The organism is Moorena sp. SIO3I8 (assembly GCF_010692325.1).
GTDB lineage: Bacteria > Cyanobacteriota > Cyanobacteriia > Cyanobacteriales > Coleofasciculaceae > Moorena.
On sequence record NZ_JAAHHW010000019.1, the window covers coordinates 1 to 57,671 of the forward strand.

A 57,671-nucleotide genomic window follows, 5' to 3' on the forward strand; every position below is an offset into this window, starting at 1 on the left:
GGTGCGCCAGCCCCATCCTCCAGAAATTTATGAGTTAATCGAGGTGAGGGACCCTAAGGTTCAAGCTCACTGGCGGCAGGTATCTAACGGTTACGAACTAAGCGTACGCCAGTCCGTCCAGTGCAGCGTCAGAAAGGTTACGCAAAAGCCCGTGATTGTTGGGTTTCGTGCCTCAACATTATCCCCCCTTTGAGTCAACCTGATGAATTGAGGTCCTCGTAAACCAGTAAATTAACTCTTTTTAACAGCCTTTTATCATTCTCTTGTAGCCAAATATAGTCAGACCAATATGCTTCGGGAAAAGTGATTTTAATTCATAAATTAATTGTTTAATTGACTTTTTTACAGATTTAGCTTGTTCAATTGATTCTAAGAGATGTTCGGCATTGGTAGGATTGGATAATAAATATAGTGTTTCTTGCCAAGAGTTAAATTCATCTAAAGACATTAAAACAGCTTGTTTTCCTTGATCATTACATAATATAGTTGGTTCTACATCAAGAATGACCCGCTCGATTAGTTTATCTAATTGGTGTTTGGCTTGATTACTCGTAATTGCTTTCATTTTTAGCTAGTCAGAGTTACATACACCAGAAATGTAACAGAAATTAACTTTTTTTTGGTCATCCAAACCTACGGGCGATCGCATTATGAGTCCGATTTTGTTATGGTAACTTACAATATAAGAGAAAATCTTAGGGTAACAAGCATGAAAATCAAGGGTTTTGGGTGGTGCGTTCTTCATAATCGTGGGGTGAAGCAGCAGATTGCTTCAAGGAAGGCACCCTACAAGAGGGACGATCGCTACGAGANTTCTGAATCCCCATCTCACCATCTCCCCATCTCCCCATCTCCCCATCTCCCCATCTCCCCATCTCCCCATCTCCCCATCTCCCCATCTCCCCATCTCCCCACACCTCCCTATCCCCACACTTCCCACACCTCCCACACTTCCCACACCTCCCACACCTCCCTCTCTTTCCCTGATCAGAAGTTCCCTATTCCCTGTTTCCTATTCTCTACCTGCAGCGCGATCGCATTAATTATTCTCTAGTCAGAGAAAATATTGACCAATTTTCATATCCGTAACAATAGGATAAAGTTTTGATAAAATTACTACATTCCATGGTGACATAGTACCCAATTTATGTCATCAATGAATAAAGGATTGTTTGACCGCAAAAACTCAAGCTCTTGGGGGAAGACTATAGTATAGTTCTGAGACTATGTCAGCAAAAGAATTTTGGTGGAGCATCTACGTCATTTAGATAGGTTTTGAAAAACGAAAAATCAAAACCCTGTAACTAATACAGCGGCAGATTGATCAGATTTTTCATTAGCTGTAATAATCGGTGCTTTTGTGAAGGTTTAGCATAGTAGTCTATTCTTGCCCATGACTCTGTAAAGGGTATCGGGATCATGGGGATTGAGTGGATATCAACTTGCTAGCGTATTACTTGCTGCCCAAAATTACCAACTAAAATTACCATAGCTTTAAACACAGATAAAGGTTGGAGACTACAAGACTATGACGAGAATTGAAGCCGAAAATTTTTCTAATATAACTAACTTTGTAACTACTGCTAATCCTGATGCCTCCGGGGGCGCACTAATCAGTCTATTTGATCCTGTTACTAATACTGCTTTCCCCCCTGGTACTGCTAGCACAAGCTTTAATCAGCCCACTGGTAGCTATGAAGTAATCATTGGCATCTTTGACGAAATAGATGGAGAAAGCACCGTCGATGTCAGGATTGGCAGTACCGTCTTTCCCACAATCACTCTTAATAATCCTTCCTCTACTGCTAGCGGTATCCCCGAAGCCTCCACTTTCGTCCCTTTGCAGATTAGCTCCAGCACGTTTATCCGTAATGGAGACCTGATCGAGGTTAAAGGTACTACTGATGGTGATGAATTCATCCGATTTGACTATATGGAGTTCAACCTGACCAACGAACTCCCGGTAGCAGTAGATGATACCGCCACAACCACTGAAGATACAACCGTTAAGATTAACGTCTTAGATAATGACACTGATACTGAGGGAGACAGCACTCTAACTGTTATTAGTGATCCCAGTAATGGTAGTGCAGTAGTAGATGACAATGGTACTCCTGATGATCTAACCGATGATTTTATTACTTACACTCCGAATCCCGACTACAATGGACCGGATAGTTTTACTTATCAGTTAAACGATGGCGTTAACCCTGCTGACACCGCTACCGTTAACATTACTGTTACTCCTGTAAATGATGCACCAGATGGTACTGCTGTGGTTAACAATAACGGTACCTTGGATAATACTAATGATGACGTTATTACTGATACTCCTGATCCAGATTTCAGTGGGAATGATAGCTTGATCGATCAGGTATCTGATGGCAACGGCGGCCTTGATACAGCGATCGATCAGGTATCTGATGGCAACGGCAACCAAAATACAGCGACTGTTGATATTACTGTTAACTCGATCCCTACCTTTGTTCCTTCGACTCTGACTCAGAACCCTAACAATACTTTTACTATCACTAGTGACACCACTGGCAACGCTCAACTCCTATTCTCCTTTATTAGTCGAAACGCTACTAATGTCAATGAAATTGGAGTTTTTGTCACCGATGATGACCAAGGTACAGTTAATGGTATTGCTCCTGGTCAAGAAGGGTATGTGGAAGCGGCTCTATCTAATGCTCAGACTATTTTCTCTGTGCTGTTGAATCCTGAAGATAGTGGTCAAACTACTCGTCTGATTAACAATTTTGATGTAGGAGATCAATTAGGATTTTACCTAGTACAAAATAGCACGAAAGAGGCAGTGCTAGCAGGACAAAATGCTTCTGTATTCTTCGGTGATGCTTCCTTCAATAGCGATGGTTTAGACCATATCCAAAGCGAGACTAATAGTGACGGTGTCTTGACTTTAAACTTTGAAGATGCTGATGATCAAGACTTTGATGATTTAGTGGTAACGGTTCAAGACGCTTCGGCTTTGACTCCGACTGTGGGGATAGGGAATCCTCAGATTCAAGGGCAAGTGGAGCTACTGGATTTAACCGATGTGACTGGAACAGTAACACCTGAGATTGTGGTTAGTAGTCAAGCAGTGTTTGAGAATAGCTTTGGCTTTTATCAGGTTGATGATGCTAGTGGTAGAATTGGCAATCTCAACCCCGGTGATGCCGGTTATGCAGAGCTTGCAGTCTCCAACCAGGTAGATTTAGCCAGTGGGGTATCCGGTGGGGTACTGTTAGCTCCGTTCCTAATTGCTAATGGCACTGTTGAAGAGTTCTTGACTCAGAATCCTACTAATCAGCAGGGTTCCGGTCTCAATGCCTACTTTAGTTTCTTACCTGCTAACCCTGATCAATTTGATCACGTCCGCCTACTAGGGGACAACCGGTTTAGCTTCGAGGATACCTTTGGTGGTGGTGATTTAGACTATGACGACTTGGTAGTAGAGGTTATTTTCTGAATTTAATCGGGAGTCGGGACCCACCCCTAACCCCTCCCAGGAGGGGAACGGGAATCGGGAATCGGGAGTCGGGAATCGGAATTGGGTTGTTGGTAGAACAGGCAAGATGCCTGTGCCACACAACTTCCTGTTCCCTGTTCCCTGTTCCCTGTTCCCTGTTCCCTGTTCCCTGTTCCCTAAGATGGATTCTGCCATCCTTCCACAATCGCCATGCCCACATTCACATAGGGATTATCTAATAATTCTTTAAGGGCTTCTTTACCACCACTTTCTAAGGCACTAAGCAACCGTTGTTTAGTAGTTGCTGGAATCGCAATATTCACAAACGCTGTCTTTTCTAAATCAGTGGCGTTGGGGTTACTTTGCTCTAATTGTTTTAATAATTGTTGGATTTCGGCGGCGGCTTCGCTTAGGGTTTGGTTTTTCTCCGGGGCATAATTGTGTTTAGTTTGACTACCAATTTCTTGATTAACCTCACTTTGAGTCCCATCGACAAAGTTATTTTGAGACTGAGATCGATCGTATTGAAACTGATACTTGGAATGATAGTTGGAGTGATTAGAGTCTGAGGTTGATTCACTCATAGCGTTGTTTTCAACAGTGATAAGTCGGCTGGCTTGTAGTCTAGCAATTTCGATTAGGTCTTGGTAATGCTTCTGGTAAAGAGCAAGCACGCCATGATTGTTGGTGGTTTGGGTTAGCTCTTGACGAGAATTAAACCGCTGGATGAACTGGTCACTGACGACATGGTCTTTGGTTTCCGCAGCCGATTGAATCAGGACTTCCCGTAATACCAGAGCTTGGTTAACCTCCAACAGGGTGGCCAGCAGCAGGTAGACACCGCGAAATCGGGGGTCAGTCAGATGCTCGTGCTGACGTTCTCGATTCTCGGTTTTCAGGAAGGTCTGGACGATAAAGTATTCCTGGATTTTATCGTGACGAAATTTCCATTCTCGATAGGTACGACCAAACCCATCCTTATGCTGACGAGTCAGTACCATTTTATACCGTTCCATGCAATGCAACTCATCCAAGCAGCCCTCTTCTGGGATGGTAATTTGATCATGGAGGCGCATCTGATAAACGGTTTCAGCAAATTCAGCCAGGGGAAAGGGACAAAGGTGAATCTGTTGATAGTCCTCTGCCATGATCTCATACTGCTGCTGTTGCAAGTTCAGCAAATCCGGGTCTTTGCCCTGGGCCAACAGTTGCGCCACCAAGGTCAAATCCATGGGATTGGACAGAAACCGACGTACTGCCGCTAACTCCTGTTTGGATTGGTTTTGCTGGAGTTGGCTGGCCAGATAGTCTTCACAGGCTTGCTCGTAGGCCACACCGGATACAGGGACATCCTCCGGCAAAATCCCTTGACGAGAGGTGAGGAACTCTGCAATTTGCTGGCGCTTCAGGGGTTGCAGCACGTAGGTTTTGGCCGTCGCTGGCGGTGTCCATTCCAAGGGTTGGGTGGTGAGGATAATATGCCCCTGGACGTGATGCTCCACAAAGGTATTAATGGTAGCCCTGGTGTCAGGGCTGACTTCATTGAGTCCGTCAATGCAGATATCTAGAGTATTGTAGTTAATCAGGCTTTGTAGGAATAATGGGTCCTCAGCAGCGATGGGCAATTTAGCTTGAATCGCTTCCACCACACCACCGGCACATTGGCTAGCTGGCAGGTACACCGATAGCCGACCCGAGGTTTTGACTAAATTCCGCAGAAACATGGACTTGCCCAGTCCCGATTCCCCGACCAGAACGACGGGAGACTGGAGTTGGCCAATGGCAGTTTGAATCGGTTGGGTATGGGTGGCTCGTGTAATCTTAACGTGAGAGTCGGGAAAGTAAGCCTGGGGATCAAAGCTATCTAAGCTAGCATCGGCCACCAGCACCTGACGGAAGGGAGCCAGTAATCGGTAGCGCAACCAGGGAATCCAGGTCAGAGCGATGCTGATATAGCCTAAGCCCACAATGGTGCGGAATTTCCAGTCCCAGATTAGGCCTTGGACTTGCAGAGAACGAGGATAAATGATGATCAGCAACAACCAGCCACTGACATGGACTAACCAAATCTTAAACCCAATCAAAAACCAATGCTGTCCTTCTAGGGCCAGAATTTTAGCATTGACGGCGGCAGCAAGTTGGGAGTCTATAGACTTAAGATTATTGTAGTGTTGCTTGAGCAGATCCATATCTGCTTGCTTCCAGTTCACCTTGTTAACAACTATGGCAATCTGCCTTTCTAAGTCTTTGCGCAGTTTAGGCAAATCTTGACTATCTTCCCAGATGTTGGCAAATAGGTTGAGAACTTTCACCCCTTCTTGGTCATTGATGACCCGAATTTCATAGGGATATTTATCAGGTGAGCCTAGCCAGTGGATTAACAGCAGTGAGTCTTTTTCCCCGCCACTGAGGAAATATGCCAGAAAACGTAAGCTTGGTGCTTCTCTTTGGTACCGGTAAACTTCATTCAATACATAAAGTAAGTTTTTTACCTCAAATGGTCCCATCCGCTCCAGAGCTTTTGTTGCACTATCACGGACAGTACTATCTGAGTCGGTTAAAAGTTTGGCGATTTCGGGAGCGTACTCAGAGGCATTAGTTCCCATCTGACCCAGAGCTTCTAGCGCATTATGACGGACCGACCTATTTGAGTCGGTTAAAAGTTTAGCGATTTGGGGAGCATACTCAGAGGCAGTAGTTCCCATCTGACCCAGAGCTTCTAGCGCATTATGACGGACCGAGCTATTTGAGTCGTTTAAAAGTGGAATGATTTGGGGAACATACTCAGAGGCGGCTGCTCCCATCTCACCCAGAGCTCGTACCGCCCTATTAGGGAAATGGTTATCTGAGTCGTTTAAAAGTGGAATGATTTGGGGAACATACTCAGAGGCGGCTGCTCCCATCTGCCCCAGAGCATATGCCGCACTTAAACGGACATGACTATCTGAGTCGGTTAAAAGTTTGGCAATTTGTGGAGCGTACTCAGAGGCGGCTGCTCCCATTTTCCTCAGAGCCGATGCCGCACTTGAACGGACATGACTATCTGAGTCGGTTAAAAGTTTGGCAATTTCGGCAGCATACTCAGGGGTCGCTGCTCCCATCTGACCCAGAGCATCTGCCGCATTATCACGGACATGACTATCTGAGTCGGTTAAAAGTGGCATGATTTGTGGAGCATACTCAGGGGTCGCTGTTCCCATCTGACCCAGAACATATGCCGCACTAGCACGGACATTACTATCTGAGTCAGTTAAACGTTCAACAATTTGGGGAGTGTAGTCAGAGGCGGCTGCTCCCATCTGACCCAGAACATATGCCGCACTTGAACGGACATGACTATGTGAGTCGGTTAAAAGTTTGGCAATTTCGGGAGCGTACTCAGAGGCGGCTGCTCCCATTTTCCTCAGAGCCGATGCCGCACTATAACGGACATTACTATTTGAATCGGTTAAAAGTTTGGCAATTTCGGGAGCGTACTTAGATGCTGCTGCTCCCATCTGACCCAGAGCTTCTACCGCACTATAACGGACATTACTATTTGAGTCAGTTAAACGTTGCGCAATTTGGGGAGCGTAGTCTTTAGCTACTCCCATCTGCCCCAGAACATATGCCGCACTACCAATGACCAACCTATCTGAGTCGGTTAAAAGTTTGGCAATTTGGGGAGCATACTCAGAGGCTGTTGTACCCATTTCCCCCAGAGCATCTGCCGCACTATAACGGACATTACTATTTGAGTCGGTTAAAAGTTTGGCAATTTCGGGAGCATACTTAGAGGCGGCTGCTCCCATCTGACCCAGAGCCGATGCCGCATTAGCACGGACATTACTATCTGAGTCGGTTAAACCTTTCGCAATTTGGGGAGCGTATTTATAAGTGGCTGCCTCCATTTCCCCCAGAGCTTTTTCTGCACTAGCATAGACTCTCGACTGAACCAACTTTATCTCATTCTCGGTCTGATCCTTACTCTCATACTCATAGGTCAATAACTCTGCAATCTGCTCAATTGTGTCGTTAGGAATCTTAACGGGGGGCTTGAGTTCCTTCAATTCATACTCAGACAATTTGTCCAAAGCTTCAGCCCATACCAAGGGGTCGGTATCATCGAGTGCTGCCACAATCCCCTTGAGCTGCCACGATTTTGGCTCAGGTTTCTTTTCTTCAGCGTGACTCCCGTTGACAATCAACAGTACCGCTACTAGCAGTGCTAATAAATAACATAGGCACTGGGTAACACCAGTCTTAACGATAGGAAAAAGCTTTGGGCGGTTGGCATCGCCTCTATGGGGCATGGTGGTAGTTTCCCACGGAGTTAGTAAGGTCAATATATGAAAATGTTGTCGCTAGACCCTAAGTCCAGCAACCTTTTGACACTACGATGCTCCCCGAAGGTTAGTTTTAATTATACCAATTTTAGTGACTATTATATAGAACAGGGAATCGGGAGTCGGGAATCGGGAGTCGGGAATCGGGAATCGGGAATCGGGAATTGGGAGTCGGGAATTGGGAGTCGGGAATCGGGAGTCGGGAATCGGGAGTGTGGGAAGCATGGAGTTTATGGGAGGTGTGGGAAGTGTCCCCCCCTTGTTAAGGGGGGTTAGGGGGGATCCCCACCTGTTTGACCTCGTGGCTGGAATTAGGTTCTTGGTAGAACAGGCATCTTGCCTGTGATCAATATTTTCCTCACAGCATCGAAGCCTATTCTACACAACTACTCCCGATTCCCGATTCCCGATTCCCCATTCCCTATGTCACAGGCAAGATGCCTGTGCCACACAACTATTCCCTATGTCACAGGCAAGATGCCTGTGCCACACAACTGCCTGTGCTACGGAATTACTCCGTGATCAAGAAAAATTAGAAACTTGGCACCAGGCATCAAGGCTTTCAGAGCCTGCACATAGCCCTTAGCATCAGCAGGGCTGTCGAACCGAGCGAAAACCATTGGTGGCATGGGTGGTAACAACCGAACCATGACCCATGGGTATAGGCGTCTATGGGACATAAAATTAAGTTATCTCCTGTAAGGGGGACCAAGAGCCAGCCTTCCAGCCTGCGAAAACTCTTAGGCTGGCTCTTCCCATGGACTTTATTTTGTCCACATTTTTAGTTTACCACAAAAAATATTATATTATAGCATATTTTTAATTTTTTGTAACAAACTTTTTTTGAGGGAGTAGGGAGTAGGGAGCAGGGAGCAGGGAGCAGGGAGCAGGGAGTGTGGTAAGTGTGGTAAACAGGGTGAGTGTTCCCCCCGCTGTTTTGGGGGGTTAGGGGGGATCCCCAGTTGGGGTTTCGCTATTTTCAGCTGAAACAGGCAAGATGCCTGTTCCACAACCCTAAATCTTCTCCGTTCCCGATTCCCGATTCCCGATTCCCGATTCCCGATTCCCGATTGCCTACTCCCTACTCCCTATTCCCTTATTTAGCAGAAATAGAAAATTACTACTATAAAGACTTGATAAACTTAACCGAATACTAGTGACATTAACCAAAACTCATGACATCAATGAGTAAGGTATTTTTTGGAGAGCAAGGGAAGAGCAGGTATGGCAAAGCTCTTTCCTTTTTCTAGGGGATATTACGGGATAAATTTTTTCTAGCGATCGCTTCATTGTAATTAAGATGTTTAATTAAAAATATAAACAAGACGAAGGCAATAAATACTTAATAACCTTTCGGATCCAAGAATATTTTTAATTAAGAGAAGAGCATCCTTAAAACTGTCTTATGGCATCTGACATTTTGCCATCAATCTGGAAAATAAATCCGGATATCTGGAGGTAAGTAGGTATTTATTTATTGGTAGATCATTAGATAAGCATTCAGCGTTGTGCTATCCACTATATGCTATCAGCTATTAATGATAAGTTCAACAGCAATTTTGCTATGACCTGGATGTAACGCCAGGGTCACCCGTAAAAACAAACCTATGGACTTATTCTCTTGATATCAAAGGCTATCAGCTATCAGCTGACCGCTGCTGAGGGCACCTCAAGTAGCGTGGCCAAAGGCCTTTAGCTAATAGCTGTTGGCGTAGCCTGCGCGTAGCGCATATGCTTACCATCATTGTCAACGTTAAGTGCCCACAGCCTTAGCAACCGAGGAGTTTTTTAAGACGAAATATTATGGCGAGATTTGAATTTGAAGACCCCCGCTTTACTCTAAATACTTTTCAAGTTAGTAATAATAACGATGCTTCAAATAATAATGTGATCGATTTCCCTAACGGTAATAGCACTGGCACTGCTACTACAACCTTTGATCTGCCCAGTGGCACTTACAAGGTTGTCCTGAGGGTTGCTGATGAGACAGACGGGAATAGCACAGTCGGTGTCACCATTGGTGATCAGACATTTCCATTCACTCTCGATGATCCCAATTCTGGTGCTGGTATTTTTGCTGATGCTGATTCGTTCAAGGAGCTGACCGTTAGCAATAGCATATTTATTTCCGAGGGGACTCAAATCACCATTAGTGGGGACAGTGACGGTAATGAACGTGTTCGACTTGACTATATTGACTTCAACCTGATTAATGAAGCTCCTGTTGCAGTAAATGACACTGTTAGTAATGATGGCAATCCCGAAGTTACCATTAATGTCTTAGCTAATGACACTGATGCTGAAGATGATGCCTTGACTGTGGTCATTGACGCTCAGGGCGGTAATGGCACAGCAGTAGTCAATCCAGATAACACCATTACCTATACGCCAAATGCGGACTTCACTGGGCCTGATACCTTCACCTACCAAGTCAGTGATGGTGTCAATGAAGTTACAGCTATCGTTAACGTTGATGTCACTGCTGTTAATCAACCTCCAGTACCCACCGAGGATACTGTTACTATTGCCGTAAACAATGCAGTTAATATCAATGTCCTAGCTAATGACACTGATGCTGAAGATGATGCCTTGACTGTGGTCATTGACGCTCAGGGCGGTAATGGCACAGCAGTAGTCAATCCAGATAACACCATTACCTATACGCCAAATGCGGACTTCACTGGCACTGATACCTTCACTTATCAGCTCAGTGATGGTGTCAATGAAGTTACAGCTACCGTTAGTGTTGATGTCATTGCTAATGAAGCTCCAGTACCGGTAGAGGATACTGCGACCACTGCACCAAACACTGCAGTTACTATCGATGTCCTAGCTAATGACTCTGATCCTGAAGGGGATGCTCTGACTGTAACCCTTGACCAGCAGAGTGCTAATGGTACGGCAGAAGTCAATCAAGATGGTACCATTACCTATACGCCAAATGCGGACTTCACTGGCCCTGATAGCTTCACCTACCAGATAGATGATGGCATCAATGATCCAGTCACAGCTACCGTTAACGTTAATGTCACTGCTGCTAATCAAGCTCCAGTAGTGACAGGCGGTAACAATACTGCTACCACTGAGCCAAACACTGAAGTTACCATTGATGTTCTAGCTAATTACTCTGATCCTGATGGAGATCCGCTAACCTTTACCATTGTCACGGATCCAACCAACGGTACGGCAGCAGTCAATGATAATGGCACTCCGGATAATGGCACAGATGACTTTATTATCTATACGCCCAATGCCGACTTCACTGGGACTGATAGCTTAACTGTCGAGGTAAGCGATGGCAATGGCGGTAGTAGCACAGCCACTATTGACATCACCATTGAAGAGAGTGGTCCGGTATCCTCGACTCTGACTCAGAATGCCAATAATACTTTCACGATTACCGGCGACACGGCTGGAAAATCCCAACTCCAATTCACTCTTACAGGTCGCGAGGCTGGTGAGGTTAGTGAAATTGGAGTATTTGCTGTTGATAGTGCCGAAGGTACAATCAATGGCATTGCCCCTGGTCAGAGTGGTTATGTACAAGCTGCTCTATCTCAGGCTAAGACAATTTTCTCTGTTCTCCCTGACGGTTTAGGTAGTGCTCAACCCACCCGCATCATCGACAATTTTGACGTCAACGATAACCTGGTATTCTACGTAATCCAAGGTGGCTCTAAAGATGGGGTGCTAGGGGGACAAGATCCTACCTCCAACGTATTCTTTAGTGGTGCTTCATTTAATAGCGATGGTCAGAACCATGTACAGGTCACTGACAATGGCAATGGTTCGTTAACCTTGGGCTTTGAAGATGGCAATGACTTCGACTACAATGATGCCACTGTAGTTGTCTCAGACGGTTCAGGTTCGACTCCGCCAGTGGGAGTAGGCACTACCCAGATTCAAGGGCAACGGGAACTGCTGGATTTGAGGGACGTGACTGGTACAGTTACTGGTAGTCTTGTGGTCAACAGTGAAGCTTCTTTCAATAATACCGTTGGCTGGTATCGGATTGATGATGAAAGTGGCACAGTTAACGGTATTAGTGTTGGTAATGCTGGTTATGCACAAGCTGCACTATCCAATCGGGTAGACTTAAGTGCTGGAGTATCCGGTGGGGTAATACTGGCTCCATTCCTGATTTCCGATGGTACAGTAGCGGAGTTCCTAGCTGATAATCCTTCTAATGCAGATCAAGAGGATTCCGACCTGAATGCCTTCTTTGCTTTCGTGGGGGCTAACCCAGATGGAGTTGACCACGTTCGCCTGCTAGGGGATAACACCTTTGGTTTCGAGGATCTGTTTGGTGGTGGTGACCAAGACTACAACGATGTGGTAGCACAGGTTAACTTAACTGTTGTCTAAGTGTTGTCTAAGTAGAGTGTGTTAGTAACGCACCCTACAATTACTCCTACAATTACTCAAGCAGATATAGCTTACAAGCCTCAGGATCAGCTGAGGTTTTTTTTGTTTCATCCCATATTTTCACTGTTAAAATTAAAAAGCAAATAGCACTATAGCAATTGCAATCCTATCTATATGAACTCCTATCGTCGATTTAACCTAACCTTGGCAGCAGTTACCTTTCCCAGTTTATTTGGGTTTGGCTTATTGAACGCTGCTGTTGACCCTTACGGAGTTATAAATAGCCCAGAGTTACCCGGTCTAAATCAGTTAAAACCTGAACAATTTAACCATGTTAGACTATTCAAGGCTATAGATGTTATTCGTAATGAACCCAAAATCGTTTTGTTAGGTTCATCACGAACTGACCTGGGACTTAACCCAAACCACCCAGGACTGGAACCAGGAAAGTCCGGATACAATTTGGCACTAGTTGGTCCAAATATGTATGAAGTTAAACGTTATTTTGACCATGCTCTAACTAATCAACCGGATTTAAAAACCGTTGTGATTGGTATTGACTTTTTCATGTTCAATGACTTGAAAACTAATGCTCCAGATTTTAAGGAAAGTCTTATTAATCAAGAAACTATTCCCCTGCAAGAGTTGATTAATTCGACCCTATCCCTAAACGCGCTTAATGCTAGTAGAGCCACTCTAAGTTCTAGTATCAATTCAAAGGCTTACTTTCTCTATGATGCCAATGGTAGGCGTTTTATTTATAACAATAAGCCCAAGAAACCTTTACCAGCAGGGTTTCAGGAGATGCTCAAGGGCTTAATGACAAGTGAGGGCTATTATAAAGAATATCGACTTTCCGCTAGTTTTTTGAATGATCTTCAAGACATTGTCGATACCTGTAAGGAAAAAGGGATAGAGCTAAAAGTATTTATATCACCATCCCATGCTACTCAATGGGAAAGTCTTCGGGTTACCAGACTGTGGCCAGTGTTTGAAGAATGGAAACGTCGGTTAGTGGAGATTACACCAGTGTGGGATTTCTCTGGCTATAACAGCATTACCACAGAAGCGATTAGCGAAGAGATGAAAAACTATTGGGATAGCTCTCATTATCGCGAAGAAGTAGGTGATCTAATCCTGAATCGCCTATTCAGTTATCAAGCTCACACTGTTCCAGAGGATTTTGGTGTTCTAATTACACCAGACAATGTTGAATCCCACCTCGGTAAAGTTAGGAATGAGCGGGAGTCATGGGCAGAGACTAATGGTGATCTAGTAAAGTTAGTGGAAGATTTAAACCAAAAATCTGAGATAGCCAGTAAGTAAGTTTCCTATACTTGGTGTGGTTTGGTAAGCATTCAGCTTGTAGGGTGGGCAAAAACATTTTGGTTAAAATGAGTCTTCTAGATAAGATAACTTTGCCCACCCTACTTTAATTGGTATTTTTTTTACACGCAAGTAGCCAAAAAATAAAAGACCAGATTTTAGCTTGTAGGGTGGGCAAAAACATTTTGGTTAAAATGAGTCTTCTAGATAAGATAACTTTGCCCACCCTACTTTAATTGGTATTTTTTTTACACGCAAGTCCCTAAGCTGAATGCTTAGCCGAAAGATTCAAGAGCTTCCCCTGGGCTGATTCTAGAATCGCGTCTCGGATGAAGAAACTTGCTTGGATAATCTCTATTCCAATTAATTCTCCTGCTTCATTGAGTTCGGCGGTAATGTTAGGACTAATTTCGACACTACCTGCTTCTGGTTCATCAGACAGGGTAAGGTGAAGGATATCCTCTTGTTCAAAGTATGTCATCTTGGCCTTATTAATTAATGGTATAGCGGTTTTCAATTATGTGAGGTACATTTGGGTTTTAGGGAACAGGGAATAGGGAATAGGGAATAGGGAACAAGTAAGCAAGTAACAGGCAACACGTAAAAATAAAAAAATATGTGTACATCATTAGGCTGGAAAACGCTATAAATCTCCCAGTTCTTAATTTGATTGCGGAAAGTGACAGAACAGGGATTATACCATGTTCAGATAATCATTTATAAAAAAAAACATAGCTGACTTTTCGGAGGTAATTTCCCTCGTCATCCCCTGTTCCCAGATCCGCTGTTCCCTGTTCCCTATTACCTACTTTTATAAGTTTTCAACCGAACATGATATAGTATCTATTTTCCAGTCAATTGACCAATTTGTTTCAAATCGACATTGCCACCACTGATAATGACACCAATCCGAGCATTGGGCATTTTAATAATCCCTTCAAGTAGGGCAGCAGCAGCTAAGGCACCAGTGGGCTCAACTACAATTTTTAGCCGTTCCCAGAGGAAAAACATGGTACGGATAATCGCAGCTTCCGATACAGTTACCATGTCATCAACGTAATGAAGGATTAGGGGAAAGGTAAGTTTGCCGAGGCTGGGAGTTCTGGCTCCGTCAGCAATAGTGTTGGGATTGTCAACAGTTTGGAGGATTTTGCTATGGAAGGAACGGGTGGCATCATCGGCCTGTGCTGGTTCTACACCAATCACACGGCAATTAGGACATAGGGTTTTGGTTGCGATCGCACATCCTGAGAGTAAGCCACCACCACCACAACACACCAGTAACAGATCCAGTGAACCGACTTGTTCTAGGAGTTCTTTGGCAGTAGTACCTTGTCCAGCAATAATGTGGGGGTGATCGTAGGGAGGAATGATGGTGAGTTTGCGATCGCGTGATAACTCTTCAGCTAATGCTTCCCGTCTCAATTCAGCGCGATCATATAAAATTACTTCAGCACCATAGCCACGGGTAGCGGCTTGCTTGACCGCTGGGGCATCTTTGGGCATCACTACAGTGGTGGGGATACCGAGGATAGTGCCAGATAATGCGATCGCTTGGCCATGATTACCAGAAGAAAAGGTGAGAACCCCTCGCTGTTTTTGTGCTTCAGATAGTTGTGACAGAGCGTTATAAGCCCCTCGAAACTTAAAGGCACCAATACGTTGGAAGTTTTCGCATTTAAAGAAGACTTGAGCATTGGTGAGCTGGTTGACCGTTCTGGAGGTATGGACTGGGGTTTGATGGGCATTCCCCGATAGGCGTTTGGCGGCAGCTTCTATGTCAGTGTAGGTTACGGGTAATGCTTGCAGTTCCATAGCAGTAGGGGAGTCGGGAATCGGGAATCGGGAGTCGGGAGTCGGGAGTCGGGAGTCGGGAGTCGGGAGTCGGGGAGTCGGGAGTCAGGGTAAGAAACTTGAATATACCTGATCAGTATAAGAAACAGGCTTACTGAATTCTTAATTCTAAATTCTTAATTCTTAATTCTAAATTCTTAATTCTTAATTCTTAATTCTTAATTCTTAATTCTAAGATTACTTCACCACTTTTAGACGATGTGGTGAGGGTTGATCATAGAGAACAATAAAACCACCAATAACCACCACAGCCAATGCTGAGGGGACTAATGGTACCCAATACCCTTGTTTCAAAAGACCTAAGCAGGAGCCGTAGAGAATCGATAGAGCCAACAGCAACACACCCAAACGTAGGGAGGATTTACAGCGCCAACACACCAGACCAGCCGTTAGGCACCAACCCCAAATCCACACTACTTCACGCCATGTAGGCCAATCCCGTATCAGGGGTCGCTGATCTAAAACAGCACTTATAATCTGACTTACCATGTGGGCATGGAGAATCACTCCTGGTGTTTGATCCTCTATTTCATTACCTTTACTATAGGGTGTAAAAAAATAATCCTCACGGCTGGGAGCAGTAACGCCAATCAGAACAATTCTTCCCTTGAAGGCATCACCATTGATCTTACCGTTTAGAACTTGAGAGAGAGTGACTTGGGGCACAAAATCTTCTGGAGATTGGTGAAAACGGTAATTCAGCATGATTTGGTGTCCCCAGGCATCCAGGTTATGATAACTGCCAGTATGATGGGTTAAGGGTGTAAAGACTACATCACCTAGCTGTAAATATCCTTGATCTGTGTAGGTGGGAGATATTTCCTCTGCCACTAGATACCGCATGGCCAACTGGGTACTCAGAGCATAGGAAGCACTACAAACTGATGTGGGATCAGGGTTAAAGGCCAACAGATGGCGACGGATCACCCCGTCTGGGTCACCTACAACATCACTAAAGGCCAAGTTTTGTTTCGGAACTTCTGGGGGCGGTGAAATTCCTTGATCCTCTTCGTTACTGGCTTTGCAGACCGTAACTAAATTCTCGGTTTGCTCTAGGAGCGTTCCCAAATCTTGGTAGTCTGGGGCTACAGGAAAATCACGATGAATATCTAGGCCAATTACTTTGGCTTGAGAGGAATTAAGTATTTCTAATAGTTGTTTGAGTGATCGGTCTGATAAGGAGGTACCTGGTCTTAAATCCGACTGCTGAGCTTTAATATCTTCTTCAGTAACCTCTACCACTATAATACGGGAATCAGGAAACTCCGCTGGTCTTCTATTAATCAGGTGGTCGAAGGCTTTCAATTCCAAACCTTGGAGTAAACTGAGCTGCTGTATAACTATCAAGAAGCATGTAATTACTAAACTGCTCACTAATACCTGGAGCAAGCTCAGCTTAGGACGTACAGGTGGAGGTGGAGGTGGAGGTATAGGTGGAGGTGGGACAGGGTTATCTATCAACCCTTTCCAAGTCGGTGGCGGGGCGGCGGGATTCTGACAAATTATCGGTAACCAAGTTGCACAAGGAAACTCATCTTCTATCCCTTGTAATCGTTCCCTAGCTTCCCGCACTGCTAAATAGAAGGACTGCCCCCGAGCAAAAGCGGTTAAAAAATATTTCAAAAATTCCTGTGAAACCCGGTCAGGTACCGGTTCTCGCATCACAACAATTTGGGGAATCTGTAAATTAGCCAGATTTGAGGCTAAACCCAAGCCATCACAAGAATTAAAAATCGCTATTTTTAAGCCTTTTCCAATTGCTCTTTTTAAGCCAAACTTTAACTGATTAATGGTTAAACTATCGGTTTTATTAATATAAATGTGACCCGTTTCATCATTGTTTTGACTGGAACTATGACCAGCAAAAAAGAGGATATCCCAGCATTGCTCCCAAAGGGCTTCATGGACTTGCTGGCGCTTGGGTTCTATGAGAAACTTGATCTGAGCATCAGGTAATTCCTCTAGCAACTTCTGATCTGCTTCGGTATCAATACCAAAACTATTGCCAATAATTGCTAAAATTCTCACATTCTGGTGGGGCTTGGGATTTAGAGTGACTGGTTCAAACTTTAAGGCACTTAAAGCAATTTCAGCCTTGGAATAGCGTTCCCAAAAATCCCACAGATGCCAGGGCAGTCGCCGTAAACAACTGTTCTCGGTTTGAATAATGAGACGAATTTCATCCGAGGGTAATAGTTGTTCGAGTAATTTCTCCTTAATCGGTCGAAATGGCTCTGAGGATAGCCAAGCATTTAAGCGATCGCCTAATACTTGGGCAGCATTGTAGCACCGTTCCAGTTTAGATACATTGGTCACTTGTACCACTGATGCTTCTAGACGGGAACGTAACCCCAAACTGTGATAACTCGTTGTCCAACTTTGGCACGATTGCAGAATTTCAGGAGCAGGAGGTAGCCTGCCAGTGATTTCCAACAAAGGGCTTTTGCCCTCTTCCAAAATCTGTAAAGTGACTGGAAACCCTTGGTCAAAACAACCATTTCCTATCTTTAAGACAACTAATTTCCCAATACTGCGCGTGTTATTGGTCATTGGTCATGGATCACTTGTGTTGCAGATGTGATTTGTCCCCTCATTTTACCTATTTATAGAGGTTGATAGAGGTTTATAGAGGGTGTATCGGTGCCTTAGGATTGACCACTGACTGATCTCAAAACTGATCTCAAAAAAGACACCAGATAACCGATCTATCCCCGTAATCTGAAGGACTTTGAATTATAACGCTTTCAGTGGTGTGTCGATGGCTAAATTCGGTAATTCTTAGATTGGCGGTAGACCACGGTACGGGTTCAGATGGTAAAATCCTCAATAATCCTGGCATCGTCAAGGGCAACTTCGACACTAAATTGCTCTCCTGGTACACCACTGAACTGCAATTGAATGTAATTATCGATTTGTCTGGCTTGGGCTTCGAGAAACACTGTTCCGGATGCATCCAGCACAGTGAGTGTGAGGTGGGGAGGCAAATAGGTTTTACTGCCAGTGGGATATACCTTGAGGCGAATATTTTGCTTGAGTTCAGATTCTGGGACAAGTTCCACCACCAAAGCCACGGGGGAACCCGCTAGCAATAGCCCTAAGTCAATCAACTTAGCCCGCCTAATCCCCACATCAAGATTTTCCTCTAGGGGTAATGCTTCAGTTGACTCTAGACCAACAGAGCGGAAAGCGAACATTGGTTCGGGTGGGTTTAAAAAGTTTTCCAAGCTTTCGAGAGTTTGCCAACCAGTTTCAACCACATTGTTTAACCATTGACTCAAGTTTACCTTTGTTCTTTGGACTACCTGTGAGATAGGTTGATGGAAGTGATCGATTAAATCATCAACAGGTTGTAGTTGGCTAATGGGTAACTCTTCGGTATCAGCAGTTGGAGTAAATCCTAACACTGTCCCCTCCGACGATCGTTCATCAATCTGAACAACTACATAGCCAATCCGATCACACCAAACTTCGGGGGGAATATGGCAGACGGAATCTTGGACTTTGATCGGTCGGCATTCGATACGACCGATACCGGATACTTCCAAGTCTGCCACATTAGCTAACAGGCGTATAATAGGGTTCCAGCTGTCTGAGGCTTTTAAATCTGTAGTCATCCCCATCATTTGCATGTAATCATTGACAAGCAAGACAGCCAAGGTGTTGAGTCGAACTTGCTCAGCTTTTTCAGGGGTAGGCTGTTGCCTAGCAAATTGCTCAGCACTCCTGCGTGCATTCTGAGTAATGGGCAGAGGAAGGGCAAATTGTTCTAGGTTATGGGTGTTGTAGGTCATAGGAATTGTGTTTCTGTACTGATGTGAACACCTTGACTGAAGAAAGTTAATGTTAAGGTAAGTCTTTTTAAGGAACCTCCTATTATAGATATCCTTCCGATTCTCCAAATTTACGCAAACGGGGCAAACATTGTCGCTGATAAAAGCTACTTAATGTAGAAATTGATACATTAAACTCTTCTGATAGGGTTTTCCAGCTAGTTTCTGGAGGCAAGCGTCGCCAAATTAAGACTTGGCAGGTGACCTCTGGATTACCTTTGATATGGGTAGTGCGTAGATCACTATCAACAGCCGCCCTTTCCACCCATTCCCTGACATCTTCGAGTAAGGTAGGCACGTCGGGTGGAGCGGCCACACTATTGAGCGGGTCAACATTTTGACCATTTTTACCCTTGCTAGAAGATACTGTCTTACCTTGTCCGTCTATAGTCTTGATGCGAAAGTCTTGGAGTCGTTTCTTCAAGTAGAAATTGAGCCAAGTGATCACACTGCCACGGCTAGAGTCGTAGGGATTACCGGTTTTGCCTTCGCAAATATTCTGGCAAAAGTAAATCCAGGTTTGTTGGAGTGCGTCTTGATAGTAGGGAGTATGTTCTTGCCAAAGCTTCTTAGTGACTAAACGAATAATTTTTGTTAAGTTTCTTTGACGGTGAGCGCTTCCAGGTGGATGACTACATGCTGCGGTCACTAGCTGGTTGAGCTGCTCATATAGTTGAGTCATAATGCGATCGCTCCGCCTTTGCTGATATTGCCTTTCTCCGAAAATACTATTTTCAAACAGGTATGCATATCTTATGCAGGGTCAGCCTTAGGTCTCTAATCTGAACTACTCCAGGATACTCGGAGTTTTGGTTAAGACTAACCCAGTATTCAGCTGTTGACAGTTTAGTTATTATGTGTTAATAACGAGGGACTAGAAACTCGGATTAACTTTATAACCTAGAATATAAAACACTTAATAGTTAATAGGAAACATTAAAATACACTAAATAATTACTTAGTGTTAAAAAAAAACAATTGAAGTCAAGTATTAATACCTAACACCTAACACCTAACACCTAACACCTAATACCTAACACCTAAGCTAAGCAGTGATGTTTCCCAATTCCCAAAAATTTCTGATCAAATTTTCGGGAATCTGTGGAAGACACCTTGTAGTAAGTAAGTAACGTAGCTTTACTAGAGCTTGTCAAACATCTTGGACAGTTTTTGACATATGTCTCTAGGATTTCCTCCCAGTTGATGTACAGTGGCGGTTGTGACAATGGTTGCAGCCGCTTTTTTTTTGGAGGGGAATGGGTAATGGGTAATAGCCACTGCTGTATTTAGGATTGTGCCAATGCGTTCGCCTAGGGGCTCTTTTGGAGGATCCCATGACCGATCACAGAATTACCTTAACATAACTTCATAGTTGTGCGATCCTGAAAAAAGAGTTATCAATAAACTCAAGAAAAGGTCAATGTCAGAATTCTCAGAAATAAAACGAGTAGTTGTAGTGGGTGCTGGATGGGCAGGCTTAGGCGCAACTCACCACTTAGCCAAACAAGGTTACGATGTCACTCTCCTAGAAGCAAGTTCCTATGCCGGTGGTTTAGTGGCAGGATGGAAAACAGCGGGTGGACGTTCTGTAGAAGGGGGAATTCATGGTTTCTGGTATCCCTATCACAACATTTTCAACCTGGTAAAGGAACTCCGACTCAATCCTTTCACTCCTTTCACCCGTTCTTCTCAGTATTCCCCTGCTGGATTAGAAGTCGAATCCCCTATCTTTCAAAATGAACCACGACTTCCGACGCCCCTAGGAACCTTCCTCTACACCGACTTCAAACGCTTACCCCTGATTGATCGACTCTCTGCCTTACCCCTACTCTATGCTGTTGTTGACTTCGATAATTCCCACCAGGCATGGACTAGGTATGACTCGGTAAGCGCCCGTGAATTATTTAAACAGTTTGGGGTTTCGGCACGACTGTACAAGGATTCCTTTGAGCCCATGCTGTTAGTGGGTTTATTTGCTCCAGGAGAACAATGTTCAGCTGCAGCAGCCCTAGGAATGCTGTATTACTTCATTTTGGCTCACCAACCGGACTTTGATGTGGTCTGGTGCCGAGGAACAGTAGCACAGATGATATTTAAACCCTGGGTGGAACAGATTGAGAAAGCCGGGGGAAAGGTACTTACCAATAAACGGGTCAATGACATTATTATAGACCACACAGGCAAGGCCAAAGGGGTAATTTGTGGTAATGAATGCTTTGAGGCTGACGCAGTGATTTTTGCTGTCAGTGTCAATGGTATGAAGAAAATCCTTCAGAGTAGCACCATGCTCCAAAGCCGCAAGGAATTCCGCAACCTGATGAATTTAGGGGGAATTGATGTGCTATCAACCAGGCTATGGTTTGACCGCAAAGTTGAGATTCGCCATCCCTCTAATGCTTGTTTTGGCTTTGATGCAACCACGGGTTGGACATTTTTTGACCTTAATGCTTTGCACGATGAGTACCGGGATGAAGCTGGTAGCGTGATTGAAGCAGACTTTTACCATGCTAACCAGTTGCTACCCCTGAGTGATCAGCAAATTATCCAGAAAGTTCAGCGTGACTTAGGCACCTGTGTTTCTGGTTTTCGAGAGGCAAATCTGATTGACAGTAGTGTGATTCGAGTACCGCAAGGGGTGACTCACTTTGCTCCCGGTAGCTATCAGTATATGATGCAGCGAACCACTAGTATTGAAAATGTATTTATGAGCGGGGATTGGATTATCAATCGCCACGGTTCTTGGTCTCAGGAAAAGGCGTATGTTACCGGTTTAGAGGCAGCAAATTTGGTGATTAGGCGGTTTAGACAGGGTAATCTGGCCAAGATTATTCCTGTTGATGCTGATGAATTCCATATTCAGGTGACACGGAAGATTAACAAAACTGTACGGGAGTTTGGTCAGACGTTATTCACTAATTTTTGGTTACCTTGATTTAATTTGGTAATTTTAAGGAATAGGGAATAGGGAATAGGGAATCGGGAATCGGGAATCGGGAATCGGGAATCGGGAATCGGGAATAGTTGCGTAGGGTGCGTGATAAGACGGAAAGCCTCTGATTTTATCGGTAGCCAGTATTGGGACAGTCCGTCCGAGGCAGGAAACTGGCAAGATGCCAGTTCCACAACAAGATGCCCATTCCACCCACCGCGTCAAACAGCATGCATTGAGATGCACCCTTTTATAAATAGGTAATGAACAATTTTACTGATTTTTCATTACCAAAAAAAAACAAGCTTTTTAGTACTGTTCCCTGTTCCCTATTCCCTGTTCCCTTTTTAGTACTGTTCCCTGTTCCCTATTCCCTGTTCCCTTTTGCTATCAATCCTATGTTCACAACCCAAATACAAACACTATAGTAGAGTAATGGAAAGCGTTCAGAACTCAGAAAGGCTTGTTGTTACCTTCTACAAATGGGTAGGTATTCTGGTTTTGGTTTACCTACTGATTGTGGCAGTAGGGATAATTGGTACAGGCTTTAGGTCAGCTACTGGGGAGCAAGTCAAGGAATTGTTCGAGTTTGCTACTAATCCCTTTGCTGGCTTAATTGTCGGTACCCTAGCAACTGCTTTAATCCAATCGTCAAGTACAGTAACCTCGATTATTGTCGGTCTAGTAGCTGGTGGTTTGCCAGTCGCAACGGCTGTTCCAATGGTTATGGGGGCTAACATTGGCACCACTATCACTAATACACTGGTTAGTTTAGGACATATTCAAAATAAGGACGAATTTAAACAGGCTTTTGCTGCTGCAACCATCCACGACTTCTTCAATCTGATTAGTGTCGTTATCTTCCTACCTTTGGAAATTACCACTCACTTCCTGGAAAAGATTAGTCTGTTTTTAACAAGCCTGGTTGTGGGGGAAAACTCGATTAATTTAAACAACGTTAATCTGATTAAATTTGCCACTGCTCCAGTCACTGATAGGATTAAAAATGTCAGTAACATTTTACCAGAACCATTTAATGGTATTGCCCTGATTGTCCTAGGTATCAGTGTTATTTTCCTATCGATTTTTTTCATTGGCAAACTTCTCAAAACCCTAATGGTAGGACGAGCGAATGAGATGTTGCACACTGCTATCGGTAACGGTCCCATTGCTGGGATTGCTTCTGGGACACTAGTCACGGTAATCGTGCAATCTTCCTCGACAACCACCAGCCTGATCGTTCCCCTAGCTGGTACAGGTTTATTGAGTTTACAAGAAATTTATCCCTTCACCCTAGGGGCAAATATCGGAACCTGTATCACTGCCTTACTTGCGGCGACCGGAATAACGGAAAACCCAATCCCTGCTCTAGAAATAGCTACAGTGCATCTACTTTACAACACCCTCGGAGTTGTGATCATCTACAGCATTCCTGTTTTGAGACAAATGCCAATCCTGGGTGCAGAAACCTTAGCTACTGTTGCCACTGAGCGGAAGTATTTAGCATTCCTCTATATTGGAAGCGTTTTCTTCTTGATTCCGGTACTACTTCTAAGTCTATCGACGTGGCTGTAAGTATTCAGCTATCAGCTATCAGCTATCAGCTTTGAATGTAGAATGAAGAATGAAGAATGGAGAATTAATTCTTAATTCTTAATTCTTAATTCTTAATTCTTAATTCTGACAGACAACTTGGGGATTATTGCTAATCCAGTTGTCGATATCTTTTAAAACCTGATCGGGAATTTCCCAAGGAAACAAGTGAGCAGTATTGTCATAGCATTGCCATTGGCTATCCTTAAGATGTTGAGCGGTTTCTCGACTTGATGCTGCGGTAATATGGCGATCAGCAGCTCCTGCTAAGACCAGGGAGGGGCATTGAATCTGCTGTAAGTCTGGCAAACGGTTATACCCAGCCCTAATGGCAGCGTTTAGTGCTTCTGTAGCGGCTTGGGAGGTCTGTAAATAGGCTGATATGGTGTGGTTGGCAAGATATTGGTAGGTGCTGGTTGTGTGTTGTTGGATCAGGTATCGAAAAAGCGATCGCTTACCAAATGTGTCAATATTCCACTGCCATCCTGGTTGTAACCAATTTAATGCAGAAGCGATGCCGGTATAGAGATTATCCTGCCAACTAATGGGGGGATGATTACCCCAAGGTCGAGCGGCTGTGGCGATTAAAATTAAACCTGTGACTCTCTGAGGTAGCTTCAGAGCAAGCTCCATTGCCAAAATTCCCCCTAAAGACCAACCTAGTATCAAACAGCGGTCAATGTGGTAGTAGTCGAGAAGGGATTCCAAGTCAATCAGGTGGTCGGTCATCTGAAAATCCCGATCAGCTGGACTTCTACCATATCCTCGCAAATCAGGGCTGATAGTCCAGAACTTCTGGGATAGATGTTGGGTAAAAACCGAAAGGCACTGACTTGAGCCGGGATGACCGTGAAGGCACAGAATTGGGAATCCTGACCCCTGGAGGTCAGTGTTGAGATATACTGCTGCTTGGTAGTTTTTTTTAATCCCATTCATGTTAATTGTTAATTGTTACTTGTGTAAGCATTCAGCCATCAGCCGTCAGCCGTCAGCCGTCAGCTTATTTTATTCAATAGCACCTCAAGGAGGTTACGCTATGGGCAGAAACTTTGTAAGCATTCAGCTGATAGCTGATAGCTGATAGCTGATAGCTGATAGCTGATAAGTGAAATGGTATGATCTCTTTTACTTATAATCGCACTGTGCGCTTTTCAGATACGGATGCGGCTGGTGTGGTCTATTTTGCTAATGTTTTATCTATCTGCCATGAAGCCTATGAAGCCTCTCTAGATGTATCGGGCATTAATCTCAAGTCCTTTTTCACTCAGCCAGCTGTGGCAATTCCGATTGTTCATGCCAGTGTGGACTTCTTGGGTCCTATGTTTTGTGGGGATCCACTGCTGATTCACGTGATGCCTGAGCAGTTGAGTGAAAGTAAGTTTGAGATTGCTTATCAGGTTGTTACAGCTTCTTCATCGCAACAGTTACTGGCCAAGGCAATTACGAAGCACGTTTGTATTGATGCAATGACTAGAACTAAAACTCCCTTACCTAAGGAAATCGTGGAATGGCTAGGGAGTAGGGAGTCGGGAGTCGGGAGTCGGGAGTAGGTAAGAGGTAAAAAATCCTCTTTACCTGATAGCTATGAAAAACTCTTTACTAATTTTATCATCCCTTATGATATAGCTGACGGCTGACCGCTGACCGCTGACAAAAAAAATAGCCGTAGAAATACTATCCACGGCTAGTTCAACTTTTGATTGATGTCAGAAAAATACCCGAAACTTTCGGATGTGATCCTATGCTATCAGACCAAACCCAAGGCCAAGGGGGGAAAATCCCCCCAGAAATTTAAGGTGTTATGGCAACAACCAATACTTGGTCATAGTAGTGATCACTTCACCCGGAATATCGGTCGGCTCCAGAGGAGTCCACTCTGCGATTTCTGCATAGCCCAATGAATAAAGCATCTGCATACTATGGATTACTGATTGACGAGGACCTTTCAGAGTGTGCTGAGTAGGTTGTTTCTTGAAGTTGCGAGTAAATTATTCTGGCATCTTTCAAAAGTTTAACTTTGATTTACAATGATTATTGTAATAATTATAAAAATATTTGTCAAGGGTTTTAAAAAGGTTTTTTTTTGGTTTAGGAGTAATAAAAAAAAGCGATTATCTGTAGGAGAATCGCGTAGCGGCTCTTTAAAATGGTAAGCATGTGGCCTTTGGTAAACGGCTGAATGCTTACAGCTTTATCAGTCAGTCAACTAACCCATAGTCTTTGAATTGGATAAGCATCAAATTTATTATCCCGACTAATCAAAACCAGAGATCTATTCATGGCTTGAGCAATCAACATTCTATCAAATGGATCACGATGATGTAGGGGTAGATTAGAAATTTGCAGGGTGTCGATAAATGCAATAGGTAGTAAAGTAATATCTGATGATTGCAGTTCAGATTCAATGGTTTGATAATTTCGTTGCAGTGATAACTTACCAAGATTCAACTTAATCGCAATTTCCCAGAGACTAGCAATACTCAGATAAACGCTATCCGCTGCATCAATCATGTCTCTTAGTTTATTAGGCAAATTTGGGTCATTTTCAGATAACCAGATCAAGGCATGAGTGTCTAACAGGAAAGAGCTCATTCCATATATTCCTTAAAATCGTCTAAGGGTTCATCAAAATCATCAGGTAATGGTAGCACAAAGGTTCCTTTTAAGATACCTGAACGACGTTTCTTGCTAGCATGCTGCTCTGGGGAAACATCTTGGGAGTAGTTTTCCATTAGATACTTGGCATAATGCAGCAGTTCTTGTTTTAGGGATTCTGGCATTTTACCCACTGTTTGTAAGATTTCTGTGTCAATATTCATGGGTTTTACTAGTTTAGTTTGTGTTCAATAATTTTTATAATAATGTATAAAATATTATAGCATTTTTAGTTTATTTATGAATAGAGCCTGGATCGAAACAAGGAGCAGGGAGCAGTGTCAAGATATCCGAGGAGTGTTTGGTGTTACGATAAATTAAGATTGCTTGTCATAATCTATTGAGAAATGCTATAAGTATTAAATCTTGCCTCTGGCCTTTCCCTAAGGGATTGCAGCAGACAATGTTGGCAGTGGCTGAAGATTGGTGAATCCAGGGTGATTTAGATAAGTCTAATTTTTTAATAACTATTGTAGAGCGGTTGATGGCAATGGCTGACAATACATCTGATACCCAATTTGACTTTCTATTACAAGTACTACAAGCAACTGCAGACAGTAATGGTGACGCGCAGGTAGTTTACCCATTACTGGCAGCAAATACAGACAAACTTAATCAGAAGTTAGCAGAATTATTGCGGGATTGGGCAACAAATAGGCTGGCGAAAGCGGAAGCAAATGAAGCAAAGTCCCTAGCAGCAGTTATTGGCACTTTCAGCGATCAAATTCAGCAATTCCCCTTGGGTGATAAAGCCAGCAATATGGAAATTGCCATTACTGGCTATGAAGTCGCACTAACTGTTTTCACCCGTGAAGCATTTCCCGAAAATTGGGCAAGGATACAAACTACTATCGGTATTGCTTACTATTACAGAATCAAAGGTGATAAAGCACAGAATATAGAAGAGGCTATCGCTTGTTACAAACAGGCTCTTAGAGTTTATACCTTGGAGGCATTTCCTGTTAATTGGGCATTGACACAAAATAATCTCGGTACTGCTTACCGTCACCGAATCAAAGGGCAGAAAGCACAGAATATAGAAGAAGCTATCACTTGTTACCAACAGGCTCTTAGAGTTTATACATTTGAGGCATTTCCCGAATATTGGGCATCGACACAAACTAATCTCGGTATTGCTTACCTTGACCGAATCAAAGGGGAGAAAGCACAGAATAGAGAAGAGGCCATCGCTTGTTCTAAAAAGGCTCTTAGAGTTTATACATTTGAGGCATCTCCTGTTGATTGGGCAAGGATACAAACTACTATCGGTATTGCTTACTCTGACCGAATCAAAGGGGAGAAAGCACAGAATATTGAAAAGGCTATCCCTTGTTACCAACAGGCTCTTACAGTTTATACATTTGAGGCATTTCCTGTTGATTGGGCATTGACACAAAATAATCTCGGTAATGTTTACTCTGACCGAATCAAAGGGGAGAAAGCACAGAATATAGAAGAGGCCATCGCTTGTTTCCAACAGGCTCTTAGAGTTTATACCTTTGAGGCATTTCCTGTTGATTGGGCAAGGACACAAAATAATCTCGGTATTGCTTACGGTGACCGAATCAAAGGAAAGAAAGCACAGAATATAGAAGAGGCCATTGATTGTTTCCAACAGGCTCTTATCGTCAGAACCTTTGAGAGATTTCCAGAAAATTGGGCATTGACACAAAATAATCTCGGTATTGCTTACCGTCTCCGAATCGAAGGGGAAAAAGCACAGAATATAGAAGAGGCCATCGCTTGTTCTAAAAAAGCTCTTATAGTTTATACATTTGAGGCATTTCCTGTTGATTGGGCATTGACACAAAATAATCTCGGTATTGCTTACCGTGAGCGAATCAAAGGTGATAAAGCACAGAATAGAGAAGAGGCTATCACTTGTTTCCAACAGGCTCTTAAAGTAAGAACCTTTGAGGCTTTTCCTGTTGATTGGTCAGGGACACAAAATAATATCGGTAGTGCTTACGCTGACCGAATCAAAGGTGATAAAGCACAGAATAGAGAAGAGGCTATCACTTGTTTCCAAAAGGCTCTTAGAGTTAGAACCTTTGAGGCTTTTCCCCAAGACTATCTAGATATTAAACAAAACCTTGGTTTGGCTTACCAAGATGCTCAAAATTTCCCGGCAGCTTACAAGGCTTTTGATGCTGCCATTAAAACCGTAGAATTCCTGCGAGATGAAATTATTTATGGTTCTGGAGTAGAAGAGTACAAGACTAAACTAGCTGAACAGTACCACCAAAGCTATCGAGGCATGGTAGAAACTTGCCTAGCCTTAACTAATATCACCGAAGCCATTGAATATGTTGAACGGAGCAAAACCGGCAATTTAGTTGAAAAGATTCTCAGCCGTGAGCTGAAAACCATCTTTCCCGCAGATGTTGTTACTCAACTAGAACAATACAGGGACGAAATAGCCATAGGTCAATATCAAATCCAGCATAGCAAAGCTGACAATCCAACAGCCCTGGCACAACGTCTTCAAGAATTGCGACAGCAGCGGAATGATTTACAAGACCAATATTTACCTATCGGTTCTACCTTTAAGTTTGATAAATTTCATAATGAAAATCTGAATGACTACACTGCCATTGTGGAGTTTTACATTACGGGGGATAAGCTGCTCACTTTCATCTTTACCAACAAAACCCAGCCGCCTATGGTTTGGCAATCTGAGCCACAAGACTTAGACAAATTGGTAAATTGGATAAATGAATATCTGGGAAGCTACTACACCGAAAAATCTGATTGGCAGAAAGAGCTGAGTAACCGCCTACATTTACTGGCAAAAATTCTGCACATTGATGACATCATTGAGCAGATTCCAGAAACGTGCGATCGCTTAATTTTAATCCCCCATCAGTATTTACATTTGTTCCCCATTCATGCTTTACCGATTAACAGTAAACAGGGAGAAGGTAAATCTAAAATTCTGATGGATCGGTTTCCAGCAGGGGTAAGTTACGCCCCTAGCTGTCAACTACTCCAACTTACTAAAACCAGAAAACGCCCAGAAGAGTTTACCCACCTGTTTGCGGTTCAAAACCCTACTGATGATTTGGATTACACTAACCTAGAAGTGGAAGTGATTAAATCATTTTTCCAAGCTGCTGAAGTCCTAGCCAGCCAAGACGCAAAAGAAGCTACTATCAAAGTGAATCAGAACTTGACAACAGCCCACTATTGCCATTTTTCCTGTCATGGCTATTTCAACCCAGAATCACCTGTAGAATCGGCACTGGTTTTAGCGGAAACGAAAACAAAACAGATAGTCCAAGACAAAACTACAGAAGATGGATTTCTGACTTTAGGGGAAATTTTTGGCCTCAAATTAGAACAATGTCGCCTTGTCACTCTTTCCGCTTGCGAAACAGGATTAATCGATTTCAAGAATAGCAGCGATGAATACATTGGTTTATCCAGTGGTTTTCTAGTTGCGGGTAGTCCAGCAGTAGTTAGTAGCCTGTGGACTGTAAACCAGGTGTCTACAGCGTTGTTGCTGATTAAATTTTATGAGAATCTGCAAAACCAGATGTCTTTAGCAGTTGCCCTTAACAAAGCTCAACTCTGGCTGCGGAATGCCACCAAAGAAGAATTACAGCAGTGGACAAGTGATTTGCCCTTGAGTCTGAGTCACCAAGAACAGTTATATGACGACTTGTTTGATGATGATGAACTAGATCCTATACCTTATGAACAACCCTACCATTGGGCAGCTTTCTGTGCCATTGGTCAATAGTCCTGATTCATTGATTAAATTTGAGTGATTTGCCATGAAATTCGCCTACAAAAACATCAAATCATTTACTTTATTAATACAAAACAATCCAGAAATTTTGAGCATTCAAGACAGACAAAATCTTGAGGAAAATCTTCCAGAAGATATTGAAAATATTTTAAAATTTATTCTAGATTGGTGCCAAAAACGACCAGAAGTTAACCAGGCTTTGCGGCAAGTGCGAAAAACTCTGCCTGACGATAAAAATAAATCAAAAATATTTGGGTTTGATGACCCTAAAGCTGAAGAAGAACAAGAACAATACGAAGCACATCTGCGGATAACCTTGATTAATACCCTCCGTCAGAGTTACGATCCAGAAAAATCGAAATCCAAAACTACCGAAGAAAAACTGAAATTCAAAACTACCGAAGCTGATGAATGATACCTTGTTTCAAATCAACAATATCAGCGTCATCCTATACGCCTTCCATCTGTGCCAGGACTTAACTCAAGAAGTAGGACAGTTACGGCAAGATGCTGAAGGATTATGGCAAAATTGTGCTAAACTCAGTAAACCCCTAGCTATCGAAGAGTTAAAATGTTTACCCCAAAAAATACAATCTTATTCAAATCAAACACTTACAACAAGCCGTTACTCAAAACTACTCGAACAACCTCTAAGAATAAAAGGATCTAACCCAAAAGTAAAAGTCGAACCCCATAAAATTGATGATACTTACGCTCTTGACCTAACGCTGAAATACAATAATGTCAGTAAACTTAGTGAACTCAATCTTAATCCTCAAGGGTGTCTGCTAGCCAGCACTATTCAAGCTTCCTTGGGACAAACCTTAGTGCTCTATGGCGAACCCGTGGGCACTCCTGAGGAAGATAGCAAGTTAGCCAATGCTTGTGTGGATGCTTTTTTCCAGGGAACCGACGAAAAACCCCAATTTAGCGCATCTGGGCAGTTATTTGGTAGCCCCATTTTTGCCTATGACAATGGTAAGGAGAAACCAACGGAGCAATGTCACCTTCTGGTCTGGTTAAACCGTCACCCAGAAACCTTAAACCTGGCACAAAAGACTTACTTTTCATTGTTAAATCTGTTGTGCTGTCGCAGTAAAATCCTGTTTGCTTATGATCAAGCCCGTTGGTGTTATCGCCAAACTAGAGGACTCTATGGGCAACTGGAACAAGAGGTTCAAGGCTTCAAGGAATTGCCAAGGGAGCGAAAAACAAGGCTAGAGCAACTGAAGCAGAAACTGACCGAGATGCCATCCAAGACCTTTGACTATGCTGGTTATCTGCGAGACATGGAAGATCACAAAACTGCGATCGCTACCAATGCCGCCAACTATAACTACTGGCTAAAAAAAATCAGTGAATCTAGTCTCAAAGACGATAATATCGAGTTTTTGGAAGACTTCCTAAACCAAAGAACCGAGCTATTTCAAAATCAGATTCAAGTCAATCTCAATTATCTCAAACCCGGTCAGCAACTATTTGACCAGATGCTTGGTAGTATCCGAGGCATTGTGGAAACTGAACAAGCACAACAAGAGAAACGATTAGAACGTTGGATTGCCTCGGTGGGTATTGGTTTAGCGGTCAGTGGTATTTCTTCCCAAACTGATGCTAAACCTCTAGAAGCGATCTTGATCAAACTAAACCCCAATGTATCTATAGAAAAATGCCCTAAAGCTGAACTCCAGTCTTGCTTGAGTTACACTTTCTGGTTTGTGCTATTTCATGTTTTGCTTGGTGTGGGAGTTGGTGCGATTACTGCTTTAATTTTGGGTCGAAAGTAGGGAGTCGGGAGTCGGGAGTCGGGAGTCAGGAGTCGGGGGCTTTTCTGGTGGGCAAAAACCCTTTGGTTCTTTTGATAATTCTAGAGCCTAAAATTTTGCCCACCCTACTTTATAAAAGTTTATTCTTTTGATAAATAATTTATAACTCAAAGTTAAACTTTGTGATATAATTTTAGCTCTGGAATCAAGTAGACAGCCTTTTCTAGGGTAGTGAGGCAATGCTGCGTGGGTTTTGGATAAATCTTTCTAAGCTGTGGTTGGGATCCCCCTCCCGTCCCCCTTAATAAGGGGGAAGCCAATTAATAAGGGTGAAGCCAATTTTCCCCCCTTAATAAGGGTGAAGCCAATTTTCCCCCCTTAATAAGGGTGAAGCCAATTTTCCCCCCTTGCTAAGGGTGAAGCCAATTTTCCCCCCTTAATAAGGGTGAAGCCTATTTTCCCCCCTTAATAAGGGTGAAGCCTATTTTCCCCCCTTAATAAGGGTGAAGCCAATTTTCCCCCCTTGCTAAGGGTGAAGCCAATTTTCCCCCCTTAATAAGGGTGAAGCCTATTTTCCCCCCTTAATAAGGGTGAAGCCAATTTTCCCCCCTTGCTAAGGGTGAAGCCAATTTTCCCCCCTTGCTAAGGGGGGTTAGGGGGGATCCCTACTCTTACGTTACCAATCCTTGAACCCCCTGGCTTATACCTCACCGGAAAGGCTATAGTTTCACATCAATTATGAGCAACATTTCAGAGCAACCTATAGAAAGAAGCCAACCGGCAAACCAAACTAACAATATTCTGGAATGGATTAAAGTTGTACTTTTAGTATATCTGCTAATTGTAGCAGTTGGCATGATTGGTACGGGTTTTAAATCCGCAACCGGATCACAGGCTAAAGAATTATTTGCCTTTGCCACTAATCCTTTCTTAGGACTAATCGTTGGTACCGTTGCCACAGCATTAATTCAATCATCAAGTACCGTAACTTCAATTATTGTTGGTTTAGTGGCTGGAGGCTTACCGGTAACCACTGCTGTGCCAATGGTGATGGGGGCAAATATTGGTACCAGTATTACCAATACCTTAGTTAGTTTAGGTCATATTGGGGATAAGAAAGAATTTAAGCGAGCCTTTGCTGCCGCTACAATCCATGACTTTTTCAACTTACTGAGTGTAGTCATTTTTCTGCCCGTTGAGATTATCTTTCACCCCCTAGAGAAGATTGCCCATTTCTTAGCTCAAAACTTAGTAGGAGGCGGTTCTCTAAGTGTCAAAGATTTGAACTTTGTCAAAGCTGCCACTAAGCCAGTTGTGAGTGTGTTTAAAACCATAACTCACGTTTTACCAGGGCCCTTTGATGGTATTGCTTTGATTATTTTAGGAATCGCGATGATTTTCTTGACCATTAGTTTTATTGGCAAACTGCTTAAAGTCCTAATGGTCGGTCGTGCCAAAGATATTCTTCATACAGCCATTGGTAAAGGACCAATCGCCGGTATTGCTGCTGGTACCTTAATGACAGTTCTGGTTCAATCTTCCTCCACTACCACCAGCTTGATGGTACCCTTGGCCGGTGCAGGGGTATTTGGCCTAGCGCAAATCTATCCCTTTACCCTTGGTGCGAACATTGGCACCTGTATTACCGCCTTGCTAGCAGCCACCGCTGTTTCTGGCGCAGAAGCCGTTCCTGCCCTAGAAATTGCCATGGTTCACTTGATCTACAACGTGCTTGGGGTGGTTATCATCTATGGCATTCCCTTCCTCTGTCGCTTGCCAATTATCAGTGCAGAAACCCTCGCTGCTGTGGCTAGTGAACGAAAAGCGATCGCATTTGCCTATATCATAGGCGTCTTTTTTGTGATTCCTGGCATCCTCCTTGGTGCTACGGCCATTTTCTAATAGTGGAATAATCAAACATTTATAGGGAGCTTAAATAAATTTTGATAATTTTTGTTCCCTACTCCCTACTCCCTACTCCCTACTCCCTTCCCTATACCATGAATGAAAGATTGGAATATATTGAAAAATTAGAAGGGCAAATTAACGAAGCCCAGACTACTCTCAACCGCTTAAAGGCAGAACGAGAGGAACTCATCCAAAAATTGCAACATGAAGAAATCGAGCGTCTAGAAGAACATTTAGAAAACGCTCAAGTTAAACTCAAAGACATTAACGCAGCAGCTGAAGAAGCATGGCACGAATTAAAAGAAACCATCGAACAGCTGCTGCATACTATCAGTGATAGCTTAAAAAACCTGATGCATAAATAAAGCGATAAAAATTTCCAAGGAAAAAACCATGAAGACAATCTTAGGAGCATTAGTTGCTACTCTTGGTGTAATCACCCTAGCTACTGGATGTTCAAATCAAGTACAAGACTCAGCACAATCTGGCATCCTGGGCGATGGTGAATTTAGCACTGAATCAGTCAATGTTTTATCAGTTTCCACCGGCAAATTCATCAAAATTGATGGCTCTAGCACCGTCTTTCCCATTTCTTATGAAGCAGCTAAGCGTTACCAACGAGATGTTACCGATGCCCCTGCGATCGCAGTCAGCTTTTCTGGTACTGGCGGCGGTTTCAAGAAGTTTTGTGCTGGGGATACGGACATCAATGATGCCTCTCGCCCGATTGAAGCAGATGAGATGGCAACCTGCAAGGCCAATGGAGTAAGTATATTGAACTTCCCGTCGCCTTAGATGCTATTACCCTGGTAGTCAGCCCTAAAAATACTTGGGCTGAGGATATTTCCGTAGCAGAATTGAATAAAATTTGGCAACCACAAGCAAACGTAAAAATCGAAAAGTGGAATCAAATTCGTCAGTCTTGGCCAGACCGTCCTCTTAATCTCTATGGTCCAGGAGAGGATTCCGGAACCTTTGACTATATATTTTTCGACCTCAGAGTTAGAAGAAGTTTTGCTTACTCCCTTGAAAGTTTTAATGGAACAGCCAAAATTTATTAGTGGTTTGACTTGTTTTCATTGGTGGCCTAAAACAACGTTTGCGATAACTGATTAGCCGGATTTGATATTATAACTTTTTGTACCACACTTCTGTAAAATTCTTCCAATTCCTTTGTGCTGGTAACGTGAACGTAAGCATTCAGCCGTCAGCCGTCAGCCGTCAGCCGTCAGCCGTCAGCATTCAGCCGTCAGCTGACGTAACAAAGATTAAACGAAGCTTACTTGTTTTATTTAAAAGCTCAAAGCTCAAAGCTGAGAGCTGAGAGCTGAGAGCTGAGAGCTGATAGCTGATAGCTGAATGCTTACAGGTGAACAAGCTTTTACCCCTTCTATATCCAGAAGTTCTGTCAGCAGTTTAATTTCCTTTTTTGATGCCATAATGACAAATACATCCTCAAATTACATTATAGCGGTTTTTAGTATAACGAGGTACACAGGCTTTTTTACCTCTTGCTAGCATGCCTATTGCTAGCATGCCTATTGCCTCTTTTATGCTCCCTGCTCCCTGCTCCGAAGTCCCTACTCCCTGCTCCCTACTCCCTCAAAACATGTACCTCACCTAATTGAAAACCGCTATATAACAATAGATTATCCTTAGAAGTCAAATCAAGCTACATGTCAGGCTATAATTTGATCCATTTTTTGAGTTTAGTTAAGGTTTCAGCTAACATTTTAGCATAGTAGATACTGAAGACCCATAGTTAAAAAAATTACTATTAGTAAAACCCAATGGACACAATTAAATTAAATGATAATCAATGCTTGAAATGTTGTCAGAATCACAAGGAGTAAAGAGTTGAGCGTAGAGCATCAGGATAATTAATGATTCTATTCCCTACGGTCGGTGAAACCAGCAACCGTAATATAGAAATGCGATAAGTATTCAACCGGACATGATCTAATGACAGACCAGGTTTTAATCCTAGGAGGCAAAGGACGAATCGGGAACAGTGTAGCGCAAGACTTACTTGCCCATACTCAGGCGAAAATTACGATTACCGGACGTCAGGGTAAACTTGATCTAGTATTACCACAACAGTTACAGCCCCCCGTGCAGTTTCTCCCTCTAGACTTAGCTGATCAGGAGGGGTTAAGAAATGCGATCGCATCTCACAACCTAGTGATCCATTGTGCTGGTCCGTTTCTCTACCGAGACGCTACTGTCCTAAACACTTGCATCGAACAAGGGGTTAACTATCTCGATGTCAGTGACAACCGTGCTTTCACCCGCAAAGCGTTAGCTTTCCGTGAACAGGCTGCTGCTGCTGGTGTCACCGCTATTGTGAATTCTGGCATTTTTCCTGGTATCTCCAATAGTATGGTGCGTCACGATGTAGAACAGTTAGATGTTGCAGAACGGATTCACCTCAGCTATGTAGTTGCCGGTTCTGGTGGTGCTGGAGTGACGGTGATGCGTACTACTTTCCTGGGATTGCAAGAACCGTTTGAAGCTTGGATTGATAATCAGTGGCAAACCGTGAAACCTTATAGCCTACGCGAAACCATCCAATTCCCTGCTCCCTATGGTAAAGCTGGTGTCTACTGGTTTGATATGCCAGAAGCCTTGACCTTAGTGGACTCATTCCCCGTTAACACGGTAATCACTAAATTTGGCTCAGTTCCCGATTTTTATAATCATCTGACCTGGATAGCTGCCCATATCTTTCCCTCATCTTGGCTGAAAAATCCCGCTGGAATCGAGTTTTTGTCCCATGTCAGCCACATCATGACCGATGTAAGCGATCGCGTTAGTGGCGTTGGTGTTGCCATTCGCTCAGAGGTTACTGGTTACAAAGATGGTAAATCAGCCCGTGCTGGCTCAACCTTAGTCCATGAGAATACTGCTGTCGCTGCTGGGGTGGGTACTGGTAGTATTGCGGAACTGATGCTTACTGGTCAACTCAATAAACCGGGAGTTTGGCCGGTGGAACAAGCCCTATCTACGCCATTATTTGAGCAAACTATACAAAGTCGAGGACTCAAGATTAATACTGTTGAAGGTTAGGTATTAATACCAAATCCCCTTTGATAATCCTCCTTTAACTGAGCTCTTGCACCAGTACAAAAAACTTAATAACGGCAGTGATAACAATCAATTTAAGTACTGAAATCACCAAATCTTATCACTGTTCCCTGTTCCCCTCCCCCCTTACTAAGGCTAGGGGGGATTCCTGTTCCCTACCTTTACAGGTAAATCTTAAACTTGGTTCAAGATCTGAGTTTAACTCAAATTACAGGACTTACCCCACCAAATTTCCCTTTCTCATCTGCTAAGACTGAAATCTACTCAATATTAACTAGTCTTAGTGGAGTAAATCCCATGAAAAGTGTCCGTGTCGTAGTAACCGGAACTGTAGGAGCTGGCAAATCTACTTTTGTGAGGACAGCAAGTAATGTTGAAGCTGTGGAAATAGAAAGTAAAGCCACCGACGAAATACTTCTGCTAAAGAAAAAAACTACCGTTGCATTTGACTTTGGTAGCCTTACCTTTGGTAACAATCTAAATGTTCATATCTACGGTACTCCTGGTCAATCTCGCTTTGACTTCATGTGGGATATTTTGATTCGTGAAGCTCACGCCTATATTGTACTGGTGCCAGTTCATCGACCCAGTAGTTTAAACAACTCTCGTGAGCTTCTGCTGTTTATGAAAGAGCGAGTAAATGTTCCCATGATTATTGGTTTAACCCATATGGATTGTCCAGGGGCAATGACCTCAGAGGAAATTATCAGAACTCTCGGTTATAGCAACCCTCACAATCAACCCCCAAGTGTGATAGTTAATCCCAATCAGCGAACCTCAGTGCTTGAGGCTTTGGTGCTTCTGATGGATCTCCTAGATTCCTAGACAAGCCAGTAGCTAGTGCCGTTCAGCTCAAATAACTGACCAGCCCCTGTCAGGTCGAAACCCATAAAACAAAGGACGTTTGTCAGGGCGAAGCATTCGCACATAAATTCTTGGTTTGCTCCCAAATTTGCTAGCCGAATACTTCGCCCCAAGGATTATCGTTTCTAAGAATTGCCATGTTCTGTAATTTGTGTTTATAAAACTACACAAATCATTAATTAGCGTCACTAAAAAAAGTGATCCGGATTGAACGGATCACTTGCTGAAAAGCTTAGTAGGTAAACGTTATAGAGTTTACCTATAAATGTATTATCTAAACATCCAGGAGTTTAGGTTATAGGTACATTCAACGATAGATGAAGTCAATAGTTTAAAATTCTGGTAAACCCAAACTATAAACTTCACTAAAACTATACAAAAAAATACTTGTAACTCTTTTATTTAATAAAATAAGCTAAAATATAACTAATTTACATGATTATCTTTTCGGTTAAAATTATCTATTCAGATAATAATTAATCAAAACATTGCTATACTGTTGAAATACTATAAAATTCAATCGGGGTGCTTTGCTAAATAGTCAAGTAATAACTTAGAGTTAGATTCAGCTATATCGGAGTAATTATGAGCTTAGATCCCCAGGAATTTATGACCAAGATGGAAAAGCGTGTCAATTTGACCAATGAAGACAAAGTGCTTCTGAAATCACAGGCAGATTGGGGAAAAGAAATTGCTTCTGAAATGGCAGACCATTTCTATACTTACTTAGGTAATGATGAAGAAATGGATGCCATTATGAAAGAGAAGGAAGGTCGTATGGAGCGCCTACGGGTAACCTTTGTGCAATGGTTTTACGAAATGTTCACTGGTATGGATGACTGGGGAAAAGCCTATGCTGAACGTCGTTGGCGTATAGGTTTGGTACATGTGAAAATTGGTATCGGTCCTCAACATGTCGTCCCAGCCATGGCAATTGTGGTGCAGGCATTTACTAACCGGATAAAAACTGATAGTAAAGATGAAGCCTTGCGGGATGCCCTCAGTCGGATCTGCATGATTGATTTAGCCTTCATTGAGCAAGCCTATGTAGAAGTGAGTTCGGCAGCGGTTCTCAAAGAAACTGGCTGGACAGAGGCTCTATTTAGACGTCTGATTAGTACTGGCGCTGGCTCTATGTAACTAGAGCAATCCTAAATCATTTGTGAACAATACCTGTCAATAAAATAGTTCAGACTCGGAAAGTTACGAGTCCTGAGTAAGACCTGTGACTGTTCACTTTTCCGATAGGATTGCTAGATTAAGTGTCGATTTTGTTGGAAACTAAATCAATAGTCTATAAGTTTTGGCAAATTGGCACTACTCCTACTTAAATATCAGCTATCAGTTTCGAGGAAAACAAACTAACCGAATTACACATTCTGCAATTGGAGTAAGGGAACAATGGCGATCAATTCTCAAAAATTGGGGTATATCCTGCATAATTTTGTTACATCCACTGCTGATATTCAAGGAGCAGCTGTAGTCACGACCGATGGTTTACCGTTAGCATCCAGTCTGCCTGGGGAAATGGATGAAGAACGGGTTTCAGCGATGTCTGCGGCTATGCTCTCCTTGGGTGAGCGAATTGGCTCAGAACTGGCTAGAGGAGAAATCGACCGGATCTATGTTGAGGGTAAAGAGGGATTTAGCGTTTTGACCAGTTGTGGTGAAGAAGCGGTATTTCTGGTTCTAGCTAGTAAAGCAGCTAAGCAGGGAGTATTGATGTTAGAAATTAAACGAACTCTGGCTGAATTAAAACCAATGTTGCTCTAGTAATTTTGTGGGTATTACTCTACTAATACCTTTTAGAGAAAATGGATACAATATAGGTTTATTGGTTATTATTAAGGGGTGATAGATAATGGGTAATGGGGAATTTAAAGACTAGCATTAATTCCCCATTACCCATTACCAAATGGTAAAATTTTTTAAAAATTGTTGTTCGCGTAGCGTGGCCTACGGCCAAGGCATTCTCGATTATTGGTATAACGTCAGTTATTGGTATAACGTCAGTGGGTGTGTGAAATTCAATGTAAGCTATTTTTTGTTTAAGGTTGACCACTAACAGTCAACCATCAACCGTCAACCGTCAATCGTCAACAAATTACCTTGATTCACCCCAACCTACTGGCACAGTTGATAACCTGTAGTATTTGCTAGGAAAGCATAACCCAATGGACAGTATACGGATTGTAGTAACGGGAACAATAGGGGCTGGCAAATCTACTTTTGTCAGAACATTCAGCGAAGGTGCGGTTATTGAAACAGAACGAACGGCTACGGATGCCACATCATTGTTTAAGAAAAAAACGACCGTTGCCTTAGACTTTGGTTTGCGTCCCTTAAATCGAAACTTGGATTTGCACCTGTATGGAACTCCTGGTCAAGCTCGCTTTGATTTTATGTGGGACATTTTGATTCGCCGAGCTCACGCCTATATTTTATTGATGGCAGCTAATCGAAGCAGTGATTTTGCTAGTGCTCGTCAGATTTTATCGTTTATGCAGGAGCGGGTCACTATTCCAATGATTATTGGTCTGACTCATACTGATGTTCCAGGGGCATGGACTCCAGAGGAAATTATGATGCGCATGGCATACATTGGCGATCCTAATCAACCCCCAGTTGTAGCTGTTAATCCCAATAATAAGACCTCAGTATTTGAAACTGTAATGATTTTGATGGCTCAGATGCTTTGCCAAGGGAGTGTTATTGAAGGTGCTAGAAGAGAAAAGGTAAGTCAGGCAGCTCCGCTACCTGTTAAGAACCAATATCATTGGCCGAAGCCCCAGTTTTTATCAGGGGGTTAGTCAGCATTCAGCATTCAGCATTCAGCTATCAGCTGAATACTTAAGCTGTTGCGCACTGAGGGGGTGACATGAGACCTAAAAAGCTTACTATATAAGGCTTTGATGCCAATGATATCAGGGAAGATACAGTTGGAAATTAACCCTCGATTCATTGTCTTGATGCAAAGCGCGAGTGGGGGAAACCCCCTGTTCCCTTGCTGCATCGCTTTCTGGAAGCTCAAACCCTTATAACTATGTCCAATATCAGCCCAAAAAAGCATGTATCTTTTAGGTGCGACCCGTGGCGAATTTAATAATTAGATGCGGAAAGCGCACCTTTTGTAACTTATGGACTGAAATGACTACCCAGTAACGATTTCAGCTTGCATGTTACCCCCCCAGGCCGAGCAGGGCTGTTTCATTCTCGACCCTAAAATTCCTGGGTGAGGGGCTCAAAGCGTCTTATGGTAAGCAAATCACCGTTTTTTTATACTCTTGGGTTTAATAATAGAAAAATAGGAGCGAAACCGCTCCCACTGGGGAGCTTCAGCGAACCGAAAAATTGAAAATGAAACAGCCCTGCCCAGGCCGAGGAGTTTGAAACACCAGAAACTAAATGGCAATCTCTCTACGGACTGGCGCTAACGTAGCAGCATCAAGGTCAACTACCAACATGTCAACAGGCTTTGGAAAATGCTATCAATACTATTGAGCAACTACGCTTTCAATACCTTCCCGAAACTTTTAAAATCTCACTATTTGCGAAGAAGGGCAAACTCTATGAAGCAATGGTTATTTGTTGTATTTCTTCCACTCTTGAGAAAGCCTTTAACTACATCCCACATTCCGCAGGTAGGTCCTTATGACCATCGACCTCACCTCAAACAATTCATGGTGGATTTGATGTGCAGTGGGGATTGCTGATCTACCATTATACCTACGAGATTCTGATGGCAATGAACCAGACCAAGCCATTTTTGCCCAACTGATCAGACAGTTCCCGGAGCAATGGCAGTGTGAAGCTTTGTTTGTTGCCGATGCTGCGGTTTACAGTGAGGAGAACCTTCAATCGTTGAGAGATCTCCAATGGCTCAGCCGAGTCCCGGCAACTATCAAAGCAGCTCAACAGTTAATGGAGCAGTTGTCTGAATAGGCTTTCAATCAGGCTCAATTAACAGGATATCCTATAGCTTGTGTTTGTACTACCTATGGTGAGATCAAACAGCTATGGCTGGTGGTCGAAAGTGAAGCCAGAAAAGAAGCTGACCTCAAACACCTTGAACAAAAAATTCAACAGCATCATCAATATTATCTACTGGTCTGACAAACCTGCGGAATGTAGGCTAAAAAGAGGAAGTTCAACAGTTGCGCACCGGTAACTAATCTAAACTCCAGCAAGTAAATTACCCTGTTCCAAACCAGTTCTTTGTTGGCGTCGCTGCCAAAAAGGAGAAGCAGGCCATCGTCGTTCCATTTTGTAGAAGTAATTGCGCTGAGTTAAATAATTATTAAATCGAGAGGTAATGAGAGATTCGTACTCTTCCAGACCCCTACTATCTCCATGCAAATAGGAAGTAATGGCCTTCGCCGCCTTCAAACCGTCCCACAGAGCCTTATAAATACCCTGGGAGGAAATCGGATCGAAAGCCGAAGCCGCATCTCCGACAGCTAGCCAGCCATTTCCAGTAGTTTGGTCTAACCGGAATGAAGGCGCAGTGCAAACCATTGGCTCTTGTGCTTTTGCCTGGGATGCCGAAGAGACTGAAAGGTTGTCGATCGCACAACAATCAACCAATTCTTTTGATATGTGTTTGGTTTCTTTCAGGTAGGTCAACCAGTTCTCCATCCGGTGCAATCGAGCTTCTTTGATAATTGACGGTTCGCTAGCTACCACCGTTGCTAACCTATTGTTGGGGAGCTTGGCTACATACCACCAGCCATATTCTACCGCCTCTAACAGAGTTAGTTTGGAAAAATCTGAGGAAGGGGGAAGCTCAAAAAAAGCGATCGCACAAATCAGTTTGTCGAGAAAAAGCTTTCTCGCTCCCAAACCTCGTACCAGACTGGCTCGTGTTCCGGTGGCATCTACAAGAAAACTCGCAGTGATCACTCGTGTTTGTTTGTCCTCTCCCACAAGTTGCAACTGGAAGCCTTGGGAAGGGATGCGATCGCAATTCCGAACTCTCGTCCCGCAATGCAGTTCCACCCCCCTTTCCACCGCTTTCTGCGCCAGAAAAGCATTGAAGCGCCTCCGGTCTAAATGCCAGCCGTTACCATAGGGATTACGCAAAAAATCATTGTAGCCCAGCGTGTCACTTCCCCAGGAAGAGCAACTACCAAAACAAGTCTCGTGCTTTTCCTTGAGAAAATCCTCCAATATTCCCAGTTTACCTAAAAGGAGACGGGTATCTGGTGGAATGCTCTCGCCGATGCGGATAGTTTCATAACGACCAGACTCTACTACCAGGATTTTAGGAATTCCTTGCTGTTTGAGAGCCAAAGCCGTGGCGCAACCCGCAGGTCCTCCACCGACAATAGCAACATCATATTCCATAGAATGTTTCATTTTCACGAGTTGGAACTTTTCGGTAGCCGATTCTACGGGAAAGTTTTTTAGGGCGATGAATCCGATTTGATCTGAGGGGTTTCTGTCGCCAACAGCGTCGAGGGCTCGACGTTATTTTGGAGATTAGTAGGGTCTTATAACTTTCCCCATTGATGACGACAGAACCGGGAGCATCCCATTTTGGCAAACAAAGTAGTGGGAGCATCTTGCTCGCTTTCCTTAATTACAGGGAGCAAGATGCTCCCACAGAAACTGCTACAAGCTTTTATCTGTTACCAAATCTAACCCGCCGAAATGCCTCCAATTGCTCGACACTAGCCCAGCCAGCACGTCGGATATTTAGGGGCAGGGCTAACCGAGCCCGTTCCGAAGCTGCCAATCGAGTTCGCAATTTCTCACACTGTTCCTCAGTGAGAGACTCTACAAAGATTTTTGATGGGATATTAGGATCACTATCCAAGCCGTCGCGGAGTTCGATAATCCCCAGTTCGGCAAAATGCTCAACCATATATTCCATCGCCTCCACCGTGTCTGATGGCAACCCACGCAGCCAGGGCTCTCGGGTGTAAAAAGCTTTGAGCTTTTCGTCTTCCTCTGGGTTTGTGAGGACAATTTGATAATTTTCTTCTGTGAGAACCTGGTTGGGGACATTAGCTGGCCAGAATGTAGGCAGGTAAGGGTCGTATTCTAGCTCGTAGCCCGAGCGACAGAAACCTGTATCCGCTTGCCAAGGAATACCCATCCATCGAGTTAAGTCTCCCGGTCCTTGAGCGTAGAGTGGTCCTCCAGGTCCCAGAACAATATCCTGAGTCAGTACCGTACCGTAATCTTGTTTGGTAGGATTTGCAGCATGACGAATTCGGAACGGTGCTGAGTAAATGGTACTGTGACGCATAGGCCATGTCAGCTCGCAGCCCGGATGAAAAGCATCTGCTAAGCAGAAATGGAGAGCCGCTTTGTCCAACATTGCTGGCTGTTCTTGGAGTTCAACATTATCTAGGCAGCTCGGTGGTGTATAGCTATTCAAGTCATTATCAAACTTGCCCTCAACCCACAACCTCATCAACTCCATCCGCACTTTTGATAAAGCCAGATTGTTCAGGGGTGAGCTGTCAGGAGCACTACCAAAGGCATCACCGTAAATCCATGGCCAGGAACTGCGAGTAGTACTCGTAGTCTCACTTGGACGAAACATGTTAAATACAATCTGCCGTAGCTCGTGATATATATCGTCTTCTTCTGATACCGGCTTCCGAGCCAATTTCTGAATCAATTCAGGATCGCTAAAATCCATAGGACACCCTTTACCAAACAAGGTAGCAAACCCTTTATTGACCCACTGTAAATTTGACAGGCGGGACAACACGGGCAAGATATCCTTGGCAAAAGATGCCTTTGTCGGCTTGGGCATCCAACCACTTTCTACATAGGTATCGACAAGTAAATCGTAGAGGGTACGCCAGCTAACTATACCAGGGGCGTAGTTCGGCGGAGCAACAGCCACCCAACTGGACTCAACTCGGATATTTTGCCCAGCAATTTTTACCGTGGCTGTAACAGGCCCATCTGAAATATCATCGTACCATCCACTAGGATTGAGAAAGCCAGCAGGATCATTCGGATTGTAGATAGGTGCCTCTGTTGGCGAACCGGAATTACCAAAACCCCCTAAGACCAACAAACGTCCAGCATCATCCGTTCGTAACTCACCTAAGGGCACTGTCTTACTCATAAATGTGCCACTGTCAAACTTGTAATCATCTCCTGATATATCATTGCCCTGAATCGTGCGAGAGCCCGGATCAATCACGAATTGTTCTCGATCTGTTCCTCTTATGTCTGGGTTGCGATACTCGGAAGGTACATTGTTCCACTCGGGAATATCGAGGGCAACGACAAATTTATACCATTGGGCTTTGCGATTCGCCAGATGTACAGTCCACTGGATCTCATCTGTATTGCTACTGTTGAGTTCTTTAACAACTTCACCCGCAGCATTGTAACCATAAATTCGGAATCGAGCAGCTTGACGTTTAATAGCTCCGCTGTCATCACGGTTATTTACACCGTTTAGATCGGGATCGGTAACTTCCGGTCCAATATAATAGCCTTCTTCACCTTCAGCAGTACTGTTTCCCACACGGGCAATTCCAATTCCTGGATGAATGGCAGCGCCAACGATTGTTTGATCTGTTACCATACTTAGTTACTCCTTTAGTTTTAGTATTGTTTGTTTCACTGATTATGTTGACACCCTTGTTACGCTGGCGGCCAAACGGTGTCAGGGCGCACTACTTGTGGTTCTCCAATCGGTTCGCCATTGACGTTGCGTCGAAGCTCTGCTGAAGCTTGGTAGACAACCTTCCGAGCCTCTGCAATAGAACCAACAGGTTCATGTGCTTCCAGGGTGCGCCACGGGTGAAACGACAGGGTTTCACCATATTCTGCTTGTCCTCGGGCGGTGATATCTTGCTGGGGAAGAATCAGTGTAGCAACATGAATGGGTTCCGATTCCTCTTCCTTCCAGCGAACGGTTGCCTGATCAATGGGCATCGTTGTGGGATTAGTACGCAACTGAACGTAAAATTTTAGCTTTGCTTCACCATTATTAAGTCGCTGCACTAGGTCAGTATGCAAATAATTGGGGTCTTCGTAATCTGGATCGGGCCCTGGTGGAATAATCTCTGGTACTAATTTGTACTTGCAATAGGTGTGATTGCCGCTACCCTCTTCTCCAAAATGAAAAGGCATCGCGCTCCACAGATTAGTTTCGAGGACAGAAGGCACTTCCTTGGCCATTTCTTCAAGAATTGCTGCTGTTTCGGGGTGCTTTTCCAACCATTTATCGTAAGCACAATTACTGGTAAAAGAGGCTTTTGTAAACTCACACATATCTTTAGCATTATCTACAAAAAAGACATCTATGTTTTGCAAAAGCAAGTCCATGGTAGGAGCATATTCGTCAGGATGGAGGATTTTTTCTCCCGGAACGTCAAAGATTTTAATCCCGATCCCTACTGTACTGTCCAGGTCAGGTGTGCCATCAGGTATATCGCTGGCATAACGAACCCAAACTGGATAGCATTTTCCGGGTTCGCTAAATAGACCAACCTGCAAGTGTGCGGCTAGCTCGGAAACAACCTCTAAGCGTCCGTGGGCAACACCATGCAAGCGCAGAAAAACGGGGCGACGGGCGGGACATTGGCCTGTCTCAATCCGTCCCATCTGCACCATGTCAACAAACATCACTTTGAGGCAGGTAATTGGATCGGAATAGCAATCGCAATCGCACATCGGTGCAGTTTTGACACTGTCATAACTAGGGGGTTTACGCATAATGAAACCTCGTTTTGTAACATTACAAGATTAGAATCGAGATGCTTATCTGTTATGTAACCTAAGTTACGGGTTGCCAATTAAAAAAATATAAATTTAGTAGGTAAAACGCATTTTTTTTATTTTTAACATCTTTTAAATTTGTAAATGTAGTGTTTTATTAATATGCAAATACTATATTTACAAAGTGCATTATTAATAAGCAGACTAAGTCTAGTTTATTAATAAGAACTACGCCAGTTTTATTGACAAGATGTCTTCCCCATAACTATCTTAGGTGATCTCCTACAATGGTCTTTTTGTTTTACAACTCGTAATTGTATTCAATAAAGGAAAGTTTACTTCCTTTAATATAAAGATTAACTCTAATCACAAGTGTTTGTAAACTTATAAACCTCATATAAAACCTCATATGAAACCTCATAAACCTCATATGAAACCTCATAAACCTCATATGAAACCTCATAAACCTCATATCAAACCTCATAAACCTCATATCAAACCTCATATCGGGAGCATGTCACTTTTGCCGAACATTTGTACTAAATCTGGGTAATGGGTAATGGGTAATGGGTAATGGGTAATGGGTAATGGGTAATGGGTAATGGGTAATGGGTAATGGGTAATGGGTAATGGGCATTGGTGACAAGTTAAGCAAAAGAGTAATTTGTCAAGTACTTTCCAGAAATTGCTGTATCCTTTACTAGGTAAATTATTCAGTGCGTACGCTAACCCCAAACTGTGCGTACGCTAACCCCAAACTGTGGCTACGCTAATCCCAAACTGTGCGTACGCTTCGAGCACCAGCATATGCGGCTCGCGAACCCTAGACTAACTGAAGTATCCGTGGTTAAAATTGATAAGACCTACTGATATCTCGATGCCCCATTCCAATAGCTGCTCATGAATCAGCGGTTGCGTGACTCGATTGTGATATTACTCGTGCAAGATATATCCCACCAGTTCTGGCCCATAATGCCCTGTCTTGCGTTACTGTGGTGGTAATTGAGCGCTGATCACCCCACTATCGGGCAACACATATTCGGCTAAATAGAAGCCGATGTTGTTGCGTTCATGGCATTGCTCTTGAACATCATATTCTCGGTATCCATGAAATCTTGCCCCGTCTGGCACTAAATACGGTTCTATTTTCCATTCGGTGTCCACCACGAAGCGAGCTTTCTTACGACCTTTAGCTGAGGCGCGGACGTTTTCGTACTCCTTGCTGTTGCTCCTGCTGCTTGCCTACGCCCACGCTTACTCGCACTTAGTTGGGGCTTTTTATTCAGCTTTTTTTTCCCTCGTAACTCTTCCTCCAATTCACCGATGCGCTTGGTCAACTCTTTATTTTTATTCTCCAGAGCTGCGATCATTTCAGCCTGTTGCCCGACAAGCACACGCAGCTTCTCCACCTCATGAAGGTCGGTGAGTTGGTCATCTTTCACTTGCACGGGGTTTTCAGTCATATCTTTGTTGAACCAGATTTATGCACTCTTGACAAGGGGGGCAAGCTCAATACCCATCTGTTTGAACCCACAGCGGTTATTGAGAAGTTACCTCCCCACCAAGCACATTTGAGTCCGACTTTGAAACAGCCCTGGTTAACCAGGGTGTCATTCAGCCCTGGTTTGCGCTATATAAATTTAGGCTATTTAGAATATCTTTGATTGGTTGTTTGACCAAATCAAATGGCTTCTTAATAAAATAAACGTGAAGTATTGAACCTACTACTTCAGCAATAGTTTTGCCTTGGCAAAATAGATAAGCTTTACCATTTTCTATTTTGCTCTCAAGAGCTTTTACTATTTTTTCTTCGGCTTTAACCTCTTTCGCTAGCTTCAAAATTGCTACAGCATGACTTAGATCATGAGTATCTTGAATTTGCAATATTCTGTTCCAATTACTGGGTAATTTATCTGGAAATGTTATGGCTTTTTCTAAATTACCAGAAATCAGTAAAGGCAGCATAGTTCTCACGCATTTAGGGCAGGTTCCACAGTTGGTTTCACCACCTTCATTATTAGTACATACCCTCAAAGTTTTCATAGCCAAAGGGTCTTTTGCTAAAAAGTTAGCAATTTTTTCAACCCTTTGGGTCTCTGAACCGTCATGAACTATATTAGTTTTTTCCGTTGACCATAGGTGGTCGAGTAATGGGCTAGTTCCCCAAGGGAAAACATCTTTATAAGAATCTGTTGAAGGAATTAAAACAGATTCTAAACCTGCTGAAAGAGAAAGGGAGACTGAAGCCAAGCCAGCCCCATGATAATAAGGTCCCCATTGTAAGTTAAAATGATTGCGGATATTTGTTTCACCGACAATACAATCTATACTGGCTGCATGGGCAACTTCCATAATCCTTGAGATTACCTTTTTTTCTTGACCATGTTTATAAATGCGTAAAGGTCGCTCAATGCCTTTCATGTAAATTAAATGAGAAAGGGGAATTCCAAAGTCGCTAGGGGTCTTCGTATGTTTAATAAAGGTATAAAACGAATCCACTCCCAAGGAGAAAAATGCCCCAACTTTGCTAAGGGATTTTTGATCATAGTTTGTTGGGGATTCTGCGGTTACTAAAACTTTTTTAAGCTGGGATGGATACCACTGATGAAAGATATCTTGTATGGTAGGTAAATTGCGAAAAAGTTTCGCGGACATCAGCGGTTTTATCTCCAGATTTTCACCTTTCTCCATTGCCGGTAAAAGTAAGGCAGGAACAAAAGCATCGGCGCTTTCAGTTACAAAATCAGCGAATCGTTGAGGATATTCAAAATAAATCTCTATTTCTTGGTCAAGGCTATCAACCTGAACGAGACCAACAAGTCTCACTCTGTCATTAGCAATGATTTTTTCAACATGCAGTAGTTTCATAATAGTTGTTAGTGTATTTGAATAAAGTAAAAACTATCTATTGGCAAAAACTTTCTCAAGACATTCTTTCGCAGTTTTCGATTCTTGGCAGATAAACTCTTCTGGTCTTTTGTAATTTTTGAAAACTGTTTCTATCTGCTCTATAGACAAGGGCTCCATAAAATTTACCACTCTTGCTGTCGGTAGCATTTCTGACTTATCAATGTAATGCTTAATTTTTGATTCGGAATTAACAATTCCAATATTGGCAATGCCAAGGATATCGGCTAGTATAATTGAGTGCAGGCGATTACCTATGTGAAAATCCATGTGCCTGAGGATTGCTAGAAACTCTTCCGGATTTTTCCATGAGTTGATTTGGCAATTAGCAGCAGGTAAATATTTTTTCAGTCGTTCGTGGAAGCGATTATCATTTCTTTCATTTCCTACATGTCCTGGTAGCAAATGAATCATACAATTATACTTGTCAATGAGTGGCATTAACTGTTTGGCATAAAACTCAGCTCTGCCTTCACCCCACCAAAATTTTCCAGAGAAGGATATGTTGGCAATATCACTAGCTTGCTGGGCTGGTTTGACAAACTTTTCATACATAGTCAAATCCAAGAAAGCCAAGTCACCTCCTAAGTCAGGTGATTTAGCAAGTTGAAGCTGTTGCAATGCCATTTCATAGGAATGGTTATCTCTAAGGTATAGCAGGTCGGCTTTTTCAAAGATATCAGCTATCTTTTTTTTCTTCTCAGATTTCACGCTTTCTAATCCAACACCCAGGAAGCAGAAACGCTTACCCATTAATTTTGACAAGGCTTGCATCCTTGATAAATTCCTGGGCCTGTCTTGCAGGTTTAAGGTTCCCCCACCCCAGGCTATGCAGTCACTTTTCAAAAGTAATAAAGTTCTTTTGAGTTTTGATAGTTGTGCATTCCTAAAGAACACAACTTTGTCACTAAAACCTTGGTAATAGTTAGTTTGGCAACAGATAAATATTTTTTTGACATCTTTTTTGCTAGCGAAATAATTAGTTAACTGATCCACAAATAAATCGTCGCCAATATTACCATAACCGTAATAACCAATCAGGAAAATATTCACACTCTGTCCTTAAGATTATATCATTTTTTTAGAAATTAATCAACAAGTACATTGCTCTATAAAACAAGTGGCTTCAGCTAATTAATTAGACAATAAGCCAGCATCTTAATCAGCGATTACCATCAAGGGAAACATCCAAGCCAAATGTCGTAAGCATGGATGTAACTAATCAGGAGTTCAATCAACTCGTTGAATTGGCTGAATTTTATTTTAAAAGCAATTATAGATATAACTTCAGCAAAATTTTCACAATTCCAGAAAAATTCACGAAAACATTAACTAAACCAGTAACTAGATTAAGCTTTGATGAAAAACTGAGGGGGTGACATCAGCCCTAAAAAGCTTAGTATATAATGCTTTGATGCCAATGACCTCATGGAAGATACAGTCGGAAATTAACCCTCCATTCCCTGTCTTGATGCAAAGCGCGAGTGGGGGAAACCACGGCAGTTGCTCATGGGGGTTCCCCCCAAGACCGCACTGCCTCATGGTCATCTCAAGCACCATCACCAAGTTCAGGTGACTAGACCTCCCCAAGACCGCGCTGCATCGCTAATTGGTGTACCACCCAGCAAGCTTCATGAATTTAAAACTTGAGCTATTTGTAGATTGCGACTGGACCATTCGCCAGCCGAGTGGTCACGGTAGATTTATTGACTACCCTGACCAGCAAAAAGTTATTGAAGGAGCTGATAAAGCTCTGCAATGTTTCAAAAATAAGGGTTATATCATTCTTGGGGTGACCAATCAGGCTGGAGTTGCAGCCCGACATAAAACCCTGAAGAATTGTATTAAAGAGCAACAGAAAACTCTTAAATTGCTTCCCCAGCTCAAAGGAATTATTTTTTGTCCTGACTATGGGACAACCTGTTATTATTGCGAGCAACACTACTTTTCTGAAGTAACCAGTAAAACATACGCTGGAGAATACCGAAAACCAAAGCCGGGAATGATTTTGCAGTTTAAAACGAGCGGCTCTTCAGCTTTGATGGTTGGCGATCGCGAAGCGTGACCGAAGGTCAATCGCAACGAAGATGCTGAGGCAGCCGTTGCAGCTGGAATTCCGTTTATGTGGACATTGGATTGGCTAGCCAAATATGGAAGCTGACATAGGTCTATTGAGAAACTCACCATAGGGAAAGCGAACGCGCCCCGCGTGGCCTACGGCCAATCGCATCTGTTTCGGGTTGCCAGTTACTCTCCCGCCACTTGTAGAATATCCGCGTAGAGGTGAGGGCTGATTAGGATTGATAGAAAAAGGGAACTTGGGAACAGGGAACATCGAACAGTAGGAAAGAGAACCGAAGAGTTTTTGATGTTATGATAAATCAGCAAGATTGTTAATGACATATTTGTAAATGTTTTTAAATGGTATCCTTATGAGGTACAGTCAATTTTATTACCCCTACTCCCTACTCCCTACTCCCTACTCCCTACTCCCTACTCCCTACTCCCTAAAACCCAGGACGTTTTACCTAACCCAATTTAAAACTGCTATATGAATCCAACTATTTCTACTATTCCAATTCAGCAACTCACCTCAGGCGATCGCATTTCGCTCCAAGTCTATAAATTCGTTGGCTCCCAACCAGGAAAGAAGGCATATTTACAAGGCAATCTCCATGGTTGTGAAATTGTTGGTAATGCAGTGATTCACCAGTTGATTGACTTTTTGAGCACTCTGGATGACACTCAGCTGACTGGGGAAATCTGGCTGGTCCCTGTTTGTAATCCAGCTAGCACTAATCAGCGTAGTCATTTCTTTGCCACAGGAGGATTCAATCCTTACGATGGTCAAGACTGGAATAGGATTTTTTGGGACTATGAAAAAGAGTGTGATGATTTAGAGGATTTCGCCCAATCTCAACTTAATTTGAACCCTGATGAAATCAGAAATAACTATTTAGCACGGATCCAGTCTAGCTTGAAACAACACTTAGAAGACTGCTACTCTCCGAGGGGATTACCGTTTCGTCACCTTTACCGCTATCAACTGCAATCTTTATGTGTAGATGCTAACTATGTGATTGATATCCATAGTTCTACTAATCAAGGACTTGATTTCTTGTATGGCTTCTACTCTCGGGAAGAAAGCGCCAAAGACTTTCTTCTCGATTATGGAATTGTGATGCATGAAGATGAGTATGATGGTGATGCTTTCGATGAGGCATTTATTAAGCCTTGGCAAGGGTTAGAGAAAGCCTTGGCTAAGTTAGGCAGAACCCTTCAGTTTGATATTGAATCATGGACTCTAGAATTGGGATCTGGGATGCAAATGAATCCAGAGTCGGTAAAAAATGGAGTATACGGTATCAAAAACTATTTGTCGAAAAAAGGAATGTTAAAACTACCGGATTTACCGATAACTGATCCAGACTCCTACAAAATGCAATTAGCATCTAAAGATAACATCGAGAGATACTATGCTCCGGCTGGAGGAATGATTCAATCGAGAGTTAAGTTAGGGAGTGTTGTCAAAGTAGGAGATAGACTTTATCAGCTACTGAGCTTTAATAAAGAAGGAAATCTACCGAATGTAATTGATATCAAGGCCGAGACAGATGGTTTAGTGTTTGATGTTTCAACAAATTATAGTGCGAATCAAGGAGAATATGTGCTATCAATACGGCAATTTGATAATTAGGTAGGGGTGAGAACAGTTAATGAAAACTTGGATTGTAATTAGGACTTGGGCTCCTCAACATTTTGGCTTTAATGTGATTGGCTTTAATTTGACCAACCTACTCACTTTCTAAAGCCAACTATCTTGTCCTTCTGGAGCATCTGAATTAAACCAACTAGCATCTAAATAATTAATTCGAGCAAAAGGACTCAAGGCTGATAGCACATGGCGTCCATAACTGCGGCGGTTTACACGATTATCTAAGATGGCAACACAGCCTTGAGTAGCTCTTACTGGTGCTACTGCTCGTTGTAATTCTCTTAATGCTGTTGGTAATAAATATAAACGAAACCAATCCATTAGTTGCTGCTTGTAGTAAGCGACTCGACCAGCAACTAATGGATTTTCCAAAGAGGGAATTGGTAAGGTAGCAATCATCAACAGTTGGGGAGAGGGGATTTGAGCTTGATACCTATGCCAAAATTCCCAGCCACAAATCAAAATACCTCTGTCACTGAGACTGGTGGTTTCTACCTGCACCCGGGAACCAAATTCTGCTGCTAAGACTGCCCCTAACTGGGCTTTGAGGGGGACATCTCCAACTAAAATAACGACTGGTCTGGTGATGTCAGGACTTAGGTTTAGTAGGGTGCGAATTTCTTGAGTCAGAGCGTTTTGAAATCGCTCTGTATTGGGCATGGGTAGACGATCGGGCAAATACAGTTGAATCTGTCGGTGAGGGGAAAACTTCAAACAGGTTAACTCGCCTAATCCGAGCTGCTGACGGTAAACAGAGGCAGTTTTCTCTAAATCTAGAGCCCCACCGATTAGCACTACTGGCTGTCTCGACCAAATGGGATTTAAGGCTGTAGCCACTTCTACTGGTGCGCTATATAAGGAAAACTGACCTTGCGATCGCGCAACGGTTGCCCACATTAGCTGACCTGACTGCTGCCAGAAGTGGCAAAACTTTTCCCAGGGTTTTAGCCGATACAGAGATTGTGCTTCAGTGCTTAGGGAACTTAGTCGATCAAATAGCTGTTCCAAGCCATCTTGCTGATCAGCTTCAATCAGGTAGCACTCATAGGGGTTAACAGGGCGCTGAAATAAGGCTTTGGTTAGCTTTACCCGCACATCCCGAATCAAATCAGCCTCTTGTGGGTGGGCTTGCATCAGTGCGTCCCAGTCTTGGGGCTGGATGCAGCCTTTAAGCTGGTTACTAGTCCAAGATTCTAGGTCATCCACACCATCAATCACAGTAGGGATGTGATTAGGAAACCAGCCCTTGTTCTTCAAGCGGTCTGTTAGCCAAGATTCTGGTGAGGTAATCAATAGTCCTTGGAAGGGTTGATCGGGAAACCTATCGCTGGTATGAATTACCTTATCGCTACCAAAGCACTGTTGTAAAAGGGGAATTTCCTTTTGCAGCAACCATTCTTGTATCCATAAGGGTGCTACTACGATCACAGGTCCAGACCAAACTAGTGCTGGTGCTAGGTAACTCAGGCGATAGGAAGACTGTAGAGAGGTTTCCTGCAAGGGTTCTAAACCGGTCTGAATCAAAGCAGAACGCCCTAACCGCAAGGCTCGTGCCACTAGCCTCGCCATAGTCAATTGGTGAGGCCAATTGGGTTGACCCTGCGATCGCAGAAAATCTCGTAACGAGGAATGAACTTTGACTTCAATCAAACTAGCATTCAACGGCTTTGCCTCGTTAAACTGAGCAATGAGCACTAATACTGTGATCTTAAATCATGTCTTGGGCAAAAATCGTGAAAGACTAGACGACCATAGATGGGATTAGGCTGCATCGAAGCCAGAGGTAGTAGCTCAGACTTTTCCTCATTTCCCAGTAACTATTGACATCACCCTATTACCCTTGCTAGGGTAGTACCAGTAAAAAGAAATTGCCAAATTTTTCATGGCTTAGCCGCAAAGAGACATGTTCAGCCCCAGCTATTACTTTTATTTTTGGTTTAGCGAGGTTCACCGGAGGTGAGGATAGTTCCATATGGAACCCCCCGGTGGACCGCAGCAATATAATCTGCGGTCCTTTGTTTTTTTAGGCAAAGCAGCGACAAGAGCAAGAGATGACCACCTACCTTTACAGCGTTTACGGCTTTTACTTTTTTTGGCCCAGAAATCGTTCCGGGTAGTTAGGTCGTGCCAAGCTTTCACAGCAACCCGGAACCCTCAAGGAACCGGGTTTTTTTTATGTCTATATCTCTAACTAAGGAGTCCATAACCATGTTGAACGCTAAACTAGCACTAGCTACTAACCCCAATCACCAAACCATCGTTAGACTCTCAGAACAAGTTGTCTTCGGTGGCTCAGAACTGGTGATTATTGGTGGTCCATGTACCGTAGAAAGTCACGCCCAGATGGAAACAGTGGCTACTAAACTCAAAGCTGCCCCGGTACAAGCGTTGCGGGGAGGTGCGTTCAAACCGCGCACCTCCCCGTACTCTTTCCAAGGGCTAGGACTAGCAGGACTAGAAATTTTGTCTGATATCCGCAGGCGTCACCAAATCCCAGTAGTGACGGAGGTGATGTCGATTGGGCAAATTGAATCTATTGCTACCCACGCTGATCTGCTTCAGGTAGGTAGTCGCAATATGCAAAACTTTGACTTACTCAAAGCCTTGGGTAAGCAAGACTTGCCGATACTGCTAAAGCGGGGACTAGCTGCTACTGTTGAGGAATTCGTCATGGCAGCGGAATATATCCTCACTCACGGTAACTCTCAGGTGGTGTTGTGTGAACGAGGTATTCGCAGTTTCGATAACTATACCCGCAATATCTTAGATTTAGGAGCAGTAGTAGCACTCAAGCAGTTGACTCACTTGCCGGTGATTGTAGACCCTTCCCATGCTGTGGGTAAGCGGGAATTAGTGGCACCTCTGGCAAAAGCTGCAGTGGCAGCTGGTGCAGATGGACTGATTATTGAATGTCACCCGGAACCAGAAAAATCTGTTTCTGATGCTAGACAGGCGCTTTCCATCGAAGCAATGGTGGATTTGGTTCATAGCTTAAAGCCGATAGCAGCAGCAGTGGGACGACAGATTGCAGAACCTGTCACTCTTCCGGAGTTAGCGATTGACCTTGGCCAAAAGGCCACGCTACGCGAACGGTCACGCTACGCGAACGCATCTTAATCTATAGTGCTACTTGAAGTGGAATAGGGAACTTCGGACAAGGGAACAGGGAATGATTGAGCGTGGTCTTATAGCGCTGCATCGCTCTTTCCTACTGTTACCTGTTCCCTATTCCCTGTTCCCTATTCCCATCAATCCTAGTTTCACATCTTAAATGAAAATGCTAGATTAGCCATCAATCTCCTAGCATCTGCAATTTATATAAACTAGCGTACAATCCGTTTTGCTCTAACAATTCCTCATGGCTTCCCGACTCTACTAACTCTCCTCGCTTTAGTACCAGAATCCGGTCTACATTACGGATAGTGGACAGTCGGTGGGCAATAATAATTGCAGTCCGCTGTTGTAACAGCCGTTCCAAAGCTTCTTGAATCAGAGCTTCGGTAGCCACATCTAAACTAGCTGTTGCCTCATCGAGTACCAAGATTTGGGGGTTACGAATTGCAGCACGAGCAAAGGCTAACAATTGTTTTTGGCCAGCAGACAGATTAGTGCCTCGCTCTCTGAGCTGGGTATCGTAGCTTTGGGGCAGTTTTTCGATAAAGCTAGCCACGTTAGTCACCTCCGCTGAGGTTTTAATTGCCTCAATGGAGTAGGTTTCTCCTAAGGAAATATTACTCTTAACATCACCAGCAAAAAGAAATCCCTCCTGAAGGATGACTCCGATGTGGCGTCGTAGTTCTGCTTGGGGTAAATCCCGAATATCAATCCCATCTACGAGAATTCGCCCTTGGCTTGGTTCATAGAGGCGGCACAGCAACCGAATAATGGAACTTTTACCTGCACCGGTTGGACCAACTAAAGCAACTTTTTCCCCTGGATGAATGGTAAAGTGCAAGTCTTTGAGAACATATTCATCTTCCTTGTAAGCAAACCAAACATATTCAAAGCAAATCTCTCCGTTTAGGGTTGACGGTTTAAGGTTCAAGGGTTGTTCAGTATAACCATTGCTGAAGGATAAGTTAGAAGAGTGATGGGCTAGATCACCATTCAAGCTGCTTGGAGGCTTTATCGGTAAATCTCCAGATTGTTTCCGGTCTTGTTTCCCTCCCTCAAACTCTGGAGAACTTGCCACCTGCAAGCGTCTGACCTGCAAGCCTTCGGGGTCACGAATTTCAATAGTTTCATTCATGATGTCACTAATGCGCTCAATGGCAGTGAAACCAGCTTGGAGCATAGTGAATTTTTCGGAAAACCGACGCAAGGGGTCAAATAGCCGCTGAGCATAGAGGATAAAGGCCGACAAATCACCAAAACTCAGGTGATCTTTGAGGATAAAATGACCACCGCTCCACAATACTGCTGCGATCGCTACCAGGGAAATCCACTCTAGGGTTGCTGAAATCGCTGAATCGTGAAAGATGGTTTTGTCTACTTCAGTGATGTATTTTTGGTTAACCGTGCGAAACATCTCGGCATTGTATTGTTCACGGCGAAACAGTTGCACAATATTAATGCCAGAGATGTTTTCTTGCAGCATCGCGTTTAGGGAGGAAAGTTCTTCCCTAGATTTGTA

Annotated in this window: 51 protein-coding genes and 2 pseudogenes (1 of these 53 running past the window's edge); 29 read left to right on the forward strand and 24 right to left on the reverse strand. The window is 43.3% G+C overall.

Annotated features, from left to right (window positions below; translation table 11 throughout):
• Nucleotides 1-193: hypothetical protein (locus F6K51_RS10170; RefSeq protein ID WP_293020039.1), on the forward strand; the 193-nt coding region annotated here is incomplete at its 5' end.
• Nucleotides 194-241: 48 nt separating this feature from the next.
• On the opposite strand, the gene F6K51_RS10175 is transcribed toward F6K51_RS10170, so the two are convergent.
• Nucleotides 242-565: a type II toxin-antitoxin system Phd/YefM family antitoxin gene (locus F6K51_RS10175; RefSeq protein ID WP_293020040.1), complete on the reverse strand. Its 324-nt coding sequence runs from the start codon at nucleotides 563-565 to the stop codon at nucleotides 242-244.
• A gap of 963 nt (nucleotides 566-1,528) precedes the next feature.
• Here F6K51_RS10175 and F6K51_RS10180 point away from each other — a divergent pair.
• Nucleotides 1,529-3,475 (forward strand): DUF4114 domain-containing protein, encoded by a 1,947-nt coding sequence (locus F6K51_RS10180; protein WP_293020041.1) that lies wholly within the window; start codon nucleotides 1,529-1,531, stop codon nucleotides 3,473-3,475.
• Here F6K51_RS10180 and F6K51_RS10185 read toward each other — a convergent pair.
• The 3 genes from F6K51_RS10185 to F6K51_RS10195 all read right to left on the reverse strand — a co-directional run bounded on the left by F6K51_RS10185 (nucleotide 3,437) and on the right by F6K51_RS10195 (nucleotide 8,025).
• On the reverse strand, nucleotides 3,437-3,670 hold the full coding sequence (locus F6K51_RS10185; RefSeq protein ID WP_293020042.1) for a hypothetical protein: 234 nt from the start codon (nucleotides 3,668-3,670) through the stop codon (nucleotides 3,437-3,439). The two genes, F6K51_RS10180 and F6K51_RS10185, sit on opposite strands and share 39 nt — an antisense overlap.
• Nucleotides 3,652-7,767, reverse strand: coding sequence for a HEAT repeat domain-containing protein (locus F6K51_RS10190; protein ID WP_293020044.1), 4,116 nt, complete (start codon nucleotides 7,765-7,767; stop codon nucleotides 3,652-3,654). Before F6K51_RS10190 ends, F6K51_RS10185 begins: the two co-directional genes overlap by 19 nt.
• Nucleotides 7,768-7,848: 81 nt before the next feature.
• Nucleotides 7,849-8,025 (reverse strand): hypothetical protein, encoded by a 177-nt coding sequence (locus F6K51_RS10195; protein ID WP_293020045.1) that lies wholly within the window; start codon nucleotides 8,023-8,025, stop codon nucleotides 7,849-7,851.
• 111 nt (nucleotides 8,026-8,136) lie between these two features.
• Between F6K51_RS10195 and F6K51_RS10200 the strand changes: the two genes are divergently transcribed.
• Nucleotides 8,137-8,322 (forward strand): hypothetical protein, encoded by a 186-nt coding sequence (locus F6K51_RS10200; RefSeq protein WP_293020047.1) that lies wholly within the window; start codon nucleotides 8,137-8,139, stop codon nucleotides 8,320-8,322.
• Here the strand turns inward: F6K51_RS10200 and F6K51_RS10205 are convergent.
• Nucleotides 8,304-8,480 carry a hypothetical protein gene (locus tag F6K51_RS10205; protein WP_293020049.1) on the reverse strand — a complete coding sequence of 59 codons (177 nt, stop codon included), beginning with the start codon at nucleotides 8,478-8,480 and terminating at the stop codon, nucleotides 8,304-8,306. The genes F6K51_RS10200 and F6K51_RS10205 overlap by 19 nt on opposite strands.
• A 282-nt stretch (nucleotides 8,481-8,762) precedes the next feature.
• On the opposite strand from F6K51_RS10205, the gene F6K51_RS10210 reads away from it, so the two are divergent.
• From F6K51_RS10210 to F6K51_RS10220, 3 genes are all read left to right on the forward strand, one after another.
• Entirely contained in the window at nucleotides 8,763-8,957 is a 195-nt protein-coding gene (locus F6K51_RS10210) for a hypothetical protein (protein WP_293020051.1), read from the forward strand.
• A gap of 646 nt (nucleotides 8,958-9,603) precedes the next feature.
• On the forward strand, nucleotides 9,604-12,165 hold the full coding sequence (locus F6K51_RS10215; RefSeq protein WP_293020053.1) for an Ig-like domain-containing protein: 2,562 nt from the start codon (nucleotides 9,604-9,606) through the stop codon (nucleotides 12,163-12,165).
• Nucleotides 12,166-12,339: 174 nt separating this feature from the next.
• Entirely contained in the window at nucleotides 12,340-13,491 is a 1,152-nt protein-coding gene (locus F6K51_RS10220) for a hypothetical protein (protein WP_293020054.1), read from the forward strand.
• 262 nt (nucleotides 13,492-13,753) lie between these two features.
• Here the strand turns inward: F6K51_RS10220 and F6K51_RS10225 are convergent, their stop codons facing one another.
• The 5 genes from F6K51_RS10225 to F6K51_RS10245 all read right to left on the reverse strand — a co-directional run bounded on the left by F6K51_RS10225 (nucleotide 13,754) and on the right by F6K51_RS10245 (nucleotide 19,857).
• Nucleotides 13,754-13,972, reverse strand: coding sequence for a DUF2283 domain-containing protein (locus F6K51_RS10225; protein WP_293020056.1), 219 nt, complete (start codon nucleotides 13,970-13,972; stop codon nucleotides 13,754-13,756).
• Between the two features lie 362 nt (nucleotides 13,973-14,334).
• Entirely contained in the window at nucleotides 14,335-15,306 is a 972-nt protein-coding gene (locus F6K51_RS10230) for a threo-3-hydroxy-L-aspartate ammonia-lyase (protein ID WP_293020057.1), read from the reverse strand.
• A gap of 216 nt (nucleotides 15,307-15,522) precedes the next feature.
• Nucleotides 15,523-17,895, reverse strand: coding sequence for a CHASE2 domain-containing protein (locus F6K51_RS10235; protein WP_293020058.1), 2,373 nt, complete (start codon nucleotides 17,893-17,895; stop codon nucleotides 15,523-15,525).
• Between the two features lie 257 nt (nucleotides 17,896-18,152).
• Nucleotides 18,153-19,136 (reverse strand): DUF1822 family protein, encoded by a 984-nt coding sequence (locus F6K51_RS10240; protein ID WP_293020059.1) that lies wholly within the window; start codon nucleotides 19,134-19,136, stop codon nucleotides 18,153-18,155.
• An 82-nt stretch (nucleotides 19,137-19,218) separates the two neighbouring features.
• Complete coding sequence (locus tag F6K51_RS10245) at nucleotides 19,219-19,857, reverse strand: sigma-70 family RNA polymerase sigma factor (RefSeq protein ID WP_293020060.1); 639 nt, start codon at nucleotides 19,855-19,857, stop codon at nucleotides 19,219-19,221.
• Nucleotides 19,858-20,595: 738 nt separating this feature from the next.
• Here F6K51_RS10245 and F6K51_RS10250 point away from each other — a divergent pair.
• Entirely contained in the window at nucleotides 20,596-22,107 is a 1,512-nt protein-coding gene (locus F6K51_RS10250) for an FAD-dependent oxidoreductase (protein WP_293020061.1), read from the forward strand.
• A 15-nt stretch (nucleotides 22,108-22,122) separates the two neighbouring features.
• Here F6K51_RS10250 and F6K51_RS10255 read toward each other — a convergent pair whose 3' ends face one another.
• Nucleotides 22,123-22,329, reverse strand: coding sequence for a hypothetical protein (locus F6K51_RS10255; RefSeq protein ID WP_293020062.1), 207 nt, complete (start codon nucleotides 22,327-22,329; stop codon nucleotides 22,123-22,125).
• Nucleotides 22,330-22,367: 38 nt separating this feature from the next.
• Between F6K51_RS10255 and F6K51_RS10260 the strand changes: the two genes are divergently transcribed.
• Nucleotides 22,368-22,532, forward strand: coding sequence for a hypothetical protein (locus F6K51_RS10260; protein ID WP_293020063.1), 165 nt, complete (start codon nucleotides 22,368-22,370; stop codon nucleotides 22,530-22,532).
• Between the two features lie 7 nt (nucleotides 22,533-22,539).
• Nucleotides 22,540-23,679: a Na/Pi symporter gene (locus F6K51_RS10265; RefSeq protein ID WP_293020064.1), complete on the forward strand. Its 1,140-nt coding sequence runs from the start codon at nucleotides 22,540-22,542 to the stop codon at nucleotides 23,677-23,679.
• Nucleotides 23,680-23,778: 99 nt separating this feature from the next.
• Here the strand turns inward: F6K51_RS10265 and F6K51_RS10270 are convergent, their stop codons facing one another.
• A complete protein-coding gene (locus tag F6K51_RS10270; protein ID WP_293020065.1) occupies nucleotides 23,779-24,633 on the reverse strand; it encodes an alpha/beta hydrolase in 855 nt (284 codons plus the stop codon).
• 179 nt (nucleotides 24,634-24,812) lie between these two features.
• Here F6K51_RS10270 and F6K51_RS10275 point away from each other — a divergent pair, with 179 nt between their 5' ends.
• Nucleotides 24,813-25,247 (forward strand): thioesterase family protein, encoded by a 435-nt coding sequence (locus tag F6K51_RS10275; protein ID WP_365939937.1) that lies wholly within the window; start codon nucleotides 24,813-24,815, stop codon nucleotides 25,245-25,247.
• Nucleotides 25,248-25,496: 249 nt separating this feature from the next.
• Here the strand turns inward: F6K51_RS10275 and F6K51_RS10280 are convergent.
• The 3 genes and pseudogenes from F6K51_RS10280 to F6K51_RS10290 form a co-directional block, all read right to left on the reverse strand.
• A pseudogene (locus F6K51_RS10280) lies at nucleotides 25,497-25,697 on the reverse strand (hypothetical protein).
• Nucleotides 25,698-25,899: 202 nt separating this feature from the next.
• Nucleotides 25,900-26,289 (reverse strand): type II toxin-antitoxin system VapC family toxin, encoded by a 390-nt coding sequence (locus tag F6K51_RS10285; protein WP_293020067.1) that lies wholly within the window; start codon nucleotides 26,287-26,289, stop codon nucleotides 25,900-25,902.
• On the reverse strand, nucleotides 26,286-26,516 hold the full coding sequence (locus tag F6K51_RS10290) for a DUF2281 domain-containing protein (protein WP_293020069.1): 231 nt from the start codon (nucleotides 26,514-26,516) through the stop codon (nucleotides 26,286-26,288). Before F6K51_RS10290 ends, F6K51_RS10285 begins: the two co-directional genes overlap by 4 nt.
• 320 nt (nucleotides 26,517-26,836) lie before the next feature.
• Here F6K51_RS10290 and F6K51_RS10295 point away from each other — a divergent pair, with 320 nt between their 5' ends.
• The 13 genes and pseudogenes from F6K51_RS10295 to F6K51_RS10355 all read left to right on the forward strand — a co-directional run.
• On the forward strand, nucleotides 26,837-30,094 hold the full coding sequence (locus F6K51_RS10295; RefSeq protein WP_293020070.1) for a CHAT domain-containing tetratricopeptide repeat protein: 3,258 nt from the start codon (nucleotides 26,837-26,839) through the stop codon (nucleotides 30,092-30,094).
• 34 nt (nucleotides 30,095-30,128) lie between these two features.
• Nucleotides 30,129-30,518 carry a hypothetical protein gene (locus F6K51_RS10300; RefSeq protein ID WP_293020071.1) on the forward strand — a complete coding sequence of 130 codons (390 nt, stop codon included), beginning with the start codon at nucleotides 30,129-30,131 and terminating at the stop codon, nucleotides 30,516-30,518.
• Nucleotides 30,511-31,887 (forward strand): hypothetical protein, encoded by a 1,377-nt coding sequence (locus F6K51_RS10305; protein ID WP_293020072.1) that lies wholly within the window; start codon nucleotides 30,511-30,513, stop codon nucleotides 31,885-31,887. Before F6K51_RS10300 ends, F6K51_RS10305 begins: the two co-directional genes overlap by 8 nt.
• A 717-nt stretch (nucleotides 31,888-32,604) precedes the next feature.
• A complete protein-coding gene (locus F6K51_RS10310; RefSeq protein WP_293020073.1) occupies nucleotides 32,605-33,768 on the forward strand; it encodes a Na/Pi symporter in 1,164 nt (387 codons plus the stop codon).
• A gap of 41 nt (nucleotides 33,769-33,809) precedes the next feature.
• Nucleotides 33,810-34,139, forward strand: coding sequence for a hypothetical protein (locus F6K51_RS10315; protein ID WP_293020074.1), 330 nt, complete (start codon nucleotides 33,810-33,812; stop codon nucleotides 34,137-34,139).
• A 28-nt stretch (nucleotides 34,140-34,167) separates the two neighbouring features.
• A complete protein-coding gene (locus F6K51_RS10320; protein ID WP_293020075.1) occupies nucleotides 34,168-34,569 on the forward strand; it encodes a substrate-binding domain-containing protein in 402 nt (133 codons plus the stop codon).
• A gap of 11 nt (nucleotides 34,570-34,580) precedes the next feature.
• Nucleotides 34,581-34,835: a hypothetical protein gene (locus F6K51_RS10325; protein ID WP_293020141.1), complete on the forward strand. Its 255-nt coding sequence runs from the start codon at nucleotides 34,581-34,583 to the stop codon at nucleotides 34,833-34,835.
• 901 nt (nucleotides 34,836-35,736) lie between these two features.
• Nucleotides 35,737-36,840 (forward strand): saccharopine dehydrogenase NADP-binding domain-containing protein, encoded by a 1,104-nt coding sequence (locus tag F6K51_RS10330; RefSeq protein ID WP_293020077.1) that lies wholly within the window; start codon nucleotides 35,737-35,739, stop codon nucleotides 36,838-36,840.
• 198 nt (nucleotides 36,841-37,038) lie between these two features.
• Nucleotides 37,039-37,683, forward strand: a complete 645-nt coding sequence (locus tag F6K51_RS10335) for an ATP/GTP-binding protein (protein WP_365939938.1) — start codon at nucleotides 37,039-37,041, stop codon at nucleotides 37,681-37,683.
• Between the two features lie 624 nt (nucleotides 37,684-38,307).
• Nucleotides 38,308-38,862 (forward strand): protoglobin domain-containing protein, encoded by a 555-nt coding sequence (locus F6K51_RS10340; RefSeq protein ID WP_293020079.1) that lies wholly within the window; start codon nucleotides 38,308-38,310, stop codon nucleotides 38,860-38,862.
• 261 nt (nucleotides 38,863-39,123) lie between these two features.
• Nucleotides 39,124-39,495, forward strand: coding sequence for a roadblock/LC7 domain-containing protein (locus F6K51_RS10345; RefSeq protein ID WP_287313137.1), 372 nt, complete (start codon nucleotides 39,124-39,126; stop codon nucleotides 39,493-39,495).
• A gap of 401 nt (nucleotides 39,496-39,896) precedes the next feature.
• Nucleotides 39,897-40,532 (forward strand): ATP/GTP-binding protein, encoded by a 636-nt coding sequence (locus F6K51_RS10350; RefSeq protein WP_365939939.1) that lies wholly within the window; start codon nucleotides 39,897-39,899, stop codon nucleotides 40,530-40,532.
• A gap of 843 nt (nucleotides 40,533-41,375) precedes the next feature.
• A pseudogene (locus tag F6K51_RS10355) lies at nucleotides 41,376-41,799 on the forward strand (IS1634 family transposase); the annotation flags it as partial.
• 96 nt (nucleotides 41,800-41,895) lie between these two features.
• Here F6K51_RS10355 and F6K51_RS10360 read toward each other — a convergent pair.
• From F6K51_RS10360 to F6K51_RS10390, 7 genes are all read right to left on the reverse strand, one after another.
• The gene (locus F6K51_RS10360) at nucleotides 41,896-43,077 is read right to left on the reverse strand and encodes an FAD-dependent oxidoreductase (RefSeq protein ID WP_293020081.1); all 1,182 of its coding nucleotides are present in this window, start codon (nucleotides 43,075-43,077) and stop codon (nucleotides 41,896-41,898) included.
• 265 nt (nucleotides 43,078-43,342) lie between these two features.
• Complete coding sequence (locus F6K51_RS10365; RefSeq protein ID WP_293020083.1) at nucleotides 43,343-45,277, reverse strand: LodA/GoxA family CTQ-dependent oxidase; 1,935 nt, start codon at nucleotides 45,275-45,277, stop codon at nucleotides 43,343-43,345.
• Nucleotides 45,278-45,336: 59 nt separating this feature from the next.
• Complete coding sequence (locus tag F6K51_RS10370; protein WP_293020084.1) at nucleotides 45,337-46,413, reverse strand: hypothetical protein; 1,077 nt, start codon at nucleotides 46,411-46,413, stop codon at nucleotides 45,337-45,339.
• A 990-nt stretch (nucleotides 46,414-47,403) separates the two neighbouring features.
• On the reverse strand, nucleotides 47,404-47,583 hold the full coding sequence (locus F6K51_RS10375; protein WP_293020086.1) for a hypothetical protein: 180 nt from the start codon (nucleotides 47,581-47,583) through the stop codon (nucleotides 47,404-47,406).
• Nucleotides 47,559-47,879, reverse strand: a complete 321-nt coding sequence (locus F6K51_RS10380; RefSeq protein ID WP_293020088.1) for a hypothetical protein — start codon at nucleotides 47,877-47,879, stop codon at nucleotides 47,559-47,561. Before F6K51_RS10380 ends, F6K51_RS10375 begins: the two co-directional genes overlap by 25 nt.
• A 151-nt stretch (nucleotides 47,880-48,030) precedes the next feature.
• Nucleotides 48,031-49,284: a hypothetical protein gene (locus F6K51_RS10385; RefSeq protein ID WP_293020090.1), complete on the reverse strand. Its 1,254-nt coding sequence runs from the start codon at nucleotides 49,282-49,284 to the stop codon at nucleotides 48,031-48,033.
• A gap of 33 nt (nucleotides 49,285-49,317) precedes the next feature.
• Entirely contained in the window at nucleotides 49,318-50,376 is a 1,059-nt protein-coding gene (locus tag F6K51_RS10390) for a polysaccharide pyruvyl transferase family protein (protein ID WP_293020092.1), read from the reverse strand.
• Between the two features lie 456 nt (nucleotides 50,377-50,832).
• Here F6K51_RS10390 and F6K51_RS10395 point away from each other — a divergent pair, with 456 nt between their 5' ends.
• From F6K51_RS10395 to F6K51_RS10410, 4 genes are all read left to right on the forward strand, one after another.
• Nucleotides 50,833-50,973 (forward strand): hypothetical protein, encoded by a 141-nt coding sequence (locus F6K51_RS10395; protein ID WP_293020094.1) that lies wholly within the window; start codon nucleotides 50,833-50,835, stop codon nucleotides 50,971-50,973.
• The gene (locus F6K51_RS10400) at nucleotides 50,957-51,388 is read left to right on the forward strand and encodes a polynucleotide kinase (protein ID WP_293020096.1); all 432 of its coding nucleotides are present in this window, start codon (nucleotides 50,957-50,959) and stop codon (nucleotides 51,386-51,388) included. The genes F6K51_RS10395 and F6K51_RS10400 overlap by 17 nt, the downstream gene beginning before the upstream one ends.
• 367 nt (nucleotides 51,389-51,755) lie before the next feature.
• A complete protein-coding gene (locus F6K51_RS10405) occupies nucleotides 51,756-51,878 on the forward strand; it encodes a hypothetical protein (protein ID WP_293020098.1) in 123 nt (40 codons plus the stop codon).
• Nucleotides 51,875-53,020, forward strand: a complete 1,146-nt coding sequence (locus F6K51_RS10410) for a succinylglutamate desuccinylase/aspartoacylase family protein (RefSeq protein ID WP_293020100.1) — start codon at nucleotides 51,875-51,877, stop codon at nucleotides 53,018-53,020. The genes F6K51_RS10405 and F6K51_RS10410 overlap by 4 nt, the downstream gene beginning before the upstream one ends.
• A 108-nt stretch (nucleotides 53,021-53,128) precedes the next feature.
• Here F6K51_RS10410 and F6K51_RS10415 read toward each other — a convergent pair whose 3' ends face one another.
• On the reverse strand, nucleotides 53,129-54,733 hold the full coding sequence (locus tag F6K51_RS10415) for a helicase C-terminal domain-containing protein (protein WP_365939940.1): 1,605 nt from the start codon (nucleotides 54,731-54,733) through the stop codon (nucleotides 53,129-53,131).
• Nucleotides 54,734-55,246: 513 nt separating this feature from the next.
• Here F6K51_RS10415 and aroF point away from each other — a divergent pair.
• Both aroF and F6K51_RS10425 read left to right on the forward strand, forming a co-directional pair.
• Nucleotides 55,247-56,155: a 3-deoxy-7-phosphoheptulonate synthase gene (gene aroF, locus F6K51_RS10420; RefSeq protein ID WP_293020102.1), complete on the forward strand. Its 909-nt coding sequence runs from the start codon at nucleotides 55,247-55,249 to the stop codon at nucleotides 56,153-56,155.
• A gap of 13 nt (nucleotides 56,156-56,168) precedes the next feature.
• Nucleotides 56,169-56,309: a hypothetical protein gene (locus F6K51_RS10425; protein ID WP_293020104.1), complete on the forward strand. Its 141-nt coding sequence runs from the start codon at nucleotides 56,169-56,171 to the stop codon at nucleotides 56,307-56,309.
• A 21-nt stretch (nucleotides 56,310-56,330) separates the two neighbouring features.
• Here F6K51_RS10425 and F6K51_RS10430 read toward each other — a convergent pair whose 3' ends face one another.
• On the reverse strand, nucleotides 56,331-57,671 hold the 3' portion of the coding sequence (locus tag F6K51_RS10430; protein WP_293020106.1) for an ABC transporter ATP-binding protein. The gene runs 642 nt beyond the window's last position; the window shows 1,341 of its 1,983 coding nt (coding positions 643-1,983); its start codon lies beyond the right edge, outside the window; it ends in the stop codon at nucleotides 56,331-56,333.

Excerpts from the sequence above, each read along its gene's own strand:
- F6K51_RS10185 (WP_293020042.1), bottom strand. The coding sequence starts at position 3,670 with ATGGCAGAATCCATCTTAGGGAACAGGGAACAGGGAACAGGGAACAGG.
- F6K51_RS10260 (WP_293020063.1), top strand. The coding sequence starts at position 22,368 with ATGAACAATTTTACTGATTTTTCATTACCAAAAAAAAACAAGCTTTTT.
- F6K51_RS10385 (WP_293020090.1), bottom strand. The coding sequence starts at position 49,284 with ATGAAACTACTGCATGTTGAAAAAATCATTGCTAATGACAGAGTGAGA.
- F6K51_RS10400 (WP_293020096.1), top strand. The coding sequence starts at position 50,957 with ATGAATTTAAAACTTGAGCTATTTGTAGATTGCGACTGGACCATTCGC.
- F6K51_RS10305 (WP_293020072.1), top strand. The coding sequence starts at position 30,511 with ATGAATGATACCTTGTTTCAAATCAACAATATCAGCGTCATCCTATAC.
- F6K51_RS10340 (WP_293020079.1), top strand. The coding sequence starts at position 38,308 with ATGAGCTTAGATCCCCAGGAATTTATGACCAAGATGGAAAAGCGTGTC.
- F6K51_RS10310 (WP_293020073.1), top strand. The coding sequence starts at position 32,605 with ATGAGCAACATTTCAGAGCAACCTATAGAAAGAAGCCAACCGGCAAAC.
- F6K51_RS10205 (WP_293020049.1), bottom strand. The coding sequence starts at position 8,480 with ATGTCCCATAGACGCCTATACCCATGGGTCATGGTTCGGTTGTTACCA.
- F6K51_RS10405 (WP_293020098.1), top strand. The coding sequence starts at position 51,756 with ATGAGGTACAGTCAATTTTATTACCCCTACTCCCTACTCCCTACTCCC.
- F6K51_RS10250 (WP_293020061.1), top strand. The coding sequence starts at position 20,596 with ATGTCAGAATTCTCAGAAATAAAACGAGTAGTTGTAGTGGGTGCTGGA.
- F6K51_RS10180 (WP_293020041.1), top strand. The coding sequence starts at position 1,529 with ATGACGAGAATTGAAGCCGAAAATTTTTCTAATATAACTAACTTTGTA.
- F6K51_RS10195 (WP_293020045.1), bottom strand. The coding sequence starts at position 8,025 with ATGCTTCCCACACTCCCGATTCCCGACTCCCGATTCCCGACTCCCAAT.
- F6K51_RS10295 (WP_293020070.1), top strand. The coding sequence starts at position 26,837 with ATGGCAATGGCTGACAATACATCTGATACCCAATTTGACTTTCTATTA.
- F6K51_RS10320 (WP_293020075.1), top strand. The coding sequence starts at position 34,168 with ATGAAGACAATCTTAGGAGCATTAGTTGCTACTCTTGGTGTAATCACC.
- F6K51_RS10290 (WP_293020069.1), bottom strand. The coding sequence starts at position 26,516 with ATGAATATTGACACAGAAATCTTACAAACAGTGGGTAAAATGCCAGAA.
- F6K51_RS10240 (WP_293020059.1), bottom strand. The coding sequence starts at position 19,136 with ATGACCTACAACACCCATAACCTAGAACAATTTGCCCTTCCTCTGCCC.
- F6K51_RS10220 (WP_293020054.1), top strand. The coding sequence starts at position 12,340 with ATGAACTCCTATCGTCGATTTAACCTAACCTTGGCAGCAGTTACCTTT.
- F6K51_RS10380 (WP_293020088.1), bottom strand. The coding sequence starts at position 47,879 with ATGACTGAAAACCCCGTGCAAGTGAAAGATGACCAACTCACCGACCTT.
- F6K51_RS10285 (WP_293020067.1), bottom strand. The coding sequence starts at position 26,289 with ATGAGCTCTTTCCTGTTAGACACTCATGCCTTGATCTGGTTATCTGAA.
- F6K51_RS10330 (WP_293020077.1), top strand. The coding sequence starts at position 35,737 with ATGACAGACCAGGTTTTAATCCTAGGAGGCAAAGGACGAATCGGGAAC.
- F6K51_RS10395 (WP_293020094.1), top strand. The coding sequence starts at position 50,833 with ATGGGGGTTCCCCCCAAGACCGCACTGCCTCATGGTCATCTCAAGCAC.
- aroF (WP_293020102.1), top strand. The coding sequence starts at position 55,247 with ATGTTGAACGCTAAACTAGCACTAGCTACTAACCCCAATCACCAAACC.
- F6K51_RS10215 (WP_293020053.1), top strand. The coding sequence starts at position 9,604 with ATGGCGAGATTTGAATTTGAAGACCCCCGCTTTACTCTAAATACTTTT.
- F6K51_RS10365 (WP_293020083.1), bottom strand. The coding sequence starts at position 45,277 with ATGGTAACAGATCAAACAATCGTTGGCGCTGCCATTCATCCAGGAATT.
- F6K51_RS10235 (WP_293020058.1), bottom strand. The coding sequence starts at position 17,895 with ATGACCAATAACACGCGCAGTATTGGGAAATTAGTTGTCTTAAAGATA.
- F6K51_RS10245 (WP_293020060.1), bottom strand. The coding sequence starts at position 19,857 with ATGACTCAACTATATGAGCAGCTCAACCAGCTAGTGACCGCAGCATGT.
- F6K51_RS10190 (WP_293020044.1), bottom strand. The coding sequence starts at position 7,767 with ATGCCCCATAGAGGCGATGCCAACCGCCCAAAGCTTTTTCCTATCGTT.
- F6K51_RS10410 (WP_293020100.1), top strand. The coding sequence starts at position 51,875 with ATGAATCCAACTATTTCTACTATTCCAATTCAGCAACTCACCTCAGGC.
- F6K51_RS10370 (WP_293020084.1), bottom strand. The coding sequence starts at position 46,413 with ATGCGTAAACCCCCTAGTTATGACAGTGTCAAAACTGCACCGATGTGC.
- F6K51_RS10270 (WP_293020065.1), bottom strand. The coding sequence starts at position 24,633 with ATGAATGGGATTAAAAAAAACTACCAAGCAGCAGTATATCTCAACACT.
- F6K51_RS10300 (WP_293020071.1), top strand. The coding sequence starts at position 30,129 with ATGAAATTCGCCTACAAAAACATCAAATCATTTACTTTATTAATACAA.
- F6K51_RS10225 (WP_293020056.1), bottom strand. The coding sequence starts at position 13,972 with ATGACATACTTTGAACAAGAGGATATCCTTCACCTTACCCTGTCTGAT.
- F6K51_RS10265 (WP_293020064.1), top strand. The coding sequence starts at position 22,540 with ATGGAAAGCGTTCAGAACTCAGAAAGGCTTGTTGTTACCTTCTACAAA.
- F6K51_RS10345 (WP_287313137.1), top strand. The coding sequence starts at position 39,124 with ATGGCGATCAATTCTCAAAAATTGGGGTATATCCTGCATAATTTTGTT.
- F6K51_RS10175 (WP_293020040.1), bottom strand. The coding sequence starts at position 565 with ATGAAAGCAATTACGAGTAATCAAGCCAAACACCAATTAGATAAACTA.
- F6K51_RS10275 (WP_365939937.1), top strand. The coding sequence starts at position 24,813 with ATGATCTCTTTTACTTATAATCGCACTGTGCGCTTTTCAGATACGGAT.
- F6K51_RS10360 (WP_293020081.1), bottom strand. The coding sequence starts at position 43,077 with ATGAAACATTCTATGGAATATGATGTTGCTATTGTCGGTGGAGGACCT.
- F6K51_RS10230 (WP_293020057.1), bottom strand. The coding sequence starts at position 15,306 with ATGGAACTGCAAGCATTACCCGTAACCTACACTGACATAGAAGCTGCC.
- F6K51_RS10350 (WP_365939939.1), top strand. The coding sequence starts at position 39,897 with ATGGACAGTATACGGATTGTAGTAACGGGAACAATAGGGGCTGGCAAA.